The sequence below is a fragment of the Gemmiger sp. genome, assembly GCF_036306485.1.
Taxonomy (GTDB): Bacteria; Bacillota; Clostridia; order Oscillospirales; family Ruminococcaceae; genus Gemmiger.
Map to the genome: position 1 here is coordinate 1 of NZ_JAXJZK010000020.1, position 57,671 is coordinate 57,671.

Annotated in this window: 44 protein-coding genes (1 of these 44 running past the window's edge); 24 read left to right on the forward strand and 20 right to left on the reverse strand. The window is 65.2% G+C overall.

Annotated elements, in window-relative coordinates:
• A partial coding sequence (gene nifJ / locus U0L91_RS04560) for a pyruvate:ferredoxin (flavodoxin) oxidoreductase (protein ID WP_330045033.1) occupies positions 1 to 2,798 on the reverse strand: 2,798 nt, incomplete at its 3' end.
• A gap of 635 nt (positions 2,799 to 3,433) precedes the next feature.
• Between nifJ and U0L91_RS04565 the strand changes: the two genes are divergently transcribed.
• From U0L91_RS04565 to tsaA, 3 genes are read left to right on the forward strand one after another with little or no spacing between them, the layout of a single operon-like run.
• Positions 3,434 to 3,979 (forward strand): NUDIX hydrolase, encoded by a 546-nt coding sequence (locus U0L91_RS04565; protein WP_330045034.1) that lies wholly within the window; start codon positions 3,434 to 3,436, stop codon positions 3,977 to 3,979.
• A gap of 1 nt (position 3,980) precedes the next feature.
• Positions 3,981 to 4,958, forward strand: a complete 978-nt coding sequence (locus tag U0L91_RS04570; protein WP_330045035.1) for a glycosyltransferase family 10 domain-containing protein — start codon at positions 3,981 to 3,983, stop codon at positions 4,956 to 4,958.
• A 1-nt stretch (position 4,959) separates the two neighbouring features.
• On the forward strand, positions 4,960 to 5,667 hold the full coding sequence (gene tsaA, locus U0L91_RS04575; protein WP_330045036.1) for a tRNA (N6-threonylcarbamoyladenosine(37)-N6)-methyltransferase TrmO: 708 nt from the start codon (positions 4,960 to 4,962) through the stop codon (positions 5,665 to 5,667).
• A 141-nt stretch (positions 5,668 to 5,808) separates the two neighbouring features.
• Here the strand turns inward: tsaA and U0L91_RS04580 are convergent, their stop codons facing one another.
• The 8 genes from U0L91_RS04580 to dnaA all read right to left on the reverse strand — a co-directional run bounded on the left by U0L91_RS04580 (position 5,809) and on the right by dnaA (position 17,221).
• On the reverse strand, positions 5,809 to 8,148 hold the full coding sequence (locus U0L91_RS04580) for a DUF6541 family protein (RefSeq protein WP_330045037.1): 2,340 nt from the start codon (positions 8,146 to 8,148) through the stop codon (positions 5,809 to 5,811).
• Positions 8,149 to 8,166: 18 nt separating this feature from the next.
• Positions 8,167 to 10,722, reverse strand: a complete 2,556-nt coding sequence (gene gyrA, locus U0L91_RS04585; protein ID WP_330045038.1) for a DNA gyrase subunit A — start codon at positions 10,720 to 10,722, stop codon at positions 8,167 to 8,169.
• Positions 10,723 to 10,740: 18 nt separating this feature from the next.
• Positions 10,741 to 12,711, reverse strand: a complete 1,971-nt coding sequence (gene gyrB, locus U0L91_RS04590; protein ID WP_330045039.1) for a DNA topoisomerase (ATP-hydrolyzing) subunit B — start codon at positions 12,709 to 12,711, stop codon at positions 10,741 to 10,743.
• A gap of 79 nt (positions 12,712 to 12,790) precedes the next feature.
• Positions 12,791 to 13,057 carry an extracellular matrix regulator RemB gene (remB, locus tag U0L91_RS04595; protein ID WP_330045040.1) on the reverse strand — a complete coding sequence of 89 codons (267 nt, stop codon included), beginning with the start codon at positions 13,055 to 13,057 and terminating at the stop codon, positions 12,791 to 12,793.
• A gap of 16 nt (positions 13,058 to 13,073) precedes the next feature.
• Positions 13,074 to 14,165: a DNA replication/repair protein RecF gene (recF, locus tag U0L91_RS04600; RefSeq protein ID WP_330045041.1), complete on the reverse strand. Its 1,092-nt coding sequence runs from the start codon at positions 14,163 to 14,165 to the stop codon at positions 13,074 to 13,076.
• Entirely contained in the window at positions 14,165 to 14,380 is a 216-nt protein-coding gene (locus U0L91_RS04605) for an RNA-binding S4 domain-containing protein (RefSeq protein ID WP_330045042.1), read from the reverse strand. The genes recF and U0L91_RS04605 overlap by 1 nt, the downstream gene beginning before the upstream one ends.
• A gap of 17 nt (positions 14,381 to 14,397) precedes the next feature.
• Positions 14,398 to 15,507, reverse strand: coding sequence for a DNA polymerase III subunit beta (dnaN, locus tag U0L91_RS04610; RefSeq protein ID WP_330045043.1), 1,110 nt, complete (start codon positions 15,505 to 15,507; stop codon positions 14,398 to 14,400).
• A 397-nt stretch (positions 15,508 to 15,904) separates the two neighbouring features.
• Positions 15,905 to 17,221 carry a chromosomal replication initiator protein DnaA gene (gene dnaA, locus U0L91_RS04615; RefSeq protein WP_330045044.1) on the reverse strand — a complete coding sequence of 439 codons (1,317 nt, stop codon included), beginning with the start codon at positions 17,219 to 17,221 and terminating at the stop codon, positions 15,905 to 15,907.
• A 224-nt stretch (positions 17,222 to 17,445) separates the two neighbouring features.
• On the opposite strand from dnaA, the gene U0L91_RS04620 reads away from it, so the two are divergent.
• The 7 genes from U0L91_RS04620 to aroD all read left to right on the forward strand — a co-directional run bounded on the left by U0L91_RS04620 (position 17,446) and on the right by aroD (position 24,071).
• Positions 17,446 to 18,399, forward strand: a complete 954-nt coding sequence (locus tag U0L91_RS04620; protein ID WP_330045045.1) for a hypothetical protein — start codon at positions 17,446 to 17,448, stop codon at positions 18,397 to 18,399.
• A 148-nt stretch (positions 18,400 to 18,547) separates the two neighbouring features.
• Positions 18,548 to 18,682 (forward strand): 50S ribosomal protein L34, encoded by a 135-nt coding sequence (rpmH, locus tag U0L91_RS04625; protein WP_204648700.1) that lies wholly within the window; start codon positions 18,548 to 18,550, stop codon positions 18,680 to 18,682.
• 104 nt (positions 18,683 to 18,786) lie between these two features.
• Positions 18,787 to 19,137, forward strand: coding sequence for a ribonuclease P protein component (gene rnpA, locus U0L91_RS04630; RefSeq protein WP_330045046.1), 351 nt, complete (start codon positions 18,787 to 18,789; stop codon positions 19,135 to 19,137).
• Positions 19,134 to 19,391, forward strand: coding sequence for a membrane protein insertion efficiency factor YidD (yidD, locus tag U0L91_RS04635; RefSeq protein WP_330045047.1), 258 nt, complete (start codon positions 19,134 to 19,136; stop codon positions 19,389 to 19,391). The genes rnpA and yidD overlap by 4 nt, the downstream gene beginning before the upstream one ends.
• A 100-nt stretch (positions 19,392 to 19,491) precedes the next feature.
• The gene (gene yidC, locus U0L91_RS04640; RefSeq protein ID WP_330045048.1) at positions 19,492 to 20,556 is read left to right on the forward strand and encodes a membrane protein insertase YidC; all 1,065 of its coding nucleotides are present in this window, start codon (positions 19,492 to 19,494) and stop codon (positions 20,554 to 20,556) included.
• Positions 20,557 to 20,593: 37 nt separating this feature from the next.
• A complete protein-coding gene (jag, locus tag U0L91_RS04645) occupies positions 20,594 to 21,724 on the forward strand; it encodes an RNA-binding cell elongation regulator Jag/EloR (RefSeq protein ID WP_330045049.1) in 1,131 nt (376 codons plus the stop codon).
• 1,585 nt (positions 21,725 to 23,309) lie between these two features.
• Positions 23,310 to 24,071 (forward strand): type I 3-dehydroquinate dehydratase, encoded by a 762-nt coding sequence (gene aroD / locus U0L91_RS04650; RefSeq protein WP_330045050.1) that lies wholly within the window; start codon positions 23,310 to 23,312, stop codon positions 24,069 to 24,071.
• Positions 24,072 to 24,195: 124 nt separating this feature from the next.
• Here the strand turns inward: aroD and serS are convergent, their stop codons facing one another.
• From serS to U0L91_RS04700, 10 genes are all read right to left on the reverse strand, one after another.
• Entirely contained in the window at positions 24,196 to 25,503 is a 1,308-nt protein-coding gene (gene serS, locus U0L91_RS04655; RefSeq protein ID WP_330045051.1) for a serine--tRNA ligase, read from the reverse strand.
• 19 nt (positions 25,504 to 25,522) lie between these two features.
• A complete protein-coding gene (locus tag U0L91_RS04660; RefSeq protein WP_330045052.1) occupies positions 25,523 to 26,410 on the reverse strand; it encodes a ParB/RepB/Spo0J family partition protein in 888 nt (295 codons plus the stop codon).
• Positions 26,411 to 26,440: 30 nt separating this feature from the next.
• A complete protein-coding gene (locus U0L91_RS04665) occupies positions 26,441 to 27,208 on the reverse strand; it encodes a ParA family protein (RefSeq protein ID WP_330045053.1) in 768 nt (255 codons plus the stop codon).
• Positions 27,209 to 27,369: 161 nt separating this feature from the next.
• Positions 27,370 to 28,233: a ParB/RepB/Spo0J family partition protein gene (locus tag U0L91_RS04670; RefSeq protein ID WP_330045054.1), complete on the reverse strand. Its 864-nt coding sequence runs from the start codon at positions 28,231 to 28,233 to the stop codon at positions 27,370 to 27,372.
• A 136-nt stretch (positions 28,234 to 28,369) separates the two neighbouring features.
• Complete coding sequence (gene rsmG, locus U0L91_RS04675) at positions 28,370 to 29,074, reverse strand: 16S rRNA (guanine(527)-N(7))-methyltransferase RsmG (RefSeq protein WP_330045055.1); 705 nt, start codon at positions 29,072 to 29,074, stop codon at positions 28,370 to 28,372.
• Positions 29,067 to 30,956, reverse strand: a complete 1,890-nt coding sequence (gene mnmG, locus U0L91_RS04680; protein WP_330045056.1) for a tRNA uridine-5-carboxymethylaminomethyl(34) synthesis enzyme MnmG — start codon at positions 30,954 to 30,956, stop codon at positions 29,067 to 29,069. Before mnmG ends, rsmG begins: the two co-directional genes overlap by 8 nt.
• 18 nt (positions 30,957 to 30,974) lie before the next feature.
• Positions 30,975 to 32,366: a tRNA uridine-5-carboxymethylaminomethyl(34) synthesis GTPase MnmE gene (gene mnmE / locus U0L91_RS04685; protein WP_330045057.1), complete on the reverse strand. Its 1,392-nt coding sequence runs from the start codon at positions 32,364 to 32,366 to the stop codon at positions 30,975 to 30,977.
• Between the two features lie 119 nt (positions 32,367 to 32,485).
• Positions 32,486 to 33,919, reverse strand: a complete 1,434-nt coding sequence (locus tag U0L91_RS04690; protein WP_330045058.1) for a lipopolysaccharide biosynthesis protein — start codon at positions 33,917 to 33,919, stop codon at positions 32,486 to 32,488.
• 28 nt (positions 33,920 to 33,947) lie between these two features.
• Positions 33,948 to 34,502 (reverse strand): M48 family metallopeptidase, encoded by a 555-nt coding sequence (locus tag U0L91_RS04695; protein ID WP_330045059.1) that lies wholly within the window; start codon positions 34,500 to 34,502, stop codon positions 33,948 to 33,950.
• 180 nt (positions 34,503 to 34,682) lie between these two features.
• The gene (locus U0L91_RS04700; RefSeq protein ID WP_330045060.1) at positions 34,683 to 35,564 is read right to left on the reverse strand and encodes an AraC family transcriptional regulator; all 882 of its coding nucleotides are present in this window, start codon (positions 35,562 to 35,564) and stop codon (positions 34,683 to 34,685) included.
• Between the two features lie 175 nt (positions 35,565 to 35,739).
• Between U0L91_RS04700 and U0L91_RS04705 the strand changes: the two genes are divergently transcribed.
• From U0L91_RS04705 to U0L91_RS04770, 14 genes are all read left to right on the forward strand, one after another.
• The gene (locus U0L91_RS04705) at positions 35,740 to 37,353 is read left to right on the forward strand and encodes a mannitol dehydrogenase family protein (protein WP_330045061.1); all 1,614 of its coding nucleotides are present in this window, start codon (positions 35,740 to 35,742) and stop codon (positions 37,351 to 37,353) included.
• Positions 37,354 to 37,394: 41 nt separating this feature from the next.
• Positions 37,395 to 38,495 (forward strand): mannonate dehydratase, encoded by a 1,101-nt coding sequence (locus U0L91_RS04710; RefSeq protein ID WP_330045062.1) that lies wholly within the window; start codon positions 37,395 to 37,397, stop codon positions 38,493 to 38,495.
• A 237-nt stretch (positions 38,496 to 38,732) separates the two neighbouring features.
• On the forward strand, positions 38,733 to 39,578 hold the full coding sequence (gene rfbD / locus U0L91_RS04715; protein WP_330045063.1) for a dTDP-4-dehydrorhamnose reductase: 846 nt from the start codon (positions 38,733 to 38,735) through the stop codon (positions 39,576 to 39,578).
• 233 nt (positions 39,579 to 39,811) lie between these two features.
• Positions 39,812 to 42,448 carry a GH36-type glycosyl hydrolase domain-containing protein gene (locus U0L91_RS04720; RefSeq protein WP_330045064.1) on the forward strand — a complete coding sequence of 879 codons (2,637 nt, stop codon included), beginning with the start codon at positions 39,812 to 39,814 and terminating at the stop codon, positions 42,446 to 42,448.
• Positions 42,448 to 45,480 (forward strand): hypothetical protein, encoded by a 3,033-nt coding sequence (locus U0L91_RS04725; protein WP_330045065.1) that lies wholly within the window; start codon positions 42,448 to 42,450, stop codon positions 45,478 to 45,480. Before U0L91_RS04720 ends, U0L91_RS04725 begins: the two co-directional genes overlap by 1 nt.
• The gene (locus U0L91_RS04730; protein ID WP_330045066.1) at positions 45,480 to 46,802 is read left to right on the forward strand and encodes a glycoside hydrolase family 30 protein; all 1,323 of its coding nucleotides are present in this window, start codon (positions 45,480 to 45,482) and stop codon (positions 46,800 to 46,802) included. Before U0L91_RS04725 ends, U0L91_RS04730 begins: the two co-directional genes overlap by 1 nt.
• Before the next feature lie 167 nt (positions 46,803 to 46,969).
• Positions 46,970 to 48,337: an ABC transporter substrate-binding protein gene (locus U0L91_RS04735; RefSeq protein WP_330045067.1), complete on the forward strand. Its 1,368-nt coding sequence runs from the start codon at positions 46,970 to 46,972 to the stop codon at positions 48,335 to 48,337.
• 76 nt (positions 48,338 to 48,413) lie between these two features.
• The gene (locus U0L91_RS04740) at positions 48,414 to 49,343 is read left to right on the forward strand and encodes a carbohydrate ABC transporter permease (protein ID WP_330045068.1); all 930 of its coding nucleotides are present in this window, start codon (positions 48,414 to 48,416) and stop codon (positions 49,341 to 49,343) included.
• A gap of 4 nt (positions 49,344 to 49,347) precedes the next feature.
• Positions 49,348 to 50,190 carry a carbohydrate ABC transporter permease gene (locus tag U0L91_RS04745; protein ID WP_330045069.1) on the forward strand — a complete coding sequence of 281 codons (843 nt, stop codon included), beginning with the start codon at positions 49,348 to 49,350 and terminating at the stop codon, positions 50,188 to 50,190.
• A 91-nt stretch (positions 50,191 to 50,281) separates the two neighbouring features.
• The gene (locus U0L91_RS04750) at positions 50,282 to 51,862 is read left to right on the forward strand and encodes an extracellular solute-binding protein (protein ID WP_330045070.1); all 1,581 of its coding nucleotides are present in this window, start codon (positions 50,282 to 50,284) and stop codon (positions 51,860 to 51,862) included.
• 1 nt (position 51,863) lies between these two features.
• On the forward strand, positions 51,864 to 53,738 hold the full coding sequence (locus U0L91_RS04755; protein WP_330045071.1) for a sensor histidine kinase: 1,875 nt from the start codon (positions 51,864 to 51,866) through the stop codon (positions 53,736 to 53,738).
• Positions 53,710 to 55,128, forward strand: coding sequence for a response regulator transcription factor (locus U0L91_RS04760; protein ID WP_330045072.1), 1,419 nt, complete (start codon positions 53,710 to 53,712; stop codon positions 55,126 to 55,128). Before U0L91_RS04755 ends, U0L91_RS04760 begins: the two co-directional genes overlap by 29 nt.
• 121 nt (positions 55,129 to 55,249) lie before the next feature.
• Positions 55,250 to 56,095, forward strand: coding sequence for a DUF3737 family protein (locus U0L91_RS04765; RefSeq protein ID WP_330045073.1), 846 nt, complete (start codon positions 55,250 to 55,252; stop codon positions 56,093 to 56,095).
• An 18-nt stretch (positions 56,096 to 56,113) separates the two neighbouring features.
• Positions 56,114 to 56,728: a sugar O-acetyltransferase gene (locus U0L91_RS04770; RefSeq protein ID WP_330045074.1), complete on the forward strand. Its 615-nt coding sequence runs from the start codon at positions 56,114 to 56,116 to the stop codon at positions 56,726 to 56,728.
• A 35-nt stretch (positions 56,729 to 56,763) separates the two neighbouring features.
• Here U0L91_RS04770 and U0L91_RS04775 read toward each other — a convergent pair whose 3' ends face one another.
• Positions 56,764 to 57,671, reverse strand: the 3' portion of a protein-coding gene (locus U0L91_RS04775) for a CPBP family intramembrane glutamic endopeptidase (RefSeq protein ID WP_330045075.1). 103 nt of this gene lie beyond the right edge of the window; 908 of the gene's 1,011 nt are visible here — the last part of the coding sequence; the start codon falls outside the window, past its right edge — the gene reads right to left on this strand; its stop codon occupies positions 56,764 to 56,766.

Below are 57,671 nucleotides of genomic sequence, written 5' to 3' on the forward strand. Positions count from 1 at the left end.
GGAGCGTCGTTGGCCTTGGTGTTGTTCTTGGTCTCGAGGAACTTGTCGATGACGGCATCGAGGTCAGCGCTCTTGCCCTTCAGGGCCTCAACCTTGGTGATCAGGTTGGCGCGGACCGTCTCATAGCCGATCTGCATGCCGAGGCCGTGCTCAGCGTTATCCTCGAACAGGGAGTTGATCCAGGCAGGACCGCAGCCGCTTTCCTTATTGGTGGTGTACGGGCTGATGGAGGCAGTGCCGCCCCAGATCGAAGAGCAGCCGGTGGCGTTGGAGATGAACATCTTCTCGCCGAAGAGCTGGGTGATCAGGCGGGCATAGGAAGTCTCGGCGCAGCCGGCGCAGGAACCGGAGAACTCAAGCAGCGGCTGGTTGAACTGAGAACCCTTGACGGAGACCTCGGAAACAACGCCGGGGATGTTGTCCTTCTTGCGGATGTTGGCGACGCAGTAGTCGAACGCGGCCTGCTGAGCAGACTGGCTCTCCTGCGGCTTCATCTCGATGGCCTTGGTCGGGCAGACCGTGACGCACTCGCCGCAGCCCATGCAGTCCAGCGGAGAGACAGCCATCGTGTACTTGTACTCGCTTGCCTTGGGCTTGGTGTCGGCCAGCTTGGTGGCTTCGGGAGCCGCGGCGGCCTCATCGGCGGTCAGGCAGAACGGACGGATGGTGGCATGAGAGCAGACAAAGGCGCACTGGTTGCACTGCACGCACTTGTTGGGATCCCACTCGGGAACCATGACAGCGGTGCCGCGCTTCTCGTAGGCAGAGGCGCCCTGCTCCCACTCGCCGTTGGGGTTGGCAGCGAAGGCGGAAACCGGCAGGCTGTCGCCGTCCATACGGGCGATGGGCTCCATGACGTTGCGGATCTGCTTGACGAGGGCATCGGGGCCGGTCAGCGGTTTCGGGGCCGGATCGGGCGTCGGGTTGGACCAGGAGGCGGGAACCTCGACCTTGTGGACAGCGTCCACGCCGGCGTCGATGGCCTTCCAGTTCATCTCAACAACGGCGTCACCCTTCTTGCCGTAGCTCTTCTTGGCGGCGGCCTTCATGTACTCGACGGCTTCGTCGATGGGCATGACATCGGCCAGCTTGAAGAAGGCGGACTGCAGGATCGTGTTGGTGCGCTTGCCCATGCCGATCTCGATGGCCTTATCAATGGCGTTGATGGTGTAGAGCTGAATGTTGTTGTCAGCGATATACTTCTTGTCAGCGGCGTTGAGGTGCTGATCCAGCTCCTCGTCGCTCCACTGGCAGTTGATCATGAAGACGCCGCCCGGCTTGACATCCTGGACCATCTTCATGCCCATGTGGATGTAAGCGGGGTTGTGGCAGGCAACGAAGTCAGCCTGGTTGATGTAGTAGGGGCTGCGGATGGGCTTGTCGCCGAAACGCAGATGGCTGATCGTGACACCGCCGGTCTTCTTGGAGTCATACTGGAAGTACGCCTGAATGTACTTGTCGGTATGGTCGCCGATGATCTTGGTGGAGTTCTTGTTGGCGCCGACGGTACCGTCACCGCCCAGGCCCCAGAACTTGCACTCCTTGGTGCCGGGGGCGGAGGTGATGGGCGCGGGCTTGACTTCGGGCAGGCTCAGGTTGGTCACGTCATCGGTGATGCCGATGGTGAAGCGGGCCTTGGGCTCGTCCTTGGCCAGTTCGGTGTAAACGGCGAAGACGCTGGACGGCGGGGTGTCCTTGGAGCCGAGGCCGTAGCGGCCGCCGGTCAGGACAACGTCGTTCATGCCGGCCTCACGCAGCGTGGTGGCCACGTCGAGGTACAGAGGCTCGCCCAGGGAGCCGGGCTCCTTGGTGCGGTCCAGAACGGCAATCTTCTTGACGGTCTTGGGCAGGACCTTCAGCAGGGCGCTGGAGACCCAGGGACGGTACAGGCGGACGAGCACCAGGCCGACCTTCTCGCCCTTGGCGGTCAGGTAGTCGATGACTTCCTCAGCCACGTCGCAGATGGAGCCCATCGCGATGATGACGCGGTCGGCATCGGGAGCGCCGTAGTAGTTGAACAGATCGTAGTTGGTGCCCAGCTTCTCGTTGATCTTGGCCATGTACTTCTCGACAACCGCCGGCAGAGCCAGGTAGGCGGAGTTGCAGGCCTCACGATGCTGGAAGAAGACGTCGCCGTTCTCGTGGCTGCCGCGCATCTTGGGATGCTCGGGGTTCAGAGCCTTGGCACGGAACTCGGCCACGGCGTCCATGTTGCACATTTCCTTCAGATCGGCGTAGTCCCACTTCTCGATCTTCTGGATCTCATGGGAGGTACGGAAGCCGTCGAAGAAGTTCAGGAACGGAACGCGGCCCTCGATGGCAGACAGGTGCGCAACGGGAGACAGGTCCATGACTTCCTGGGGGTTGGACTCGCACAGCATGGCGAAGCCGGTCTGACGGCAGGCCATGACGTCGCTGTGGTCACCGAAGATGTTCAGGGACTGGGTGGCGACGGTACGGGCGGACACGTCAAAAACGCAGGGCAGCTGCTCGGCCGCGATCTTGTACATGTTGGGGATCATCAGCAGCAGGCCCTGAGAGGCGGTGAAGGTGGTGGTGATGGCACCGGTGCCCAAAGCGCCGTGGACGGCACCGGCAGCGCCGGCCTCGGACTCCATCTCGACAACCTTGACCTGATTCCCGAAGATGTTCTTCAGACCGGCAGCGCTCCACTGGTCAACCGTGTCGGCCATCGGGCTGGAGGGCGTGATCGGGTAGATGGCAGCCACATCGGTAAACGCATAAGCAACATGCGCAGCCGCGGTATTGCCATCCATGGACTGTTTTGCTCTTGGCATTTTTCTTCCTCCGTTTACTGAGGGAATGCCGGAGGGACACTCCCTTTTTAGATTAGCACCCCGCGGTCGGACACCGCGCAGGGGCGGTGCCGGCCCCGGGGCTGGGCGTCCTTTGGGAAGGCAGCAATCCCCTTCCGTTCAGACACTCCCGCTTAAGCCTATTTTACCAAAAAAGGGGGTTGCTAGTAAAGCCTATTTGGTTAGAATGTTGCACAAAAATTTTGTTTTGTTGTGTGCACTTTGACTATTTTCAAACAAAGAGGGCGGGGCTTTTGCGGTATAAGGGTGTTAATTGGGACTTCTTGTGCCGGACGCTGCCGCGCGCCGCCGCCGTGCAAAAGCAACACCTGTCCAGACAAGACCCTGACACACCCGCGCAGGTTGCACCAAACGAAAACACGGTTTTTTAGCGTTACAGCTTGCTTTTTCCGTTCATCTCACCGGCGGGGCGCGGCGGCCGGGTTCAGAGCGATTTGTCCATTTCCTGGCGCTTCTTTGGGCCGGGAACTTCCGGGGTTTTCTGCCCGCCGCGTCTGCCCCGGCACGGTTTGTGCGGTTTGACGGAACGGATTTCTTGACACTTTTTCCCGCCCGCTTTACAATAAAACCAACTTACAGAAAAGGAGTGCCGCAAGATGGCTCATACCGAACAGACTCTGGATTCCCGACAGATCTTTGAAGGCCGCGTGTTCCGGGTAACGGTGGACAAGGTGCAGCTTGAGAACGGCAGCACCAGCACCCGGGAGATTGTGCATCACCACGGCGGCGCCTGCGTGCTGGCCGTGACGGAGGACGACCGGCTGTACCTGGTCCGGCAGTACCGCTATGCGCTGCAGGAGGAGCTGTGGGAGCTGCCCGCCGGCAAGCTGGAGGCCGGCGAGGACCCGCTGGCGGCGGCCAGGCGCGAGCTGGAGGAGGAGTGCGGCGTGACGGCCGACCGGGTGTTCAGCCTGGGGGTGCTCTATCCGACCGTCGGCTATGACAGCGAGAAGATTTATCTGTGGGCCGCGCAGGGTCTGCACCGGACGAGCCAGCACCTCGACGAGGGCGAGTTCCTCGACGCGACGCTGCTGCCCTTTGACGAGGTGCTGCAGATGATCCTGCGGGACGAGATCCGGGACAGCAAGACGGTGGCGGCGGTGCTCAAATACGACCGGCTGCGCCGCGAAGGGAAGGTCTGAGATGCCGACGGTACGCCTTGCCTTCTGTGATCTGGCGCCGGACTGGAACCCCCGGGACAACTACTTCACCCGGGCCGTGACGGGGGCCGGCTGGACCATCCAATTCTGCGACGGGCCGCAGGATCACCCGGATTTTGTGATCTGCGGCACCTTCGGCCATGCGTTCCTGGACTATTCCTGCTGCCGCATCCAGTTTTCCGGCGAGGACAGCTGGCCCGACCTGAATCTGTACGACTACGCGATGGGCTTTGAACTGCTGGACTACCAGGGACGGTATCTGCGGCTGCCGCTCTACGCGATGCGGGACAGCTGGGCGCCGGCGCTTGCCAAACACACGCTGCCCGACGAGGCGTTTCTGAGCCGGACAAAGTTCTGCAACTTTGTGGTGAGCAACGATTTTTCCCGCGAGCGCAACGAGTTCTTTGAGGCGCTCAACGCCCACCGCCCGGTGGACAGCGGCGGCAGCTACCGCAACAACATCGGCGGGCCGGTGGCGGACAAGCTGGCGTTCCAGCGCGGCTACCGGTTTTCCATCGCCTACGAGAACAGCCGCGGCCCCGGCTACTGCACCGAGAAGATTGTGGACGCCTTTGCGGCGGGCACCGTCCCGATTTACTGGGGCGATCCGCTGATCAAGCAGGAGTTCAACCCCGCGGCCTTCCTGTGCGCCGACGACTACCCCGATCTGCCCTCGCTGATCGAGGCCATCGACGCGCTGGACCGGGACACCGAGCGGTATCTGGCCGCCTGCCGGGCGCCGATCCTGGCGCCGGACGGCAGTTCCCGGGCGCAGCGCTATCGGACCGACGCCCCCTGCCGGGAATTCCTGACCGGCATCTTTGAGAAAGGCCCCCACCTGCGCCGCAACCGGAGCTGCTGGGGCACCATCTACGAGGGGGATCTGCACTACTATTACAAGCTGGCCGAGCAGGCGTCCCAGCCCCGGACGTTCTGGCAGCGGCTGCTGGGACGGAGCTGAGATGACCGACACTGAACACTACACGCTGCACCCCATTGCCCACATCCGCACCGACTTTGCCGAGAAGTTCGGCATTCCGCGCCAGAGCGGTCTGGTCGCCGAGCTGCAGGGGCGGATTGTCTTTGAACCGGCCTACCGCAACCCCGAGGCGCTGCGCGGGCTGGAAGAATATGAGTATCTCTGGCTGATCTGGCAGTTTTCCGAGGTGGTGCGCAGCGGGCAGGACAGCTGGCGCCCGACGGTGCGCCCGCCCCGGCTGGGCGGCAACACCCGGATGGGCGTCTTTGCGACCCGCAGCCCCTTCCGGCCCAACGCGCTGGGGCTGTCCTGCGTGCGGCTGGCCGGGGTGGAACCCGCGACGCCGGACGGACCGGTGATTCTTGTCGCGGGCGCCGACCTGCTGGACGGCACGCCGATCTACGACATCAAGCCGTATCTGCCCTATGTGGACGCCCACCCCGACGCCGCGGGCGGATTCACCGACCGCACCCGCGGCTATGCGCTGGAGGTGGACTGCCCCGCCGAGCTGCTGGCCCGCCTGCCCGAGGACCGGCGGGCGGCGCTGTGCGGGGTGCTGCGCAGCGACCCGCGCCCGAGCTACCAGCATGACCCCGACCGGGTGTACGGGATGCGCTTTGCGGGCTTCACGGTGCGGTTCCAAGTGGATGGCCGCCGCCTGACGGTCTGCGACATCCGCCCCGACCCCTGAGACCTTCCGAACGCCGGACCCGACTTTCTTTGCCGGGCCCGGCGTTTTTTCCGGCACTTCCCCGCCCCGGATGCCGTGTCAGCTTCTTTTCGTTTTCCTGCAAAACGCCGCCCCCGGACAGGCCGGGGGCGGCGTTGTTTGTTATGTTCTGCGGGCGGGCAGAAGCCGGCGCAGACGGCGGCCGAAGAGCAGTGCGACGGCGGTCAGCAGGCTGATGACCTCGCACAGCCGCCAGAGTCTGGGTTCGACAAACCGGACCGTGAAGGTGCCGGAGTAGCCGGGGCTGAGCACGGCAGCCACCTTGCCCCCCGCCGTCTTGGCCACCGAGACGGTGCCGCCGTCGTTGGCGGTGAGCCGGTAGCCGGGATAGTAGATCAGCGGCAGTTCGACGCTGGCATCGGCGTCGGAGGGGTTTTCGGCCGTGACGGTGCAGCAGAGATCGCCGCGCTGCGCGTCCGTGATGACGGCCCCGCCCACCGTGTGGAAGGAGGTGTCGTCGGTCCAGTCCTCGTCAAAGCCGACCGGCAGGTATTCCAGCATGCTGTTGTCCTTGCCGGACTGGATGTCGCGGCCCTCGGCGGTGCGGTTGCGGCCGATGTAGCCATGGGCGTACATGCCGCAGTCCATCCAGGCGAGCAGGCAGCCCAGCACGACGAGGATGGACGCCGCGCCGGCGGCGAGCTGCCGGGTGGTGCAGTGCTGCAGGCAGAGCACGGCGCAGCCGCCGAGCAGGGCGAAGCAGAGCGAGACCGGCATCAGGTAGCGGAACGGGAACTGGATGTTGCACAGGATTTTGGCAATCGGGGTACCGAGGATCTCATACAGGCTGTTCCAGTCCATCCAGCAGACCAGATAGACGCCGGCCGCTCCCAGCAGGGCGGCGGGAATGCCGATCTGGTCGGCGCGGCGGGGCCAGCGGCGGAACACCGCCTTGCACAGCAGGTAGAGCGCGGCGGCCAGCACGAGGGCGCCGCCGATGCGCAGTGCCGAGGTGGAGAGGTCGTCGTCCCACAGCCGGAACAGGAATCCGACCGAGGTCCGCACGGCGTTGAGGTCGTGGTTTTCCAGCGCGGTGCCGCGGTAGGGGTCGCGCAGATACTGCAGGAACGGCACGAGGAACCACAGGTTGAGCAGCACCGTGAGGCCGGCGCCCTTGAGCAGGATGAGCAGGTTGCGGCGCCGCAGGGCCCGGGGCAGGCAGAGCAGCACGAGGGCGACCGAGGTCAGCGCCATGATTTCAGTGCTGACGGTGTGGCTCTGGATCAGGCCGGTGAAGCCGAGCATGAGGGGCAGCCAGGCGCGGTCGTGCTCACGCGGGGAGGCGTCGTCGGCGTAGAGGGCCCAGAACCCCCAGGCGATCATCGGCAGGAAGGCGATGGCGATGGCCTCGCCGATGCCGTGGCGCCAGTAGCAGTCCGTCAGGCGGTAAGCGGCGGTCGCATAGAGGGCGGTGGCGGTGAAGGCCGCCGTCCGGGAGCGCAGCATCCGCGAGAAGCTGATCCAGCCGATCGCGACGGTCAGCGCGCCGGTGACAAAGAGCAGCGCGTTGAACGCCTGGTAGAGCGGGAAGCCCGCCAGAACGAGGAGCGCCGGGAAATAGAGCAGCGCCTCGCCATAGAAAATCGGGCTGGCGTAGCCGTAGCCGTTGAGGAAATCCGGGTAGATGCGCACCGGGAACTGGCCGGAGCGCAGTCCCTGGGCGATGCTCCAGATGCGGTTGTAGTGGAAATAGGTGTCGGGGCCGTGGCCGGCGAAATCGCTGAAGGTGGGGTAACAGACCAGCACCGTGAGAGCGGCCAGCCCGAACAGGACGGCGCGGCGGCGGGGGTCGGGCAGCAGGCGGCTGTCCGGCGAGAGGGCCCAGACCAGCAGGTCGAGCGCCGCAAAGAGGAGCAGCGCCGTGACGAGCCGGACGACACGCCAGCCCCAGTCCTCCTGGACGCGGACGGCGTAGACGGTCAGGTCGGGGGTGTCGGCATAGACCTGCAGTGCGAGGTCGCTGCGCCGGCCCTGGACCCAGAAATGGCCGCTGACCGTGCCGTCGCCGTCCAGCGTGAGGTCATAGCCGGCGGACTGGGTCATCGTGACGTTGGCGCGCAGCGTTCCGACCGTGACGCCGCTGCGGGCATTGGCGGCCGCGTAGTCGATGGAAAATTCATACCGTCCTTCCCAGAGGCTGAACCACGGGGAGGAAAAGACGCCGACACCGACGCTGTTCTCGTCGGCGGCCTCGGCCTCGGCGAGCCCGGCGAAGGTTTCGTCGCAGCCGTCCTGCAGCCGGATGCCGCCGCGGTCGTCGGTGGTGACGGGCAGCTGATCGCGCAGGCCGGTCATCTCGGCGCCGGTGAAGGCGGCGGACTGGACCGGGCGGGTCAGCGCCGCGGCAAGGCTGAGCAGCACCGCGAGCTGGAGGATGACCAGCACGGTGCGCAGCGGATGGGCCGCCGCGCGGCGGCCCAGGGTCGTGAAGAGTTGTTTCATCGTCTCACCGCCGGCAGCTTATTCGTCCGCACCCTCGTCGGCGCGGCGTTCCTCGGCCTCGATGGCCGCGAGCTCCTCCGGCGAGGGGTCGCTCTCCCCTTCGTCCTCGGGCTTGGCGGTCTCGGCGGAGGCGTCATGATCGACACGGGCCAGCGTGGCAACCTTGTCGTTGGCGTTGAGGCGCATGACCCGGACGCCGCTGCCGTAGCGGGACTGGATGTTGATGTCCGAGACGTGCATCCGGATCAGGATGCCGTCCTGGCTGATGAGGATGAGGTCGTCGGTCTCGTCCACCACCTTGATGCCGGCGACGCCGCCGCGGGTATAGTTGCGGATGCCCAGACCGCCGCGGCGGGTGATGCGGTAGTCGTCGATGAGGCTGCGGCGTCCCTTGCCGTCCTCGGTGACGGTGACGACGGTTGCGCCGGGCCGGCAGACGCCGACGCCGACGACGTAGTCCCCTTCCCGCAGGCGGATAACCCGGACGCCGTGGCCGGTGCGGCCCATGGCGCGGGCGCCGGACTCGCTGAAGTGGATGGCGGCGCCGTCGTGGGTGGCCACGATGAGTTCATCGTCGCCGCCCGTCAGATGGCACCAGACCAGGGCGTCGTCCTCGTTGATCGCGATGGCGTTGAGGCCGGCGCGGCGGATGTTGCGGAACTGGGACAGCGGGGTGCGCTTGATGAGGCCCTGACGGGTGACCATCGTGATATAGCTGGTTTCGGGGTCCATGTCGGCGGGCTGGCGCATCATGATGGTGACCTTCTCGCCCTCCTGCAGCTGCAGGAGGTTGGCGATGTGGGTGCCCTTGGCGGTGCGGCTGCCCTCGGCGACCTGGTAGCCCTTGAGGCGGTAGACGCGGCCGCGGTCCGTCATGAAGAGCATGTTGTCATGGGTGGAGCCGATGAACAGTTCCTCGGTGAAGTCGCTGTCCTTCTGGGTCATGCCGGCCACGCCGCGGCCGCCGCGGTTCTGGGCGGTGTAGGTGTCCACGGCGGTGCGCTTGATGTACCCTTCATGGGTCAGCGTAAAGACGCAGGTTTCCTCGGGGATCAGGTCCTCGATGTCCACCTCGCCGGAGACCGCCTCGATGGAGGTGCGGCGGTCGTCGCCGTACTTGTCGGCCAGGGCGGTCAGGTCGTTCTTGACAATCGCCATCGTGTGGGCGTCGTTGGACAGGATGTCCTTGTAGTTCTCGATGGCGGTGCGCAGCTGGCCGAGTTCCTCGTCGATCTTGAGGATCTCGAGCCCGGCCAGACGGCCGAGCTGCAGTTTGACAATGGCGTCGGCCTGGGGATCGTCAAAGCCGAATTTTTCCATAATGGCGGCCTTGGCCTCGGCGAAGCCGCCGCGGCAGCCGCGGATGGTGGCGATGATCTCATCGACAATATCGACGGCGCGGCGCAGGCCCTCGAGGATGTGTTCCCGGTCCTGGGCCTTCTTGAGCTCAAAGGCGGTGCGGCGGCGGATGACCTGGAACTGGAAGTCCAGATAGCGCTGCATCATCGTCTTGAGGCTCATGATCTTGGGCACGCCGTCATCCAGCGCGAGCATGATGACGCCGACGGTGTCCTGCAGCTGGGTGTAGCGGTAGAGCTGGTTGAGCACCACCTGGGGGTTGGCGTCCTTCTTGATCTCGACAAGGATCTTCATGCCGGTGCGGGAGGAGGACAGGTCGTTGAGGTCCGAGATGCCGTCAATCCGCTTTTCCTTGACGAGGTCGCCGATGGATTCCAGCAGCCGGGTCTTGTTGACCATGTAGGGAATCTCGGTGATGACGATCTCAAAGCGGCCGTTCTTTTTCTCGACGATCTCGGCGCGGCCGCGCAGCGTGATCTTGCCGCGGCCCGTCGCGTAGGCGGCGCGGATGCCGCTGCGGCCCATGATGATGCCGCCGGTCGGGAAATCGGGGCCCTTGATGTGCTCCATCAGGCCGGGCAGGTCAATGTCGGGGTTGTCGATGAGGGCGACCATGCCGCTGACGACCTCGCGCAGGTTGTGGGGCGGGATGTTGGTCGCCATGCCGACCGCGATGCCCTGGCTGCCGTTGACCAGCAGGTTGGGGAACCGGCTGGGCAGCACATGGGGTTCCTTCTTGGTCTCGTCGAAGTTGGGGTCCCAGTCGACGGTGTCCTTCTCGATGTCGGTGAGCATCTCGCAGGCGATCTTGGACATCCGGGCCTCAGTGTAACGGTAAGCGGCCGGGGGGTCGCCGTCCACCGAGCCGAAGTTGCCCTGGCCGTCCACGAGCGGATACCGCAGGCTGAAGTCCTGGGCCAGACGGACCATCGCATCGTAGACGCTGGCGTCGCCGTGGGGATGGTAGGCGCCGAGCACCGCGCCGACCGTGTCGGCCGATTTGCGGTAGGGATGGGAGGGGTCATTGCCGCGCTCATGCATTGTGTAGAGGATGCGGCGGTGCACCGGCTTGAGGCCGTCGCGCACATCGGGCAGCGCGCGGGAGACAATGACCGACATCGAGTAATCCAGGAAGGCCGTCTCGATCTCCTGCCGCACGTCCCGCACAATCACTTTGGTGCCCGAACCGGGTACCATAATCACATTTTCTTCCATTCAATTCACCTTAATCTGTCACACATCGAGCTTGGCATACTTGGCGTTGCGCTCAATGAATTCTTTGCGCGGTTCGACCTGCTCGCCCATCAGGATGCTGAACGCCTCGTCGGCGCGCTCGGCGTCCTCGATCTTGATCTGGACGATGACGCGGTTGGCGGGGTTCATCGTGGTCTCCCAGAGCTGTTCGGGGTTCATCTCGCCGAGGCCCTTGTAGCGGTTGACCTTGGCGCCGGGCATCTCGGCCGAGAGGACCTTCATCTCCTCGTCATTGTAGGCATACTTGACGGTGCTGCCCTTCTGCAGCTTGAACAGGGGCGGCTGGGCGACATACACATAGCCGTGCTCGATGAGCGGCCGCATATAGCGGAAAAAGAAGGTCAGCATCAGCGTGCAGATGTGGGAGCCGTCCACATCGGCATCGGCCATGATGAAGATCTTGTGATAGCGCACCTTGGTGATGTCGAACTCGTCGCCGATGCCGGTGCCCAGCGCGGTCACGACGGGCATCAGCTTGTCGTTGCCGTAGATGCGGTCGGCGCGGGCCTTCTCGACGTTGAGCATCTTGCCCCACAGCGGCAGGATGGCCTGGATGTTGGAGTCGCGGCCCTGCTTGGCGGAGCCGCCGGCGGAATCGCCCTCGACGATGAAGATTTCGGTTTTGGCGGGGTCGCTCTCGTGGCAGTCGGCGAGTTTGCCGGGCATGCGGTTGTTTTCCAGCGCGCTCTTGCGGCGGACCAGCTCGCGGGCCTTTTTGGCGGCGGCGCGGGCGCGGGCCGCCTGGGTGACCTTCTCGAAGATGGTCTTGGCGACGGCGGGGTTCTCCTCCAGGAATTCCGAGAGCTTGGCGTACACCATGCCGGAGACCAGCGTCTTGATGTAGGTGTTGCCGAGCTTGGCCTTGGTCTGGCCCTCGAACTGGGCTTCCTGCAGCTTGACCGACACGACGGCGATCAGGCCCTCGCGCACGTCGCTGCCCTGCCAGTTCTCGTCCTTGTCCTTCAGATACCCCTTGGCGCGGCCGAACTCGTTGAAGACGCGGGTCAGCGCGGTCTTGAAGCCCTCCTCATGGGTGCCGCCCTCGGGGGTGTGAACGTTGTTGGCAAAGCTGAGCAGCAGTTCATTGAAGCTGTCGCAGTACTGGATGGCCACCTCGGCGACGGCGCCGTTGGCCTCGCCGCGCATATAGATGACCTGGGGATGCAGCGGGGTCAGGTCGCGCTTTTCGTGCAGGTACTGCACAAAGCTGCGGATGCCGCCCTCATAGCACATGGATTCCCGGCGCGGCTGGTTGTCGTTGTCGGCGAGGGTTTCGGGCCGCTCGTCGGTCAGCGTGATGCGGACGCCGGCATTGAGGAAGCTCTCCTCCCGCAGGCGCTTGAGCAGGATCTCGTAGTCATAGACGGTGGTCTCGGTGAACATTTCGGGGTCCGGCTTGAAGGTGACCGTCGTGCCGGTCGAGGCCGCGGGGCCGATCTTTTTCAGGTCGCCGTCCGGCTTGCCGCGCCGGAAGCTCTGCTCGTACTCGGCGCCGTCGCGGCGGACCCGGACGACGAGCCACTCGCTCAGCGCGTTGACGACGCTGGCGCCGACGCCGTGCAGACCGCCCGAGACCTTGTAGCCGGAATTTTCGCCGCCGAACTTGCCGCCGGCGTGCAGGACGGTGTAGACGACGGTCACGGCGGGGATGCCCATTTTGGGCTGGATGTCCACAGGGATGCCGCGGCCGTTGTCGCTGACTTCGATGATGTTGCCGGGCTTGATGCTGACCTCGATGTGGGTGCAGTAGCCGGCGAGTGCCTCGTCGATGGAGTTATCGACGATCTCATAGACCAGGTGATGCAGACCGCTCGGCCCGGTCGAACCGATGTACATACCGGGCCGCTTGCGCACGGCCTCCAGGCCCTCGAGAACCTGGATCTGTGCGCCGCCGTACTCGTGGTCGGTGGCGGTGTCGCGGTTGGTTTCGGTGATGATTTCTTCTGCCATTGAATCCTTTCCTCCATTCCCTCGGGGGGTGCGGGTAAAACCGGTTTCCGGGAATCAGTATACACCCGGCATCCGGCTCTCAGAGATCAAATTTCGCGGCGCGGCCGCGGATGGCCGCCGTTGAGATCTGGGTCACATAGACGGTCTGTCCGGGAAAATCCGTGACGACAAAGCTCTTGGGCATGTCGCCGCTGACATCCACCACCGCGCCTTCCCGTTCGGCGCGGCGCAGGAACTCGTCGGTGATTTTGGGTTTCTGGCCCGCATCGGTGGCGGTGTCCAGATCAAACACCCCGATGATGTCGCGGGTCTGGACGATGAAGTCCTGTCCCAGATGCAGATACACGGTGGTTTCCTGCCTTTCAGTCCTCCCGCACCCGGCCGCCCTCGACGAATACCAATTTTCCGTTGGTGCGCGCAAAAGCGGCGGAGTCGCAGGTCGTCACAAAGGTCTGTTTGTCCTCGATGCGGGTCAGCAGATAGGTCTGGCGGGCGTCGTCCAGCTCGCTGAGCACATCGTCCAGCAGCATGACCGGGTGCTCGCCCAGCACCTCGCCGGCGACGGCGGCCTCGGCCAGCTTCATGGACAGCACGGCGCTGCGCTGCTGGCCCTGGCTGCCGTAGATCTTGCCGGGCTGGCCGTCAATGAGGATTTCAAGATCCTCGCGGTGCGGCCCGGTCAGGCAGAAGCCGGCGCGCTGTTCGGCGGTGCGCAGCCCCTGCAGCCGGGCGGCCAGGTGTTCGGCGTCGGGCTGGCAGCAGGGCAGATAGCGCAGCTCCAGCGTCTCGGCGCCCCGGGAAATATCCCGGTAATTGGCGGCTGCCGCGGGGGCCAGCCGTTCCAGATAGGCGGCCCGGCGCTGCATGACCTCGGTGCCGTAGCGGACCATTGCCTCGTTGTAGGCATCGAGCAGCAGGTCGGCGCCGGCCGTGATGTCGTAGGCCTTGAGCAGCGCGTTTTTCTGGGCCACGACCCGCAGATACCGGCGCGACGCCGCCAGATACCCCGGGTAGAGCTGGCAGAGCGCCGCATCCAGAAAATGGCGGCGCCCTTCCGGCCCGCCCTTGATGAGGCTCAGATGATTGGGGTCAAAGACCACCGCCGTGAAGGTGCCCGCAATGGAGGCAGCCCGGCCGCGGTCCGCGCCGTTGAGGCTGACGGTCCGGCCGGGACGGCGGCTTTCGCGGCTGCCGACGGTCAGGCGGGCGGTCTGGGGACGGCCGCCGCTCTCAAAGGCGGCATCCAGCACGGCAAACGCGGCGCCGCGCCGGATCAGTTCGGCGTCGCGGGCGCCGCGGAAACTCTTGCCGCCGGTCAGCAGCCAGACGGCCTCAAGCAGATTGGTCTTGCCCTGGCCGTTTGCACCGCACAGGACGGTCAGCTGCGGCGCGGGATGCAGTTCGGCCTGCGCGAGGTTGCGGAAATCCGTGACGGCCAGACGGTCCAGCCGCATCAGCCGCCCTCCGCAATGCGGACGGCGCGGCCGTCCAGCTCGATCACGTCGCCGCTGACGCATTTTTTGCCCCGCATCGTGCAGACTTCGCCGTTGAGCGTCACGGCGCCGCCCTGGATCAGCTCCTTGGCCTCGCCGCCCGTCTCGCACAGGCCGGCGAATTTGAGCAGGGCGTCCAGCTTGATGTTCGGCGTATGAATCCGGATGATTTCCATACTTGTCAGCCCCCGTTTCAGCCCTCGTTCTTGAACCGCACCGGCAGGACCAGATAGATGAAGTCCTTGCCCTCGACCGGCAGCAGCTTGACCGGGCTGAGCGGTCCGTTGATCTCAATGCGCAGTTTCTCGGCCTTGGAGTTGCGCAGCGCGTCGAGAAGATAGCGGTTGTTGAAGCCGATTTCCATCACATCGCCCTCCATGCTCTCGGGGGCGAACTCGTCCACGACCTTGCCCAGCGGCGTCTGGCAGCGCACCGTGACCTTGTCGGGCGCAAAGGTGATGCGCAGCGGGTTCTTGAGCCGGTCGGTGATGATCAGCGAAGCGCGTTCCAGCGTGCTGATGAAGCTCTTGCAGTCCACGACGACCTGGGTGCGGCACTCCTTGGGGATGACCCGCTCATAGTTGAGGAACTCTCCCTCGATCAGACGGCTCATGATCGTGTAGCCGTTCGTCGTAAAGACGACATACCGCCGGTTGGCGTCGATCTTGACGGGGTCCTCCGGTCCGCCCAGGATCTTGAGCAGCTCCTGCAGGGTTTTGGCGGGGATGATGATGCGGATGTCGCGGGTGCAGGTCACGTCGCGCTGCAAAATGGCGAGGCGGAACCCGTCGAGCGCCACAATCGTCAGGCTGCCCGGCTCGATGACGAACAGCTCGCCGGTGTGGGCGGGCTTCTTGTCCTCGACGGCGACCGCATAAATGGTCTTTTCGATCATCTCGCGCATCATCGAGGTGGGAATCGTCATGGTATTTTCGGCCGCCGTATTGGGCAGACTCGGATAATCGCTCGCGTTGAGGGCGGGAATCTCAAATTCCGCGACGCCGCCGCTGATGATGGCCATGCCCTCGTTGTTCAGCTCGACCCGGACGGTGCCGGACGGCATCCGGCTGACCACCGAGCCGAACAGCTTGGCTTCCAGCACGGTCTCGCCGGGGACCAGCACGTTGCATTCGATGGTCGTCGTGATGCCCATCTCCATATCGTAGCCGGTCAGCGTCAGGGCGAAGCCCTCGGCCTTGAGGTAGATGCCCTCGAGCACCGGAATGGCGGAGCGGTTGGTGATCGCGCGGGAAACGCCGTCAATGGCGGCGGAGAGAAGTGACTTGTCGCACTCGAATTTCAATTTTATTCACCTCATTGAAGTTGCAGAATCGGGATTATGGCGGCTGTGTTCGGGACAGCGCTGAGTTTTCCACCGCCTTAGCTGCTTCTGGCACCCCGCGCAGCCCGAAACCTTCCGGTCTGGCAGGAGAAACAGAAAACTTTGATAGTCGTAGTAGTAGGGGGTGTGGAAACCGTGGAAAACCCGTGGAATGCGGATAACGGCCGGATTTGCGGGCTGTGGATTTTCCGGAAAGCGGTGTGGAAATCTTTTCCGCGGCTGTTGAGAACCGGAGTTGTCAACTTGCGCGGTGGAAAACTCATGTTAATTGTTGAAAAATCGGTTGAAAATGTTGAAAGATGGGTTTTCCCGTGGAAAACGTACCGAAAGAGCGGTTTACCGTCGGTTTTTGAAACCGTCAGGTCCGGATGTTTTTCATGATGTCGTCCACGGTCTCTTTCAGGTGGCGGTCCTTGCCGATGTTTTTCTCCATCGTGTTGATGGAGTACACGACGGTGGAATGATCGCGCTGGAATTCCGAACCGATGGCTTCCATGCTCATGCCGGTGATCTCGCGGATGATGTACATGGACATCTGCCGGGCGGCGCTGACGTTGGCGCTGCGCTTCTTGCCGCGGATGTCGGCGGGCATGACGTTGTAGGTGCGCGCAACTTCGTTGATGATCTTTTCAATCGTGACCGGGATGGGCTGGGTGTCGTTGAGGGTGTCCTTGATGGCCGTCGTGGTCACCCCGATGCAGGGGGCGATGCCCTCCAGCATATAGTAGGCGTTGAGCTTTTTCACGGCGCCTTCCAGCTGACGGATGTTCTGTTTGAGATGGTTGGCGATGTATTCGGCCACATCGTCGGGCAGGTCGAGGTTGAGCAGCTCGGCCTTGCGCTTGACGATGGCGACGCGGGTCTCAAAGTCCGGCGGCTGGATGTCGGCGGTCAGGCCCCACTCGAACCGGGTGCGCAGACGCTCTTCCAGGCTCTTGATCTCCTTGGCCGGGCGATCCGACGCCAGCACGATCTGCTTGCCGGCGTTGTGCAGCGTGTTGAAGGTGTGGAAAAATTCCTCCTGGGTGCTCTCCTTGCCGGCCAGGAACTGGATATCGTCGATCAGCAGCACGTCGGCCTCGCGGTATTTCTGTCGGAACTGCTCGGTGGTCGCCGTCTTGACGGCCGTGATGATCTCGTTGGTGAATTTTTCACAATCCACATAGACAATGTTGAAATCCGGATGGTTCTTGCGGATCTCAATCTGGATGGCGTTGAGCAGATGGGTCTTGCCGAGTCCCGACGGGCCGTAGATGAACAGCGGGTTGTAGGCGCCGGACGGGTTGGCCGCGACCGCCTGGGCCGCCGCGAACGCGAACTGGTTGGACGGGCCGCGGATGAAGTTTTCAAAGGTGAAGTCGTACCGGCCGGACGGCAGGCTGGCTTCGTCCAGCGCCTTGCGGGACTTGTCCGGCGCGGCTTCCTCGTGCGGGACGGTGAAGCGCACCTCCACATCGAAGCCCAGCACCGTCTTGAACGCCTCGGCCAGCAGCCCGGTGTAGCGGTCGGATACGATCTTGCAGATGAAATCATTGCGGACTTCCAGCGTGATGCAGTTGGAATTTTCAAAGCTCACGGCCTTGAGTCCGCTGATGTAATACTGATAGGTCGCGTCGGCGGTATGTTCACGGCAGTACTCCTTCGCCGCGTCCAGAACGTCGTTGAATGAATCCATGATACTCCCCACTTCGGTGATTTTTTTGTCCCTGCCCCGGGACACAAAGATACAGATATAGTATAGCACAATTCCACAACCAATACAATTATAATATGTAGTGAGTTTTCAACCTTCCCTGCAATAAATGTTGAAAAACCGCGCAACCGGTTGCCACCCGCGTCAAACCCTGCTATAATTAAAAAATTATCTGCCGCGTATGCGGACGGAAGGGGGCGGTGCGGATGACGCGCAGCAGCGGACGGCGTGCCGCGGTGTTTCTGGTGCTGCTGGCGGTGCTGTGGGCCGCCGTGATGGCGGGCAGCGCCGTCGAACCGCTGCGCACGCTGCTGGCGGAGCTGACCGATTCGACGGGGTACAGCGATGCCCCGGCCGAGGAGATTGCCGAGAACCTGGCGCTGGTCTGCACCGAGGACGATGCCGCGGGGCTCATCATCGGGGACAGCGTCTGCAACCAGGTGTTCGGCCCCTTCCAGGACTGCAACGAGGACTGGACGGTGGCCGCGACCAACCGGGCCGTGACGCTGGCGGGCCAGTACCTGCTGGCCGAGCAGTTCCTGGACGCCCACCCGCAGGCCGAGGAGGTCTGGCTGATGCTGGCCCCCGACTCTTTCGCGGCGGACTTTGATGCGAACTACGGCTACCAGTACGTCGTGACCGGCTTTGCCCCCTACGGGCTGCTGAGCCACCTCGATGCCGAGACCCGCGCCGAGCTGGCCCGGGCCTACGGGGCGCCCTTCCTGAGCGAGGGGTTCGTGCGCTGGATCAACGCCTCCCCGCTGGGACGCAAGCTCTACCTCAACGCGCTGGTGGACCTGGGCGGCGGGCTGGACCGGGAGGGCGCGCTCTGCCCGATGGCGCAGCGCACCCTTGACCGGCTGGAAACGCTCTGCCGCGAACACGGCGCGGCGTTCCACCTGGTCTGTGACCCGCTGGCCTCCACCGAGTACCGGCAGACCAGCCTGGCCGCGCTGGAACAGGCCTTCCGCGAGGCGGGACTCTATGACCGGTACGCGGGGTATTTCACCGACGTGGTGTGGTACGACCCGGGGCTGTTCGGACCGGACGGCCTGCATTTTGACTATGAGACTTCCGATCTCGCATTTTTCGCCGATGTCGTGCGCGACCTGCAGCAGGCAACGGGCGGATTTGCCGGCATGACGCTGCAATATGACTGAAAACAGCGGTTTTTCCTCTTGACAAACTCCCCATGGGTACGATATAATTGAAATCTGCAAGGCTGCCCCTGTATAAACGGGCATTGGCCAAGCGCAAGAATGCGAAATGCCCAATCATGGGGGAAACTTTGAAGGAGGGAATACCACAATGAAGCAGACTTTCCAGCCGAAAAAGCGTCAGCGCAGCCGCGTCCATGGCTTTCTGAAGCGCATGGCTTCCAAGAACGGCCGCAAGGTGCTGGCCCGCCGCCGCGCGAAGGGCCGCAAGAGCCTGACCGTCTGATCGGACAAATCTGATACCGCAAATAAAGGCTGCTGCGATTGTCAGCGGCCTTTTTTGCTAAATACGGCAGACTCTGGATGCTGCCCACAGCGGAAAAGAATGCTATGCGATACAGAAAACTGACGAAGAACCGGGAATTTACCCGGCTTTATGCCCGCGGCAAGAGCTATGTACATCCCAACCTGGTGCTGTATGTGGCCAAGAACCGGTACGGGGTGCCGCGGGTGGGCCTGACCGCCACCAAGAAGGTCGGCCATGCCGTGCAGCGCAACCGGGCGCGGCGCGTCATGCGCGAAGCGCTCAGCGAACACCTCTCGCAAAATGCCGGCGGATATGATATAATCCTGGTAGCGCGCGGCCGCACGCCCTACCTCAAGAGCACCCAGGTCAGCCGGACGCTGGCCGCCCTGATGCGCCGCGCCGGTCTGCCTGACAAGGCGGACGAGCAATCATGATCGTCCGGGTGCTCTCGGCGATGATCCGGTTTTACCAGCGGCGGATCAGTCCGCTGCTCGGGCACAACTGCCGGTTCACGCCGACCTGCAGCCAGTACGCCCTCGACGCGCTGCGGATTCACGGCGCCGCCAAGGGCCTGCTGCTGACGGTCTGGCGGCTGCTGCGCTGCCAGCCGCTGGGACGCTGCGGCTATGACCCGGTGCCCGAGAAGGGCCGCTGGATCAATCCCCGCCGCCGGCTGCACCGCGGCTGAGCCCCGCGGGACCGAACCAACCTCTCATGTCTTCCCCCGCACGGCGAAGACCTACTATAAAATAAATGCTCCGCGTGCGGGCGGGGCGGAAGGACAGACTATGGGATTTCTTGCAATGATCCTGGGACCGTTGATGCGGATGCTGTATCAGCTGATCCCGAACTTCGCCCTCACGATGATTGTTTTCACCGTGATCATCAAACTGGTCACGCTGCCGCTTGCCATCAAGCAGCAGAAGTCCATGGCCAAGATGTCGGTGTTCACGCCGCTCATCAACGAGATCCAGCAAAAGTACAAGAACAATCAGGAAAAACAGCAGGAGGAGATGCTCAAGCTCCAGCAGGAGTACGGCTTCAGCCCGACGGCGGGCTGCCTGCCGATGCTCATCACCTTCCTGCTGCTGTTCGGCATGATCGAAGTGGTCTACCGTCCGGTGCAGTACATCCTGGGCATCCCCAAGGATGCCATCACGGCCGCCTGTGAGGCGCTGGGCATCGCGACGAACAACACCACGACGATGCAGACCATGCTGATCAGCCAGATCCACGCCGGCGCCGCCGCGACGGTCAACACCGGCCTGACCGCCGACCAGATCAGCGCCATCAGCAGCTTCAACACGGACTTCCTCGGCATGGATATGTGTGTGGTGCCCGGCTTCCACCTGTCGCCCATCATCATCTTCCCGATCATTGCGGCCGTGACGATGTTCCTCTCCTATGGTATGACCCAGAAGATGTCCGGCCAGCAGGCCCAGATGCAGCGCAGCATGAAGATCATGATGTGGGGCATGAACATCATGTTCGTCGTCATGTGCTTCCAGCTGCCGGTGGCCTTCTCGCTGTACTACGGCACCTCCAACATCTGCCAGCTGCTCCAGACGGCGCTGACCTACACCGTGTACAGCCCCGAGAAGTTCAAGGCCCAGTATGAGGCCGAACTCGCTGCCAAGAAAGCGGCCAAGAAGGAAAAGAAGACCGTGACCGTGCAGGAGAACGGCAAGAAGATCGAGAAGGAAGTCAGCCATCGCGAGGCGGACCGGATGCGCCTGGAGTATGCGCGTCAGCTGGATGCCGAGCGGGATGCCTACGACCGGACCGTGCCGCTGACGGCGGAACAGCGCGCCGAGCGGGATGCGCAGACCAAGACCCGCAAACGCAGAAAGTAAAAATCCCGCCCTGGGAGTGGTAAGGAGGTTATCAACGATGCGAGAAATGGAAATGACCGCCCGGACCGTGGAGGAAGCCGTCGAGGCTGCCTGTGCCGCGCTGGGCGTTGACCGTGACGACCTGAATGTGAGCTACGAGGTGCTGGAGATGCCGGCCCGCCGCGGCCTGTTCAAGGTCATCCCCGCCCGCGTCCGGGTGACGGTGGAGGAGTCCGAGACCGCCGCTCCGGCGCCCGAGTCCGCTGCGCCGGCGCCCGCCGAACCGGAGGCACAGCCCGCCCCCGAAACGCCGTCCGAACCCGCCGCGCAGCCCGAACAGCCCGAGGCCGCCGCACCCGCCGAGGCTCCGGCCGAAGCCCCGGCGCCCGAGACCGCTGCGGACGGCGAGCAGCCGCTGGACATTGCGGCGGACCCGCGCCTGCAGGCCGCCGTGGACTACCTGACCCCCATCTTCACGATGATGGGTGCGCATGATTTCACCTTCCGTGCCGGCCGCAAGGGGGAGGCCACCATCCTGCATGTGGAGGGTGACCGCCTGGGCGCGCTGATCGGCCGCCGCGGTGAGACGATGGAGAGCCTGTCCTACCTGGCCAGCCTCGTCGTCAACCGGATGGAAGGACCCTATGTGAAACTCGGCATCGACGTGGGCGGCTACCGCGACAAGCGGGAGGAGGACCTGGCGGCGCTGGCCCGCCGGATCTCCGAGCGGGTCATCCGCACCGGCTGCTATTACGAGATGGAGCCGATGAACCCCTACGAGCGGCACATCATCCACACGGCGGTCGCCGGCGTGGAGGGCGTCCGCAGCGAGAGCAAGGGCGAAGGCCCCGAGCGCCGCGTCGTGATCTATTCCACCGACCCCGATGCCTGCAACCTGCCCGACCGTGACAGCGGCCGCCGCCGCGGTGGCCGCGGCGGTTCCCGCGGCGGACGCTCGGGCCGCGGCAATGACCGCCAGCGCGGCGGCCGTCCGGGCCGCGGCAGCCGGGAAGGCGGCAACCGTTCCGGACGGGGCGGCAGCCGCCGTGGCCCCCGCGCCTCCAGCGTGCCGGCCCGCGAATTTGCCGAGACGCCCCGTGATCCCGAGGCCCGCCCGCAGGCCCCGGCCCGCACCGAGCATATCCATGACGGTGACGAGTTCGAGATGTTCGGCAAGATCGAACTGTAACCCTTCCGCCCTTCGGGGCAAACCCCAACCCGACCCCAACGCCGGTGACAGCGCCCCGCGCCGCCACCGGCGCTTTTTTTGTTTGTTTTCCGTCCTGCGTTCCCCCTGCACGGCCCGGCTCCGCACGGCCCGTTGCTCTGTAATCTTTTTTCAGTCCCTTGCCCAGCCCATTGCCCCCTGACGCTTTTTCATTCCCTTGCACGCCCCGTTCTCTTGCGGCCCTTCCCCCATTTTTCCCACGGGAAAAACTGAAACCCCCGCCGGTTTTCCACAAACCAAGAAAAAAGAGTGGAAAACTTCGCTTTGGGGGGAAGGCCGCAAAAAAGCTCCCAGCTTGCTTGCGATCGACTCCCCGCTTTCCGCCGCCCGCTCCCCTCGCCACTGCTGCCCGCCGCCGCTCCCGCCTGCCATCGCTTCCCACCCTGCCGCCGCGTCCTGTCTTGCCGTCACTTCCCACCCCGCCGCCACTTCCTGCCTTGTCATCACTTGCCGCCCCGCCCACCATCCGCCAGCATACCCTCCCAACCTTAGCCTTTCCCCGCTCGATTTTTTCACTTCTCGCCCCATCCGCCCTGTCTCTCTTCTCTGCCGCGCCCCCTGTGCTGACACCCCGGCCACCACCTTTCCCCGATTCCACCCCCACCCCTGCGGCATTTCTGTCTGTCCTGCGCCGCACCTTTTCCCGCAGAAAAACCATGTCAACTTTCCACAAACCAAGCAAAAAGAGTGGAAAACTTCGCTTTGCGGGAAGGCTGTGAGAAAGATCCTGCCTTGTGGGCCACCGGCGCTTTTGTCTGCCTGGTTTCCGCTCTGCTTTCCCCCGCCCGACCCGGGCCCGCTGTTCCGTAACGCTTTTTCGTTCCCTTGTACGCCCTGTTCTCTTGCGGCCCTTCCCCGCCCCTCGCCGCCCTCCCGCAGCTTGGTTGACCACCCTGTTCCGCGGAAGGGCTTTTTTGTTGCCTTCCCCCGCCTACGGCTCCGCCACACGGCCTTTCCCCCACTTTTCCCCGCGAAAAAACCTGAAACCCCCGCCGGTTTTCCACAAACCAAGCAAAAAGAGTGGAAAACTTTGCTTTGGGGGAAAGCTGCAAAAAATCCGCTGCCTTGTGGGCCATCGGGTCCCCGCCGCCCGCTCCCCTCGCCGCTGCTGCCTGCCACCACTTCCCACCCTGCCGCCGCGTCCCACCCCGCCTGCCATCCGCCAACATACCCTCCCAACCCGAGCCTTTCCCCGCCCGATTTTTTCACTTCGCACCCCATCTGCCCCGCGGGATTCCCGTCTCGCGGCCTTTCCCGTACCCTCCCCGCCTCACCCCTTCGCCAACGCTCCCTCCCGCCCGGCTCCATTTTCATCATTTCCGGATTTTTCCCCGCGCCCCTGTGCTGCCCCCTTCCCGGCCACGACCTTTCCCCGTTTCCCTCCTACCCCCCGCCCCTCCCGTCTGTCCTGCCCCCTTCCCACAGAAAAACCCCGCCAACTTTCCACAAAGCGGCAAGAACTTGTGGAAAAGTCGGCGGGGTTGCGCGGCGAGACGGGGGCGGGTATAATAGAGAAAACACGCAATCGAGGACAGGGGGACTGGATATGTCGATCACCGTTCGGGGCGTCACCTTGCTGCCGCCCGCCCGGGTGGGAGCCGGGCAGATGCGGGTCATTGTGCCCGTGATGGCAAACGATCTGGGACCGGCCGCGGCGGCCGGGCAGGCCGGGGACCTGGTGGAGCTGCGTCTGGACGCGCTGCCGGAGCTGGACCTGGCGGCGGCGCGGGAGGCGCTGGCCCGGACCCGGCAGGCCATCGGACCCCAGCGGCCGCTGCTGGCGACGGTGCGCACCCGTGCGGAGGGCGGGCTGACCGATCTGCCGCCCGAGCGCTACGCCGCGCTGCTGGAAGCGCTGTGCGCGGACCGCGTTGCCGACCTGGTGGACCTGGAACTGAGCACCGGGCCGGAGATCCTGCGCCGGGTGACCGGGGCCGCCCGCCAGGCGGGGGTCGTGACGGTGATCAGCAGCCACGATTTTTCGGCCACGCCGGAGACCGGCGAGATGGCCGCCCGGCTGAACCGGATGGCGGACTGGGGCGATGTGGCCAAGCTGGCCGTGATGCCCCGCTGCCCCGCCGATGCTGCCCGCCTGCTGGAAGCGACGGCCCTGGCGGCGCAGGCCCGGCCCGACACGCCGCTGATCACGATGGCCATGGGCCCGCTGGGCGCCGTGACCCGCGTCTGCGGCGCGGCGTTCGGCTGCTGCGCGGGGTTTGCCTCGGCCGGCGTGAGCAGCGCCCCCGGCCAGCCGGCCGCCGAGGCCCTGCGCGCCGCGCTGTCCGCCCTGCCCGGCTGCGGCGTCTGAACTCCGATACAAACGAACAGCCCTCCCGGGCCATCCCGGGAGGGCTGTTTCCTGTCCCAAAAAAGCGGCGCCCTCCCGAAGTTGCCCGGGAGGGCGCCGCGGTGGATTCAGGTGTGCAGAACCATCACTTGTTCTTGGGGATCAGCACGGTCTTGCCGCCCATGTAGGGCTGCAGGACGGTGGGAATCGTGACGGTGCCGTCGGCCTGGAGATGGTTCTCCAGGAAGGCGATCAGCATGCGCGGCGGGGCCACGCAGGTGTTGTTGAGGGTGTGGGCCAGATGGGTCTTGCCGTCCTCGTCCTTGTAGCGGATGTGCAGGCGGCGGGCCTGGGCATCGCCGAGGTTGGAGCAGCTGCAGACCTCGAAGTACTTCTGCTGACGGGGGCTCCAGGCCTCGATGTCGCAGCTCTTGACCTTGAGGTCGGCCAGGTCGCCGGAGCAGCACTCCAGCTGGCGGACCGGAATTTCCATCGAGCGGAACAGCTCGACGGAGTTGTGCCACAGCTTGTCGTACCAGGTCATGCTGTCCTCCGGCTTGCAGACGACAATCATCTCCTGCTTTTCAAACTGATGGATGCGGTAGATGCCGCGCTCCTCGATGCCGTGGGCGCCCTTCTCCTTGCGGAAGCAGGGAGAATAGCTGGTCAGGGTCAGGGGCAGCTTGGCGCCGTCCAGCGTCTGGTCGATGAAGCGGCCGATCATCGTGTGTTCGCTGGTGCCGATCAGATAGAGGTCCTCGCCCTCGATCTTGTACATCATGGCATCCATCTCGGGGAAGGACATGACGCCCTTGACGACGTTGCCGTGCATCATGAAGGGCGGGATCACATAGGTGAAGCCCTTGTCGATCATGAAGTCGCGGGCGTAGGCGAGCACCGCCTCGTGCAGGCGGGCGATGTCGCCGAGCAGGTAGTAGAAGCCGTTGCCGGCGACGCGGCCGGCGGAGTCCAGATCGATGCCGTCAAAGCTCTCCATGATGTCGACATGGTACGGGATGGGGTAATCCGGCACGACGGGATCGCCGAAGCGCTGGACCTCGACGTTGCAGCTGTCATCGGGGCCGATGGGCACGCTGGGGTCGATCATCTGGGGAATCGTGTACATGATCTGCTGGATCTTCTCCTGCAGTTCGGATTCGCGGGTTTCCAGCTCCTTGAGGCGGTCGGCCTGGGCGGTGACCTGCTTCTTGATCTCCTCGGCTTCGGCGGCCTTGGAGGGGTCCTTCTTGGCCTGGCCCATCAGCATACCGATCTGCTTGGAGAGCTTGTTGCGGTTGGCGCGCAGCGAGTCGCCCTCGCCGATGGCGGCGCGGTACTCGGCGTCGAGGGCGATGACCTCATCGACCAGCGGCAGCTTGGCGTCCTGGAATTTCTTTTTGATGTTCTCCCGCACTTCGTCGGGATGCTCGCGGACAAAACGGATGTCTAACATGATAAATCCCTTTCCTCTCTTATTGATGGCGTTCGGGGTCATATTGCCCCAGCAGCCCGGCAAACTGCCGGAGCTGGTCGTCGGAATAGAAAGCAATGCTGAGTGTGCCGCGGCCGTCCTTGTACTCGACATGCACCTCGTTGCCGGTGACCTCCTTGAGGGCGGCTTCGACCTCGGCGGCGAGGACCGGCCGGGTGAAGGCGTCCTCGCGGCGGGCGGGCCTGGGAGGCCGGGACAGCTTGCGGCAGAGCGATTCGGTCTGCCGGACGTTGAGGCCCTTGGCCGTGACCTGCTCGGCGGCGGCCTGCATGAGGTCGTCGCTGGCCAGGCCGAGAATCGCCTTGGCATGGCCGGCGCTCAGGGCGCCGGTGCGGACCTGTTCGCGGACCGGTTCGGGCAGCGAGAGCAGCCGCATCGAGTTGGTGATGGCGCTGCGGCTCTTGCCCAGACGGCGGGCGGCCTCCTCCTGGGTGAGGCCGTAGCGGTCGATGAGCTGACGGCAGCCCTCGGCCACCTCGATGGGATCGAGGTCCTCGCGCTGGAGGTTCTCGATCAGGGCCAGGGCGGCGGCCTGCTCGTCGGTCACTTCCTTGACCAGGACGGGCACCTCCTCCAGCCCGGCCATCCGGGCGGCACGCCAGCGGCGCTCCCCCGCGATGATGACGTAGCCGGGCCCGGCCTTCTTGGGCCGCACGGCGATGGGCTGCAGCAGGCCGTTCTCGGCGATGCTGGCCGAGAGGGCCGCCAGCGACTCCTCGTCAAAGTTCTTGCGCGGCTGGTCGGGGTCGGGCTCGATCTCCCGCAGCGGCAGATGGGTCACATCCGCGCTGTCCCCCTCCTCGGGGGGCAGGTCCTCGAACAGACTGTCCAGGCCCTTGCCGAGTCCGCCCAGTTTGCGTTTTGCCATCGTTGGTTCACTCCCCTTTCGCTGCGGCGGTCAGTCCCGCTCGTTGTTCTGCAGAAATTCGCGGGCCATGGCCATGTAGGCCTCGCTGCCGCGGCCGTTGGGCTCGTAGAAGTTGATCGGCATGCCGAAGCTCGGCGCCTCGGACAGCCGGACCGTGCGGGGCACGACGGTCTTGTAGACCTTGTTGCCGTAGTATTTCTTGACCTGGGCCACGACCTGCATGGTCAGGTTGAACCGGCCGGAGTACATCGTAAAGACCACGCCCTCGATGTCCAGATAGTGGTTGTACTTCTTGCGCACGATCTTGAGGGTGTTCATCAGCTCGGACAGACCTTCCAGCGCGTAGTATTCGCACTGGATGGGGATGAGCACGGTATCGCAGGCGCACAGGCCGTTGATGGTCAGCAGATCCAGCGAGGGCGGGCAGTCGATGAAGATATAGTCGTAGAGTGTGACGACCGGAGCCAGCACGCTGCGCAGCCGGTTTTCGCGGCGGGGCAGCTGGACAAGCTCGACGACGGCGCCGGCCAGCTGGGTGTTGGAGGGAATCAGATCGGCATTGAATTTTGTCTTGACGATGGCCTGACGGACATCATCCCCGTCGATCAGACAGGTGTAGATGTTGGAATCCTGGCTCTTTTTTGCCACGCCGTATCCCGAGGTGGTGTTGCCCTGGGGGTCCAGGTCCACCACGAGCACCCGTTTGCCGAGTGCGGCCACGCAGGACGAAAGGTTGACGGCGGTGGTGGTTTTGCCGACACCGCCCTTCTGGTTTGCAATCGCAACGACTTTCGCCATGATTTCCCTCCTTTTGAAACGTCTTTTTCAATTATACCACAGCTTTTGGATAATAAAAAGGGCCAAAACACAAAAAAAGGATGTTCCACGTGGAACATCCGGACAAACGGCAAAAAAAATCCGCCGCTGCCCTGGGGGCGCAGCGGCGGGGCCCGGAAAACTCAGACATGGATTTCCTCGGGCATTTCGGGGGCGTGGCAGGCCTCGGTGGTGTCGGGCACCGGCGGCGCCGGGGAGAGCGGAATCCGCACGGTGTACTCGAGATACCCGTCGGTCTGGTCGCAGCTCGTCACGGCCTGGATGCCCTTCTGGGTCATCAGATCGACGGCGTGCTGCAGCGTGTTGACAAAGAGCCGCACATCCCCCACCATCGGCATCGTGCGGCGGCAGGGACCGGGCGCGTCCTTGGGGGCGGCGAGCATCGTGTCCACCAGGCGGTCGGCCTCCCGCACGCTCATCTTGTCGCGGGCCATCTTTTCCAGCGCGGCGGTGCGGCGGCTCTCGGGCAGACGCAGCGCGGCCCGGGCGTGGCGTTCGGTCAGGCCGCCCGCCGTGCAGAGCTGCTGCTGGGCCGGCGTCAGCGCGAGAAGCCGCAGTTTGTTGGCCAGCGCCGGCTGGCTGAGGCCGAGGCGGCGGGCCGCCTCGGCCTGGGTGCAGTCCCACAGCCGGATGACCTCCCGGATGCCGCGGGCCGTGTCGAAGGGGTCCAGCTGGGAGCGCTGCAGGTTCTCGAGAAGGCCGAGGGCGGCGGATTCGCTGTCGTCGTAGCTGGAAAGAATCGCGGGGATCTTTTCCAGCTTGGCCAGCCGGCAGGCGCGCAGACGCCGCTCGCCGGCGATGAGCTGGTAGCGGTGCATCCCGATCTTGCGCACCGTGACCGGCTGCAGCAGCCCGTTCTGCAGGATGCTGACGGCCAGCGCCGCAATCTCGGTATCATCAAAGGCGGTCCGCGCCTGGTAGGGCGACGGCTCGATCTGGCTGACCGGCAACATCAGAATCTTGCCGGCTTTCTCTTTCTTGGACATGGGGACCCTCCAACCTGCTCACTCGGTTCGGGCTGCAAAAAAGCCCTGTGTTTCTGCTTGCATCAACAAGCATAACACAGGGCAAGGGGCGAATTCCAGCACAATCGTGCGCCACGATTCGCGCAGATTCGGCAGCTCAGAGCGGCTTTTTTGCAATTTTTCCGCCGTTGCGGGGGTAAACGGTCGGAGTCTGCGATATTTTCCTGCACAGGACGAGCCGCCGCTCGCTGCCGTCCGGCAGCGTGAAGGCGCGGGTGGCCTCGTGCCGGCCGCCGAGCTTTTTCAGCGCGTTGGCGGAGCCGGCCAGCTCGGCGTCGGCGTCGGGCCCCTTGAGGGCCACAAAGACGCCGCCCACCCGGACCAGCGGCAGGCAGTATTCGCAGAGCACCGGCAGCGCCGCGACGGCCCGGGCACAGGCCACGTCGTACCGTTCGCGCCAGACCTTGCGGGCGGCCTCCTCGGCGCGCTCGCGGGCAAACTCGACATCGGTCAGGCCCAGCTCGCCGCACAGGTAGCGCAGAAAATCCATCCGCTTGCCGGTGGGCTCCATCAGGGTCAGGCGCAGCTCGGGCTTGTAGAGCTTGGCCACGACGCCCGGAAAGCCCGCGCCGGTGCCGACATCCACGACGCTGCCCGCGACCTCCGGCTGGGCGGCAAAGAGCAGACTGTCCGCAAAGTGGCGGTCCTCGATGCCCTCCGGCTCGGTGATGGCGGTCAGGTTGACGCGCCGGTTGTAGTCCACCAGCAATTCGGCGTACCGGTCCAGCAAATCCAGCTGGCGGCCGGTCAGCGTGATGTTCCACGTGGAACATTTTTCGGCCAGGCGGTTCTTGTCAATCATGGGGGTTCTCCTTTTTGTATTTGAGCAGCGCGACGGAGAGCTGGGCCACGTCGCTCGGACTGACGCCGGGAATCCGCCCGGCCTGGGCCAGCGTGCGCGGCCGGATGCGGGCCAGCTTCTCCCGCGCCTCGAGGGTGACGGTGGTCAGCGGGGCATAGTCAAAGCCGTCGGGAATCGCGACGTTCTCGTGGCGCTGCACCTCCCGGATCGCCCGCTGTTCCCGGGCGATGTAGCCGGCATAGCGGATCTCGGTCTCGATGCGCAGCGCCATCATCGGGGTCACGCCCTCGCCGCGGCCGATCACCCGGGCGATCAGCTCATAGTGGACGCCGGGGCGCTTGAGCAGCTCGGCCGCCGTGCCGCCGCTCACCCCGACGCCGGCGGGCAGTTCCCCGCCCGCCGCCTCGCGCAGTCTGGCCAGCGGCACCTTGGTTGTGGCCAGCCGGTCCAGCTCGGCCTGCTTGACGGCCATGTCGCGGGTGAAGGCCTCCCACCGGGCGTCGTCCACCAGCCCGTACTCGCGACCGATCGGGGTCAGGCGCTCGTCGGCATTGTCCTGCCGCAGGCTCAGCCGGTACTCGCTGCGGCTCGTCATCATCCGGTAGGGGTCCATGACGCCCTTGGTCACGAGGTCATCCACCAGCGTGCCGAGGTAGGAAGTGTGCCGCGCCAGCACCAGCTCGCTCTTGCCCAGCGCGTGGCGGGCGGCGTTCAGCCCGGCCAGCAGCCCCTGGGCCGCGGCCTCCTCGTAGCCCGAGGTGCCGTTGAACTGCCCGGCGCCGTAGACGCCCCGCACCACCTTGCTCTCCAGTGTCGGAAGCAGGCTCGTCGGGTCCACACAGTCGTACTCGATCGCGTAGGCCGGGCGCATGATCTCGAGGTGCTCAAAGCCCCGGATGGTCCGGTACATCGCGTTCTGGACGCTCTCGGGCAGGCTGGAACTCATCCCCTGCAGGTACATCTCCTCGGTGTCCTCGCCGCAGGGCTCCACAAAGATCGGGTGGCGCTCCTTGTCCTTGAACCGGACGACCTTGTCCTCAATCGAGGGGCAGTACCGCGGCCCGACGCCCTGGATGTCCCCGCCGTAGAGCGGCGACCGGCTCAGGTTGTCGAGAATCACCCGGTGGGTGTCGGCGTTGGTGTAGGCGATATAGCAGTTGACCCGGTTGTGCATCGGGGTGTGGGTCAGAAAGCTGAAGGGCTGCAGCAGCTCGTCGGGGTCGCCGGGCTGACATTCCAGCCGGGAAAAATCAATGCTCCGCCGGTGGACCCGGGCGGGGGTGCCGGTCTTGAAGCGGCGCAGCGGGAAACCGCGCGCCACCAGGTCGCGGGTCAGGGCGGTGGCGGCGTGCTGGCCGTCCGGCCCGCCGTCATAGTGGGCCTCGCCCACAAAGATCCGCCCGCCCAGCGTCGTGCCCGTCGCAATGACGACGCACCGGCAGGCATAGTAGCCGTTGAGGTTGGTCACGACGCCGCACACCGCACCGTCGTGCACATCCAGCGCGACGATCTCGGCCTGGTGGATGTCCAGCCCCGGCGTTGTCTCGAGGGCGTGTTTCATCCAGATATGGTAGCGCATCCGGTCGGTCTGGACGCGCAGACTGTGGACGGCCGGCCCCTTGCCGCGGTTGAGCATCCGGCTCTGCAGAAAGGTGGCGTCGGCGGCCAGGCCCATCAGCCCGCCCATCGCGTCGATCTCCCGCACCAGGTGGCCCTTGGCGGTGCCGCCGATCGAGGGATTGCAGGGCATATCGCCGATCAGGTCCAGCGTCAGCGTAAAGACGGCAGTCCGTGCGCCCAGCCGGGCGGCGGCGTGGGCGGCCTCGATGCCGGCATGGCCGGCGCCGATCACAATGACATCATAACTTCCGAGTTGATCCATTCTCTGTTTCCTTCTTGTTTATTTGCCGACGCAGAACGTCGAGAACACTTCATCCAGGGTGGCTTCGCCGGCATCCTCGCCGGTCAGCCGGGCCAGGGCGCGCTGCGCATCGGCCAGGCACACCCCGATCGCATCCAGCCCGAACCCGCCGGCCCGGGCCTGCAGTGCCTCGGCCAGGGCGTCGCGGGCCTCGCGGGCGGCATCCAGCTGCCGGGCGCTGCAGAGCGCCGCGGCGTTGGGGTCCAGCCGGGCCGTGCCCAGCAGTTCGCTGACGGCGCGGCACAGCGGGTCCAGGCTCGCCGGGTCCCGCGCCGAGATCGCCAGCACCTGCCGGAAATAGGGCGCCAGCGCCTGCTCGGCAAGCCGCTGGGCATCCCCCTGCCCTGCCAGGTCCTGCTTGTTCAGGATGGCCAGCGCCGGCCGCCCCGAACACCGCCGCGCGATGTCGAGGTCCTCGGCGGTCAGCGGCTCGCCGAGATCGAACACCGCCAGCACCAGCCCGGCTTCCTCGAGCTTTTTCCAGCTGCGGCGGATGCCCTCCGCCTCGACGGGGTCATCTCCGGCGTCCCGGACGCCCGCCGTGTCGAACAGGTTCAGCCGGATGCCGGTATCCCCCAGCATGACGGGCTGTTCCAGCACGTCGCGGGTCGTGCCCGCGATGGGCGTCACGATGGCGCGGTCAAACCCGGCCAGCAGATTGAGCAGCGTGCTCTTGCCGACGTTGGGCCGGCCGAGCAGCACGCAGTCCACGCCGTGGCGCAGCACCGCGCCGGCGCCGTAGCCGTCAATCAGGGCATCCAGCGCCTGTTTCTGGGCGGTCAGGGTGCCGGCCAGCTCGGCGTCGGACAGCTCGGGCACGTCCTCCTCGGGATAGTCGATCCAGGCCGTGATGTGGGCGGCCAGCGTCTGCAGCGCCGCCCGGATGCCGTCAATCCGGCGGGCCAGCGCGCCGTCCAGCGCGGACTTGGCCAGCGCGGCCCCCTGCCGCCCGTCCGCCGAGATGATCTCCATGACGGCCTCGGCCTGGGTCAGACTGATCCGGCCGTTCTCCAGCGCGCGGCGGGTGAACTCGCCGGGCCCGGCCGGGGACGCCCCGGCCAGATACAGCGCCTCAAGCAGCCCCTGCACCATCGCATGGCCGCCGTGCACCGAAAACTCGATCACGTCCTCGCCGGTGTAGCTGTGGGGGGCGCGGTAAAACAGCGCCACCGTCTCATCCATCTCGGCGCCGCGCAGCAGATAGTGGCCCAGCATCGCGGTGTAGCCCGCGGCCTTGCGGACCTGCCGCCCCGCCCGCACCGGGCGGAACACCCGCTCGGCAATCGGATAGGCCTGCGGACCGGACAGCCGGACCACGGCAATCCCTCCCACCCCGGGTGGGGTCGCCAGTGCACAGATCGTAGACGGCATATTTCTCATCCTTTCACACAATTTCTCAGACTAAGCATAGCACAAAACCGCACAAAGGTAAATGGCAAAAAACAGCGGGCCGCCGCCCGAAGGCAGCGGCCCGCATCGGAACCGGAAGATCAGCCGCGCCGCACCCGGCCGCGCACCATGCCGAACAGCTTGGCCACCATCGTGAACACCTCGCGGAAGTTCAGCGCGCAGACCACGGCGGTCAGCACCGTCACGGGCAGCACCCAGTGCTCCGCCGTGAAGAGAATCGCGATCTCGGCCAGGATGAGCGCCAGGTTGACCGCCATCCAGACCGGATGAAAGTCAATGACCAGCAGCCCGCGGGTCGAGTAGGCCCGCAGCAGAAAGACCAGGAACAGCGACAGGAAGCTCGCCAGCGTGACGCCCCACGGCCCCAGCCAGCGGATGAAGAAGTAGTTCAGCACCAGGTTGGCCAGCGCGCCGGCCAGCATGGTGTACAAAGAACTCGTCGAACGTTTGTACACAACGTAGACACTGTTGAGGAAGTTGTTCAGGCAGGTGCACAGCGAGGCCAGCGTCAGGAAGGGCACGAACTGCCAGCCCAGGAAGTAATCCTCCCGGAAGATGTGCATCATCGGCTGGCACAGCCAGACCACGCCGGCCGCACAGCAGAACATCACGCTCGCATACACCCGGAACACCCGGCTGAAGAATTCCTGCCGTTCGCTCTCCTCGGTCACGGCGGAGAGCTGCCACGCTTCATAGAAGATCTGCCCCACAATCGTGATGATCTGCGGCAGGTAGTAGCCGGACTTGAGCAGCCCGACCCACCAGGTGCTGCTGTGGCCGTCCACCCCGCCGCACATCCCCTGGACATAGAACATGTCCGAGGCGTTGATGACCCAGAAGCTGATCGAGGCGGGGATCATCGGCACGCAGTAGCGCAGCATCTCCTTCCACAGCGAGGCGCTGAACTTGCGCAGCCGGAAGAAGGCGCTGCACCGCCCGACCAGAAAGACGAACACCGCCGAGCAGGCATCCGAGCAGGCCATCGCCAGCAGATAGCCGTTCGCGCCGAGGTTCAGCACGTCGAGGAACAGATAGTAGAAGGCGAGCAGCGAGGCCGAGGTCAGCACGCCGTCCAGCGCGACCAGACGGTTGAGCATCCTGGCGCGGATGAACTGGGTGCAGAGGGTGCGCAGACAGCTCATCAGCACGCACAGATAGATCAGGACCAGATACTCCCCCGCCCCGGGGATCATCCCGACCAGCGGCCAGCAGACCAGCATCAGCGCAAAGCCGGTGCAGATCGTGGCCAGCCCGTTCATAAAGACGCTGGCCTTGTCCACCGACCGGTCCAGCCCGAACCGGATCACCGCAAAGCTGACGCCCAGACTCACCACCGGGATCAGCAGATTGGCAACACTCTGCATCAGGCTGGTCACGCCCATCACGTCGGGGCTGTCCAGCACATAGCTCAGATACGGCTGGACCACCAGACTGATGACCTTGGACCCGAAATTGGAGATGGCGAACAGCAAGGTGTTGTTCACCAGTGTGGAATAGCGTTTGGAATCCGACAAGAGCAACCTCCTCCCTCCCGGAACGGCGTCACCGGCCCTGCAGCAGGCGGCGGGCCTCACGGTATCCGGGCAGTGCCCTGCCGACCGCGGCCCAGAACGCCGGGCTGTGATCGGGATGGGCAAAATGACAGTATTCATGGACCACAACATACGTCTGGGCTTCGGGCGGCATCGCGGCCAGGCGCAGCGCAAAGCAGAGCGTGCCGGTGCGCAGACTGCAGCTGCCCCAGCGGGTTTTCATGTCGCGCACCCGCACCCGGGGCATCCGCCCGCCCGGACACTGCGCCGCAAACCGGGGATACCATTCCCGGCACAGCGCCTCCATCCGGGCCAGGGCCGCGTCGGGGTCGGGCAGCGGCGGCCGGTCTGCCAGCCGGGCGGCAATCCGCGCCCGGCTCCGGGCAATCCAGCCGGCGTGGTCCGCCACAAAGGCGTCCACCTGGGCGGCGGCGGTGCGGCGCGGCGCACTGACCGCCACCGTCCCGTCCTCCCGCACCCGCAGGTTCAGGTTGCGCACCCGGCGCCGGGTCAGCGTGTACTGCACGCCCCCCGCACACCGCTCCTCGGTCTGCACGGCAGCCATGGCGCTCCCCCCCCTTCCCCTTGCGGCCGGATGCCTTTATTGTACACGCTTTGTCCCCAAAAGGAAAGTGCACCCGGCGCGCATCCATCCAAAAAATTTACCCATTTACAAAATTTCAGCCATTGTCAGCGCCGGATGGGTATGCTATAATGGCACTGTCTGAAATTGTGACCAAAATTTTTACCCGCTTCCGCGCATACTTTGGGCGTATTGCCGCGGCGTCTGGCCGTACTCCGACCGGAACGCCCGGTAAAAGTTGGCGTAATCGCCGAACCCGCAGTAGGTGCAGGCCTCGCTGGGCGCCACGCCGCCCGCCAGCAGCTGCTTGGCGTTGAGCAGGCGTTTCTGCAGGATATAGCGATGGACCGTCGTGCCCACCTGGGTCTCGAACTTGCGCAGCAGATGGTATTTGCTCAGGAAGAACCGTTCCGCCAGCGAATCCAGCGTCAGCGGTTCGCTGTAGTGCTCGTTGATGTAGCGCACCACCGCATCCACCACCCGGTCGGAGGAGGTATCCCCCGACAGGGATTTCTGCAAGGTGCGGTCGGCGGCGTCGCGGTTCAGGTTCACCAGCAGCTCGGTCAGGCAGCACTGCGCCAGCAGATCACTGCCGTAGTCCGGCTCGGCGTGCAGCAGGCTCAGCCGCTCGAGCACCCGCCGCGTCTCAACACTGCGGTCCGCCGGCAGGCGCAGCAGGTTGGTGTGGCCCGGCACCGTCGTGTCAAAGCAGCGGGTCAGACTGGTCCGCGGGCTGGACAGCCCTTCCAGATAGCTGCGCCCGATCCACAGCACAATCCGCTCGTACGGCGCGCCGTCCGGCCGGATGCGCGCCTGGTGCAGTTCCAGCGGGCTGACCAGCATCAGATCCCCCGGCCGCATATTATAAAGGTTGTTCTCCACCGTGTAGGCCACCTGGCCGCGCAGCAGCAGATAGACCTCGTAAAAGTCGTGGTGGTGCAGCGCCACCTCGTTCATATAGGTGCTGCGGTACCGGTAGATCTCAAAATCCCGGCGGATCATCGTCTGGCGCCGTGTGTACGGCTGAAAGGCCGCATCAGACATGGGCAATCCCCCTCTCCGCCAGTATAGTACCGCAATTTTTACAATCAATCAAGCAATCCCATCAATTTTATTTGCAAAAAAATCATCGTATACTGAACACAGATCCGGAACCACCGCGCAGACCGCGGAGTCAGATACACGTCAAAACAGCTTTTTAGACAAGGAGTGTTTCACCATGAAGATGAATGCCGCATCCATCAAGAACCAGAAAGCCGAATGGGAAGCCCTGGGCGTCAAGCTGCCCGCCTTCGACCACGAGGCGATGACCGCCAACACCAAGGCGCATCCGCTGTGGGTCCACTTTGGCGCAGGCAACATTTTCCGCGGATTTATCGCGGCGCTGCAGCAGCGGCTGCTCAACGAGGGGCTGTCTGACCGCGGCATCATTGCGGCCGACACCTTCGACTATGACATCATCGACAAGATCTACACCCCCTTTGACAACCTGACCATGATGGTCACCCTCAACCCCGACGGCACCACCAGCCGCGAGGTCATCGGTTCGGTGGCCGAAGGTCTGCGCGCTGACTCCTCCGATGCGGCGATGATGGCCCGCTTCAAGGAGATCTTCACCGATCCCGGTCTGCAGATGATCTCCTTCACGATCACCGAGAAGGGCTATGCCCTCTACCGTCCGGACGGCAGCCTGATGCCGGTCGTCCAGGCCGATATGGACGAGGGTCCCGCCCATGCCCGCCATGCGATGAGCATGGTGGCCGCGCTGCTGTTCGAGCGCTTCCAGGCCGGCAAGTATCCGCTGGCCGTCGTCAGCATGGACAACTGCTCCCACAACGGTGAGAAGCTGCAGTCCAGCGTCATGACCGTCGCCAAGGCCTGGGCCGAGAAGGGCTTTGTGGGCCAGGACTTCATCGACTACCTGTCCGATGAGAGCAAGATCACCTTCCCGTGGTCGATGATCGACAAGATCACCCCGCGCCCGCACAAGATCGTCGAGGAGCAGCTCGCCAAGGACGGCATCGAGGAGATGTCCCCCATCGTGACCTCCAAGAACACTTTCATTGCGGCCTTCGTCAATGCCGAGCGCCCGCAGTACCTCGTCATTGAGGACAAGTTCCCCAACGGCCGTCCCCCGCTCGAGAAGGCCGGCGTCTATATGACCGACCGCGACACCGTCAACAAGACCGAGCGCATGAAGGTCACCACCTGCCTGAACCCGCTGCACACCGCGATGAGCGTCTACGGCTGCATGCTGGGCTACACGCTGATCTGCGACGAGATGAAGGACGCCGACATCGTCGCCCTGATCAAGCGCCTGGGCTATGTCGAGGGTCTGCCCGTCGTGGTCAACCCCGGCATCCTCGATCCCAAGGCCTTCATCGATGAGGTGGTCGAGCAGCGTCTGCCCAACCCCTTCATGCCCGACGCACCGCAGCGCATCGCCACCGACACGTCCCAGAAGGTCGGCATCCGCTTCGGCGAGACCATCAAGAGCTACCTCGCCGAGGGCCGCGACCTGAACACGCTGGTCTCCATCCCGCTGGCGCTGGCAGGCTGGCTGCGCTACCTGCTGGCCGTTGACGACGAGGGCAAGGCCTTCGATGTCAGCGCCGATCCGCTCAAGGACGACCTGCAGGCCAAGCTGGCCGGCATCGAGGTCGGCAAGCCCGAGACCTACCAGGGTCAGCTGCGCGGCATCCTGAGCAATGCGTCCATCTTCGGTGTGGACCTGACCACCACCGTCCTGGCCGACAAGATCGAAGCCTACTTCGTCGCCGAGCTGGCCGGCCCCGGTGCGGTCCGCAAGACCCTGCATGACGCGCTGGCCTGAGGCCGCAGCGTTTGAATACCATATCAAAGGAGGAAAACACTATGCCAATGCAAATGGGCTGGCGCTGGTACGGTGAGGGCAACGACCCCATCACCCTCAACGACATCCGGCAGATTCCCGGTGTCTCCACCATCGTCTGGGCGCTGCACAGCAAGATGCCCGGCGAAATCTGGGAGGAGGACGAGATCCGTCCCGTCGTCGAGCAGATCCGCTCCTACGGCTTCAACGCCGACGTGGTGGAATCCGTCAACGTGCACGACGACATCAAGATCGGTCTGCCCACCCGGGATGCCCTGATCGAAAACTACAAGCAGTGCATCCGCAACCTGTCCAAGTTCGGTGTCAAGGTCATCTGCTACAACTTCATGCCGATCTTTGACTGGACCCGTACCGACCTGTTCCATCCGGTCGGCGACGGCTCCACCGCGCTGTTCTACCAGAAGGACATGATCCAGGACGACTACAAGGCGATGGCCGAGTATATCCTGAACTTCACCGAGAAGTACCACATGACCTTCCCGGGCTGGGAGCCCGAGCGGATGGCCAAGCTGGACGAGCTGTTCAAGGCCTACGCCCCCGTCACCAAGGAAAAGCTGTGGGACAACCTCAAGTACTTCCTCGAGGCCCTCATGCCGACCTGCCACGAGTGTGACATCAAGATGGCCATTCATATGGACGATCCGCCGTGGGACATCTTCGGCCTGCCCCGCCTGCTGGTGGACGGCCCGAGCATCGACCGCTTCCTGTCGATGGTGGACGACCCCTACAACTGCCTGACGCTCTGCTCCGGCAGCCTCAATGCCAACCCCGCCAACAACGTGGCCGACATCGTGCGCAAGCACTGCGACCGCATCGCCTTTGCGCACATCCGCAACATCCACCACTTCCCCAACGGAGACTTCTCCGAGGCCGCTCACCGCGACTGCTGCGGCGAGACCGGCATCATCGACATTCTGCGCGCCTACCATGACTGCGGCTACGAGGGCTATATCCGCCCCGACCACGGCCGTCAGCTCTGGGAGGAAGGTCCCGGCAACTGCCGTCCCGGCTACGGCAAGTATGACCGTGCCCTCGGCATCCAGTACATGCTGGGTGTCTGGGATCTGCTGGACCGCCTCGACGCCGAAAAAGCAGCTCAGTAATTTCCGGGCGAAGCAGCGCTCGGCGGACCGTGCCGTGCATTCCGGCAGGGGGGACCGCCGTCCCCCGCGGTTCCGCCGCTGCGTCTGACGTTTCTGCCCTCCTCCTGATGCGCCGTTCCCCAGATTGCCTGGAACGGCGCATTTTTGCTGCCCGCAAAAATTCCATTTGCAGATTGCCGCCCGGCGGTCTATAATGAGGTGTTGAAGGACAACCTGTCCGATGCGGAGGAACCCATCATGAAAAAAATCTGGATCAGCGGCGCCAACGGCCATATCGGCACAGCGCTCTGCACCCGGCTCAGTACCGAGAAATACCAGCTTATCCCCAACGATGTCCAGCAGGTGGACATCACCGACGCCGACGCCGTCAACGACTTTGCGCGCCGCGAACGCCCCGATGTCATCATCAACTGCACCGGCTTCAACGACGAGGACGGCTGTGAGGCCAACCCCGACCGCGCCTACCGCGTCAACGCCGTGGCGCCCCGCAACCTCGCCCGCGCCGCCGAGGAGCTCGGCGCCAAGCTCGTCCAGATGTCCACCGACGATGTCTTTGCCCAGCCCCGCGACTACCCCTACCACGAGTTCGACACCCCCTGCCCCACGACGGTCTACGGCCTCAGCAAGCTCGCCGGCGAAACCTTTGTCCGCCAGCTCTGCCGCAACTATGTGATCGTCCGCAGCGCCTGGGTGTACGGCATCGGCCGGGATTTCGTCTCGGAGGTGCTCGCCTGCGCCAACGACCCCGCCTGCCCCTGGCTCGCCGTCGCCACCGACCGCGTGGCCTCCCCGACCTCGGCCGACGACCTCGCCGCCGCCGTCGAACAGCTCATCGACCGCCCCGCGCTGGGCGTCTACCATGTCGTCTGCCAGGGCCACTGCAGCCGCTACGACTTCGCCCGCGAGATCCTGCGCGACGCCGGACTCGAGGATCGCCTGACCCTCCACCCGGTGCGCAGCGCCGACGCCGGCGGTGTGCCCTGCTACACCGTGCTGGACAACATGATGCTCCGGCTGGACAAGATCCCCCAGCCCCGCCCCTGGCGCACCGCCCTGCGGGAGTACATCCGCACCCTCGGCTGATTTGCCGGATTGTAGAAATTGAAAAGAATATTCCAGACGGGAGAATCCTCTCCGTCCCCGACCGGGACCCGCACCGCGGGCCCCGGTTTTTTTGTGCGCGGTGCAAGGCGGACTTCACCCGGGAAAACCCCTTGCTAAAAAACTGACACCGCCGGAAAATTTACCCCGTAAAAACGCGGCGGCGCCTTTGGTAGAATACAATCAGAACAACACTCTGCAAAGGCGGGATTTTTATGTCACAGATGCAATTCCTGAACCGCGACGGCGACTTTGTGCTGACCGGCGCGGACCGCGCGGCGGGAAGTTACTTCCCGCTGGTCAACGAGGGCGGCATGATGAGCAGCATCACGCCGCGGCTGGCCGGCGACTGCAAGACCGGCCAGAACACCTTTCTGCTGGCGCCGTGCAGCGAACAGACCCTGCACGAAAGCCGGGCCACCCGCAATTTCTGGCTGAGCTTTGAGGACGGCGGGCTGTGGAGCGCCGCCGGTCAGAGCGCCGCCCAGCAGGCGGCCCGCTTCACCCCCGACGCCGACGAGGTCACCGTCCGGGGCGGCCTGCTCTGGCAGACCGTCGAGCGCCGCTGTGCGGCCCGGGGCATCCTGGCCGCCGTGACCTCCTTCGTGCCGGCCGGGCGGGACACCGTCGAGCTCATGCGGGTGCAGGTCACCAACACCGGCGCGGCGCCGGTCGGCTTCACCCCCACGGCGGCCATCCCGCTGTACGGCCGCGGCGCCGACCATATCCGGGACCACCGCCATGTCACGGCGCTGCTGCAGCGGCTGCGGGTGGCGGCGGACGGCGTTGTGCTGACCCAGACGCTGACCTTCGACGAGCGGGGCCACCTGCCCGGCGAGGACTGCTACACCGTCTACGGCCGCACCGGCGCGGGCGCCGGGCCGCGCCGCTGCCTGGGCACCGTGCAGGATTTCTGCGGCTTTGCGGGCAGCTACGACTGCCCCGCCGCCCTGGCGGACCCCGGCTACACGGCGCCCTGGATGGCCCCCGGCGACACCGCCGAAGGCTACGAGATGATGGGCGTGCTGCAGTTCGAGCCGGTCCGGCTGGAGCCCGGCGCCTCCTGCAGCTGGTACCTGGCGCTGGGCATCAACTGCGGCGGCGAGACCTACCTCGACCCCGACGCCTTCGAGGGCGCGCTGGCCGGAACCCGCCGCTGGTGGCAGGCCCAGAATGCCGCGGCCTTCACCGGCGCCGACCCCGACTTCTCGGCCTGGATGCGCTGGGTGGGCATCCAGCCCACGCTGCGCCGCATCTGCGGATGCAGCTTTCTGCCCCATCACGACTACGGCCGCGGCGGCCGCGGCTGGCGCGACCTCTGGCAGGACAGCCTGGCCCTGCTCCTCACCGACCCCGACACGGTGCGCGGCGACCTCGTGCGCTACTTTGCGGGCGTCCGGGCGGACGGCACCAACGCCACGCTGATCGGCCGCGAACCCGGCGACTTTGCCGCCGACCGCAACAACATCGTCCGCGTCTGGATGGATCACGGCTACTGGCCGCTGCTGACGACGGCGCTCTATGTCGAGCAGACCGGCGACTATTCCATCCTGCGGGAGGAACAGCCCTACTTCCGGGACAACCGCAAATTCCGCGGCGAGCAGCTCAGCGATGACCCCGTCCCGGCCCAGAGCGGCACCGTGCTGGAGCATCTGCTGATCCAGAACATCACGGCCTTCTTTGACGCCGGCGAGCACGGCTCCATCCGGCTGCGCGGCGCCGACTGGAACGACGCGCTGGACATGGCCCCCGACCGCGGCGAGAGCGTCGCCTTCACGGCGGCCTACGCCGGCAACCTGCAGACGCTGGCGGGGCTCTGCCGCGCGATGGGCGGCACCGTCACGCTGGCCGGCGAGGTGGCGGCCCTGCTGCTGACCGATCCCGGGGAATACACAACGCCGCAGCGCCGCAACGCGGTGCGCCGCCGCTACGAGCAGGTCTGCGAGCACCGCACGCTGCCGCTGCGGGCGCTGCCGGCCGGCCAGGTCGCCGACGCCCTCGAGCGGATGAGCGACTTCCTGCGCAGCCATCTGCGCCGCACCGAGTTCGTCACGGACGGCGCCAACCAGTGCTGGATGAACAGCTACTACGACAACAACGGCGACCGCGTCGAGGGGGTGCACGGCACCCGGGTGCGGATGATGCTGACCGGCCAGGTCTTTTCCCTCATGGGCGGCGTCGCGGACGACGAGCAGGCCGGCCAGATTGCCCGCGCCGTGGACTGGTACCTCAACAGCCCGCTGCGGGGCGGCGTCTGCCTGAACACCGACTTCGGCCCCTTCGGCCAGGACACCCCGCCGCTCGGCCGGCAGTTCGGCTTTGCCTACGGCCACAAGGAGAACGGCGCCGTCTTCTGCCACATGGCCGTCATGTACGCCTTTGCGCTCTACCTGCGCGGCCTGACCGCCGAGGGCGCCGCCGTGCTGCACGAGCTCTACACCCAGAGCCTCAACTTTGAGGTCGCCGGCATCTTCCCCGGCATCCCCGAATACTTCGATCCGCGCGGCCGCGGCATGTACCCCTACCTGACCGGCGCGGGCAGCTGGCTGGTCTACTGCATGCTCACGCGCTGCTACGGCGTGCGGGGCGAGCGGGGCAACCTCCGCCTGGACCCCCGCCTGCTGCCCGACCAGTTCGCCGCCGACGGCACCGCCTCGGTGACCTGCCGGTTCGCGGGCCGCACCGTCACGGTGTGCTACCACCGCGAGGACGGCGACTGCCCCATCGAGGCCCGCCTCAACGGGCAGGTGATCCCCGCCGGACCCGACGGCCTCTGCCTGCCGCGCACCCTGCTGGCCGGCGACGGCCCGCTGACCATTGATGTCACTTTAGCAGAAAGAAGGAGAAGCTGATGAAAAACGATACCTTTACCCTCCGCGACTACGGCCGCCGCCCCACCTTTTCGAGCTTTTTGCCGGGCATTGCGGGTGAAAAGGGCATCCCGCTGTGGTGCTACTACAACAACCGCGGCCAGGCGGTGTGCAGCTTCGGCGTGCGGGACAAGGACCATTCCATCATGGAGTTCAGCGCCGCCCATGTGGCGTACCAGAACGTCGCCCGCACCGGATTCCGCACCTTCCTGACGGTGGACGGTGCCCCCCAGCCCGAGCCCTTTGCGGACGGCCTGGGCACGATGCACATTGCCCCCAACGCGCTGGACCTGAGCTGGCAGAATGACCGCGTCCGGGTGGAGGTCGGCTACTTCACGCTGCCCGAAAGCCCCGTCGGCGCGCTCTGCCGCACCGTCACGGTGACCAACCTGGGCGCCGCCGGCCGGTTCCGCCTGCTGGACGGCATGCCGGCGCTCGTGCCCTACGGCGTCGAGCAGGACGCGCTCAAGAACATGACCCAGCTGGCCCGCGCCTGGATGCAGACCGAGGACGCCGCCGATGGCCTGGCCTTCTACCGCACCCGCGCCAGCATGGCCGACACCGCCGTGGTCACGGCCGTCGAGGGCGGCAACTTCGCGCTCGGCATGACCGAGGACGGCACCCGCCTGCCCGCCGTCGCCGACCCGCGCGCCGTCTTTGGCTACGACACCGCGCTCGAGACCCCCGTCACCTTCTATTCCGGCGACTTCGCCAAAGCCGTCGCCGGCCAGGCCACCCAGAACCTCTTCCCCTGCGCCTTCTTCCTGCGCGAGGCCGACCTGCCCGAGGGCGGCACCCTGCAGCTGTTCGAGCTCTACGGCCAGGCGGGCAGCAAGGCGCTCTTCCGCGACTTCGCCGCCTCCCGCCGGATGGACGCCGACTGGTTCCGCGCCGCCCGCACCCGCGACGCCGCCCTGACCGATACCCTCTGCTCGGCCGCGGCGACCGCCACCGCCGACCCGGTCTTTGACGGCTACTGCGCCGTGACCTACCTCGACAACCTGCTGCGCGGCGGCGAGCCGGTCCGCTTCTGCGACGGCGACGCCCAGAACGTCTTTTACCTGTACAGCCGCAAGCACGGCGACCCCGAGCGGGAATACAACTACTTCACGATGCTGCCCGAGTATTACAGCCAGGGCAACGGCAACTACCGCGATGTCAACCAGAACCGCCGCTGCGACGTGCTGTTCCACCCCTGGGTGGGCGATGCCGACATCCGGCAGTTCTTCAGCCTGCTGCAGTGCGACGGCTACAACCCCCTCGTGGTGGAGCAGATGACCTTCCGCTGCGCCGACCCCGACGCCGCGGCCGCCGCCGTGACCCCCGCCGACCGCCCCGCCGCCCGGGCGCTGCTGGCCGACGAGTTCACCCCCGGCCGTCTGGCGATGGCCGCCGAGCACTGGCAGTTTGAACAGGGCGATGCCGATTCCTTTGTGCAGAAAGTCATCGCCCACGCCGACTGCGAGCCCAACGCCAGCTTCGGCGAGGGCTACTGGACCGACCACTGGACCTACGACCTCGACCTGATCGAGAGCTACCTCGCCGTCTGGCCCGAACAGGCCGCCCGGATGCTCTACGACACGCCGCTGCCCTGGTACGCGCCCCGCGCCCTCGTCAAACCCCGCAGCGAGCGGTACTGCGCCACCGAGCAGGGCCTGCGCCCCCGCGACTTCCTGCGCAGCTGCACGCCGCAGGGCAAGTGGACCGTCACCGCGGACGGCGCGACGGCCCGCAGCAGCGTGATGGAAAAGCTCGTGCTGCTCTGCGCCGTCAAGGCCGCCACGCTGGACCCCGCCGGCATCGGCATCGAGATGGAGGGCGGCAAGCCCGGCTGGTACGACGCCCTCAACGGTCTGCCCGGCCTGCTGGGTTCCAGCGTGGCCGAGAGCTGTGAGCTGGCCCGGCTGCTGGCCTTCACGGCAGACCGCCTCGAGCGGGACGGCCGCAGCGTGACCCTCTACACCGAGATGGCGGACTTCGTCGAGGCGCTGGCCGCCCTGCCGCAGACGCTGACCCCCGCCGAGCGGTGGGACCGCGCCAACACCCTCAAGGAGCAGTACCGCGACGCGCTGGCCGCCGGCCTGTCGGGCCGCACCCGCACGCTGGACGCCGCCGCCACCGCCGCCGCGCTGCGCGGCCTCGAGACCGTCGTGCGCGAGGGGCTGGACCGCGGCATCCGGATGGCCGGCGGTGTCTGCCCGACCTACCTGATGTTCCCCGACGGCCCCGACAGCGACCCCCAGGTGCTGCCGCTCTTCCTCGAAGGCCCGACCCGCTGGCTCAAGCTCTGCACCCGGACCGAACCGGCCCGCGCGATGGCCGGCGCCGTCCGCGCCAGCGCCCTGTATGACGGCGCGCTGCAGATGTACAAGGTCAACGAGAGCCTGCAGGACCTGACCTTCGAGGCCGGCCGCTGCCGCGCCTTCACGCCCGGCTGGCTGGAAAACGAATCCATCTGGCTGCACATGGAATACAAGTACCTGCTGGAACTGCTCAAGGCGGGGCTGTACGACGAGTTTGACCGCGACTTCCACACCGCGGCGGTGCCCTTCCTGGACCCCGACGTCTACGGCCGTTCCCCGCTTGAGAATGTCTCCTTCCTGGCCTCCTCGGCCAACCCCGACCCCAGCCTGCACGGCCGCGGCTTTGTGGCGCGGCTCTCCGGCTCGACGGCGGAGTTCCTCCAGATGCGCCAGATCCTCTTCTTCGGCAAGACGCCCTTCGTCGAGCAGGACGGTCAGCTGACCCTCTGCCTGCAGCCCGCCCTGCCCGCCTACCTGATCCCCGCCGACGGCACCGTCACGGCCCGCTTCCTGGGCAGCTGCGATGTGGTGTACCATATCCAGCCCGGCACCGTCGTCCGGCCCGGCTGCTGCTGCGTCGGTCCCTTCACGCTGCAGCAGGCCGACGGCACCACCCGGACGGTCAGCGCCGTCACCGGTGACGACGCCCGCGCGCTGCGGGACGGCCGGATTGTCCGGCTGGATGTCACGATCGGCAAGGAGGCGCAGTGATGGCCCCGCGCTGTATCACGACCGACCTGCGGGCCGGCCGCCTCTGGGAGGAAACCACCCTCCCGGTCCCCGACGCCCCCGACGCGCTGCACACCGTCTGCCTCTACCCCGACTGCACCGACCAGACGCTGGACGGCTTCGGCGGCGCCTTCACCGAGTCGGCGGCCGTCTGCTGGCAGAGCCTGCCCGACGACGCCCGCGACGCCCTGATCGAGGACTGCTACGGCAGCACCGGCCTGCGGTACACGCTGGGCCGCGTCCCGATGGCCAGCTGTGATTTCAGCCTCGGCCACTACGACGGCGCCGTGCAGGGCAGCACCCGGCGGGACTTTTCCCGGGATGATGACCACATCCTGCCGATGGTGCAGGCGGCCGCCCGCTGCGCCGGCCGCTCCCCGCGGCTGGTGCTCTCCCCCTGGAGCCCGCCGGCCTGGATGAAGTCCAACGGCGACCGCAACCACGGCGGCACGCTGCGGTCGGACTGCGCCGCCGACTATGCGGCGCTGCTCGCCGACTACGCGGCGCACTACCGCAGCGCCGGGCTGGATGTGGCGATGATGACGGTCCAGAACGAGCCCGAGGCCGTCCAGACCTGGGACTCCTGCCTCTTCACGGCCCGGCAGGAGGGCGAGTTCGCGGTCCGCTATCTGCGCCCCGCCCTCGACGCCGCCGGCCTGGCGCAGGTCCGGCTGCTCTGCTGGGACCACAACAAGGAAGCGCTGCTCCGCCGTGCCGCCGGTACCCTGGCCGTGGAGGGCGCCGACGCGGCGGTGGACGGCGTCGCCTTCCACTGGTACACCGGCGACCACTTCGAGGCCGTCGCGCTGGCCCACCGTCGCTGGCCCGACAAGACCTTCTACTTCACCGAGGGCTGCGTCGAGTACAGCCGCTTTGACGGCGCCTCCGACCTGCGCAAGGCCGAGATGTACGCCCACGACATTCTGGGCAACCTCAACGCCGGCACCGCCGGCAGCCTGGACTGGAACCTGCTGCTCGACGCGCAGGGCGGGCCCAACCATGTCGGCAACTTCTGCGAGGCGCCCCTCATGCTGGACGGCCGCGGCGGCTACACCCGCAAGGGCAGCTACCGGTACATCGGCCAGTTCAGCCGCTACCTGCGCCCCGGCGCCGTCCGGCTGGCCGCCAGCCGGTGGTGCAGCGCCGTCGAGGTCACGGCCTTCCGCAACCCGGACGGCAGCCGCGCCGTCGTGCTGCTCAACCGCACCGACGATGCCCTGCCGGTCTGCCTGGCCGACAACGGCGAAACCCCGCTGGCCGCGCTGACGCTGGCCCCGCACACGATTGCCACCGTGATCTTGTAAGAATTGCACAAAAATACCCGCCGCGTTTGCACAGGTGCCGCTAAAAATCTGACACCTGCCGCAAAACGCGGCGGTTTTTTGCGTGGCAGGATTGTTTTACAATAAAATCACAGCGAAAGAACGCACCCGGAACGGTCCGGGAACTTTACTGAAGGAGGAAAACCTGTATGAAAAAACTGACCAAAGCGGCGGCTGCCGCCATGGCGGCAGCCATGGCCCTTTCCCTGGCGGCCTGCGGCGGCGACGGCGCTTCCAGCGGCACGGAGGGCGCGAATGCCTCCGGTGAAACAGCCGGCAAGAAGCTCGTCGTCTGGACCCTCTCCAACGACCTCAAGCAGTTCGCCGAGCACTACACCGAAGTGACCGGCAACGAGGTGGAGGTTGTGGTCTACGACTCCGCGGACTATGTCTCCAAGGTCACCCCGTCGCTGGGCGCCCAGAGCTCCGATGTGGATGTCTTTGTCGGCGAGCCGCAGATGATGCCCAACTTCTATGAGGCGGGCTTCTGCGCCGACCTGAGCGAGCTCAAGGACGAGGCCGACGAGAAACTGGTCTCCTACGTTGTGGAGGCCGGCACCGACAGCGACGGCGTGCTGCGCGCGCTGAGCTATCAGGGCACCCCCGGCTCGGTCATCTACCGCCGCGACATCGCCCAGGCCGTCTGGGGCACCGACGATCCTGAGGAGATCGGCAAGAAGTTCGAGAGCTTTGAAGCCATCGAAAACACCGCCGCCGAACTGAAAGCGGCCGGCTACTCCATCTTCGGCGACACGGGCGCATTGCGCTGGTTCTCCATCAGCGACCACGCCTGGGTCGAGGACGGCAAGGTGATTGTGGACGACGCCCGCGATCAGTACTTTGACACCGCCGTCAACATCTACCAGAACGACGAAGTTGCCAACGCGCCCGAATGGAGCGCTCCGTGGTACAACTCGATGGCCGGCGCGCTGCCCGTGCTGGGTGCCGATGCCGACGTCTGGGGCACCGACGCCGACGCGCTGCAGGAAATGATTGATTCCGGCTCCGCCACGACGGAAGTCTTCTCCTACGTCATGCCTTCCTGGGGCGCTCTGATCGTCCGCGACAACGCCGGCGACAACAAGGGCAAGTTCGGCCTGTGCAGCGGCCCCTGCAGCTTCTTCGGCGGCGGCACCTTCCTGGCCGTCAACGAGTTCAGCGAGAACAAGGAAGCCGCGATGGACTTCATCAAGTTCGTGACCCTCAACGAGGAGACCAGCCAGTGGTGGCTCGAGGCCTCCGAGGGCGACGTCGTCAGCATGAAGAGCGTGCTGGAAGCCAACAAGGATTACGAGAACCCCTCCTTCGGCAACCAGAAGACCTACGCCTTCTACATGGACGAGCTCGAAAAGATCGACTACTCCAAGATCACCGGCTATGATGACGCCTGCAAGGATGCCTTCGGCGCCGCCATCGTCAGCGTCCAGAAGGGCGAGGCGACCAAGGAAGACGCCATGAAGACCTTCTACGAGACCGTCAAGAATACCTACCCCGAGCTGGAAGTACCCGCAGAATAAACGCAGCAACCCGCGGCGGCGGAGCGGAGAAGTCCGCCCCGCCGCCCGATCGTTTTAGAAAGGTTCGGTGAATGCCATGCCGTCCAAAACCGCCGCGCCCGCCACGACCAAAAAGCGCCGCGCCCCCAACGATGTCAACCGGTTCGGCCTGTATTTCTGCCTGCCGTCCATCGTGATCTTCCTGATTTTCAGCGTCTATCCGGTGTTCCGCACCCTGCAGATGAGCTTCATGCAGTACAAGGGCTTCGGCAAGGAGACCTTCAACGGTGTGGACAACTACATCCGCGCTGTCCAGGACCCGCTGTTCTGGGATGCCTTCTTCAACACCATCAAGATGTGGGGCATCAACATCGTGCTGCAGCTCGGCCTGGCCCTGCTGCTGACCATCATCTTCAATGATATGAAATACCGCATCAAGGGCCTGTCGCTCTTCCGCGCGATTTTCTATCTGCCCAACCTGATCGCGGCCACCAGCGTGGCCTTCCTGTTCAAGACCCTGCTGGACTGGAAGTACGGCAGCGTCAACCAGCTGCTGCTCAGCCTGCACCTCATCAACCAGCCGGTGGACTGGCTGGGCCAGGCCGTCACCGCCCAGGTCTGGGTGGGCATCATCGGCGCCTGGATGTGGTTCGGCAACTCCTTCATCATGCTCATGGCGGGCGTCCAGGGCATCAGCCGCGACTACTTTGAAGCCGCCACCATCGACGGCGCCGGCCGCTGGACCATCTTCGCCCGCATCACGATGCCGCTGCTGCGCCCCATCATGCTGTATGTGGCCATCACCAGCCTCATCGGCGGCCTGCAGCTCTTCGACATCCCCTACCTGATGTCCGGCACCAAGGGCACGCCCGGCCGCAGCCTCTTCACGGCGGTGTTCTACCTGTACGATATGGCCTTCACCAAGAACCAGATGGGATATGCCGCCGCCGTCGCCTTCGTGCTGTTCTTCATCATCGCGATCTGCAGCGCCGTGGCGTTCCGCATCATGAACCCCAAGGAGGACTGAAGCCATGACTACGACCCGTATCAAAAACAACATCGTCAAGGCCCTGTGGTATGTGTTCCTCATTGCGCTGACCATCATCTGCTTCATTCCCTTCCTGCTCATGATCGTCAACGCGACCCGCTCCGGTTCGGACATCATGGCCGGCTTCAGCCTGATTCCCGGCACCAGCCTGTCCATCAACTGGGACATCGTCATGAGCAACCTCAACCTGCCCCGCGGCTTCGTGAACAGCCTGTTCCTGGCCGTCTGCAACACCGTGCTGACCAGCTACTTCAGCGCGCTGACCGCCTACGGCCTGGCCTTCTATAAGTTCCGGGGCAACAAGGTCATCTTCACCGTCATGATCATCTTCATGATGGTCCCCACCCAGCTGAGCATGCTCGGTTTCTACAACCTGTGCACCTCGCTCAAGCTGCTCAACAGCTACATTCCGCTGATCCTGCCCAGCATCGCCAGCCCGGCCACGGTCTTTTTCCTGCGCCAGTACATCCTGTCGGTGCTGCCCAAGAGCATCCTCGAAGCGCCCCGCATCGACGGCGCCAGTGAGCTGCTGATCTTCCACAAGATCGTGCTGCCCATCATGTCGCCCGGCATCGCCACCATGGCCATCGGCGCCTTCGTCGGCAGCTGGAACAACTACCTGATCCCCATGCTGCTGCTCAACAAGCAGGAGATGTTCCCCCTGCCGGTCATGGTCGCCAGCCTGTCCGCCGTGCGGGACATCACCACCAACCTGGGCGCCACCTACCTCGTGGTTGCCGTCTCCGTCGTGCCCATCATGATCGCCTTCTGCTTCTTCAGCAAGTACATCATCTCGGGTGTGTCGGCAGGCAGTGTCAAGGAGTGACAAAACCATTCGCCGTATGATACAATAAGACAAATGCGGAAGCCGGACAGCCGCAGGGGTGTCCGGCTTCCCTACCGGGGAGGAAACGGCAATGAAGCGGCGCGGTCTTTTTCGTCTGTTGTTCGCGGGGTGTCTCGTCACGGGGGCGCTGTATGCGGGCTGCGGAACGGAAACGGCCGCGCCGTCTTCGTCTGCGGCGCCGGCCACGCTGAGCTGGTACATCCACTACAACTGGTACTCCACGCCCTGGGGCGGCAACCTCGTCAGCGACACCATCACCGAAAAGACCGGTGTCACGGTGGACTTCGTCACCCCCTCCGGCAACGAGAACGAAAAGCTGGATTCCCTCATCGCGTCGGACTCGCTGCCCGACCTCATCACAATCGGCTGGTGGGAGCCCCAGCTGCGCGAACTGGTGGACAACGGCTATGTGCTGGCGCTCAACACGCTGGCCGACCACTGCTGCCCCGAGTTCTACGAAGCGGCGGACCCCGATACGCTGGCCTGGTACACCGAGGAGGACGGCAACGTCTACGCCTATCCGAACTCGAGCTACTCGCCGGAAGATTTCGGCAACAACGACAACCTTGCCTCCAACCAGACCTTCCTGGTGCGCAAGGACATCTATGAGGCGATCGGCAGCCCCGACATGACCACCCCCGAAGGCTTTGCCGACGCCGTGCGCGCCGCGGTCAAGGCCTGCCCGACGGTGGACGGCAAACCGCTGATCCCGGTCGGGGCGCACGCCTTCACCGAGACCGGCTGCGATTCCTTTGACAAGTTCCTGCAGAACTTCCTCGCCGTCCCCTACGAGAAGGACGGTCAGATCTACGACCGCACCACCGACCCCGATTACCTGGCCTGGCTGCGGATGTTCCGCACGCTGGGCGAGGAGGGCTACCTGGCCGACGACATCTTTGTGGACCAGCGCGCCCAGATGGAGGAAAAGATCGCCGAGGGGCGGTATTTCTGCATGATCTACCAGCGCACCGACATGGACAACGCCCAGAAAAAGCGCTACCGCGAGGACCCCGACAGCATCTATATGGCGGTGGACGGGCCGCGCAACGCCGCGGGCGATCCCCACACCCTGACGGTGGGGGGCATGGCCGGCTGGACCGTGACGCTGATCTCCAAGAACTGCAAGGACCCGGTGCTGGCCATCCGCTTTCTGTCCTACCTGATGAGCGAGGAAGCCCAGAAGCTCATCAGCGTCGGGGTGGAGGGCGAAACCTACACGATGCAGGACGGCCTGGCCGTCTTTACCCCCGAGGTGCAGCAGCTCTACTGCAGCGACTATGACCGCTTTGTGCGGGAGATCGGCGCCGACAACACCTACTGGATGCTGCAGGACAACGCGATGCAGAGCCACTGGTTTGTCGAGAGCGACCCGGCCCTGGCACAGATGGAGCAGTGGGCCCGGCCCTACACGGTCTACATTGCCCAGTACGACACCGCCCTGCCGGTCGGCAGCGCCTGGGCTTCCGCCGAGGAACGGATCAACGAGCTGTGGGGCGCTACGCTGCCGCAGCTGCTGCTCGCCCCCACCGAGGCGGACTTTGACGCCATCCTTTCGGACTTCCTGACCCGGCGGGACGAGCTGGGCTTCGACGAAGTCCAGGCCGCCCGCACCGAGCAGATGAACCTTGCCAAGGAAAGGCTGGGGCTGTAAGATGACCAACTGTTTCAGACGCCTGATCCGGCGCATGACCTTTGCGGGGCAGATCACCCTGGTCATCTGTGTGTTTGCGCTGCTGCCCATGCTGCTGCTGGCCGCCTACCTGACCTACTCCACCCGCGCGGTGGCCGTCCAGTCCCGCATCGGGGACCTGCGCCAGCGCACCGACCAGCTGGCCACCCAGGTCGAAAAGGCCGCCGAGCTCTGCAATATGTCCACCCAGGTCTTTCTGAACACCCCGGCGCTCATCGACCATCTGACCCGCCTGAAAAACGGCGAGCAGGTCCACGGCCGGGAACTCAAGGCCTTCTATGACAACGACATCGCCAGCCTCGAGAAGGTCGTTGTCGGCAACCCGTACCTCTACGAAATCCGCGTCTATTCCGTCACCGACGAGATGAACGAGCTGGTGCCGATCCTCTACTCGGCCTCCCGCATGAAGCGTCTGCCCTGGGCGCAGCAGGAGGTCCGCTCCGGCACCTGGCAGCTGGACTTTTCCGACCAGCTCTTCGATTCCTACGCCGTGACGCCCCATGTCATGAGCCTGGTCACCGACATCACGACCGGCGACGCCGGCAAGGTCGGCACGCTGGAGGTCGCCCTCAAGATGGAGAGCGTCCTGCCCGCCCTCTTCACCGAATCCAAGGAGGAGTGGGCCGTGCTGGTGGACGACACCGGCCAGGTCCTTGTGGGTCCGCAGAACGACACCCTCGCCGATGCCGTCGCGGACGGTTCGCTGGACCTGACCACCGCCGCCACCTTTGAGACCGAACTGCAGGGCCACAGCGTCCTGCTCAGTGTCCAGCCGCTCACCGCCCTGGGCTGCACCTATCTGCAGGCCGACTCCCTCAACAGCCTCTACACCCAGATGGGCCGCCGGCTGGTGATGGGCGCCTTCTGCTTTGCGCTGCTCACGGTGGGCACGGTCCTGCTCATCCACCGGGTCTGCCGCCGGATGCTCCGCCCCTTCTATGCGGCGTTCGACGCGGTCAACCGCTTCTCGGAAGGCGACCTCAACGCGGGGGTCCCCGACGGCGACCCCCAGAGCGAGGTCGGCCGTTTCTCGGCGGGCATCAACGAGATGCTCTGCCGGATCCGACAGCTCATGCAGGACAATGTAACCCGCGAGCTCCTCGGCAAGAATGCCGAGCTGCGCGCACTGCAAAATCAGATCAACGCCCATTTTATTTATAATGTGCTCGAAGCCATCAAGATGATGGCCGAGATTGACGAAGAGTTTGAGATCGCCGATGCGGTGACCAACCTGGCCAAACTGCTGCGCTACAGCATGAAATGGACCAACCGCAATGCGACCATCGCCGAGGAGGTGGACAACATCCGCCACTACCTCGCGCTGATGAATCTGCGCTTTGACGATACCATCTCGCTGCGTCTCGAGATTCCCGCCCCCCTGCCGGGCGAACCGGATATCCTCGAACAGACCATCCCCAAAATGAGCCTGCAGCCCATCGTGGAAAACGCCGTGGTTCACGGCATCGAGGGCATGGACGGCGACGCCGAAATCCTGCTGCGCGCCGTGCCGGAACCCGAACACCACGCCTACCGGCTCGAAATCGTCGATCACGGCCACGGCATGAATGCCGCGACAGTGGCAAGACTGAAAGCCCAGATTGCGGGCGAAGTGCAGGCACACGGCAGTTCCGGCAACGGCCTGGGACTCAAGAACGTACAGGACCGCATCCATATGGCATTCGGTGCGCCCTACGGGCTGACCGTCTCGTCCGAGGAAGGTCACTACACCAAGGTCACGGTCTGCCTGCCCTACACAATCCCGCACGACGGCCCGGCTTCCGGCACGAACGGACAAGAAGGAGACTTGGATGAAAACCGTTCTGGTAGTGGAAGATGAAAAACTGATCCGCAAGGGTCTTGCAACGATGATCCGCCGCGCCCCCACCCCCGTCGAGACGGTGCTGGAGGCCAAAAACGGCCTGCAGGCCCTCGAGATCCTGCACGAGCAGCCCGTCGATGTGATGATCACCGACATCCGGATGCCCGGCATGGACGGCATCGAGCTGGTCAACCGGACCCGCAGCCTGCCGCATGTGCCGCTGTGCGTCGTGGTCAGCGGCTACGATGATTTCAACTATGCCGTCGAGATGATGCGCGGCGGCGTCAAGGATTACCTGCTCAAACCCGTCGAGCGGGAACGGCTGTACAGGGTGCTCTCCTCGCTGGACGACGCGCTGCGCACCGCCGAGAAGGAACAGCAGACCTCCGACACCCTCCGCCTGCAGGCGCTGCGCTACCTGATGCTGGACGGCAGCGTGCCGGACAACGACCGCCGCCGCCTCATCGAGCGGTACGGCCCGGGCTTCGGCACGCGGCCCTACCGGGTGCTCTGCGCGGCGACGATGCCCGCCAACCTGCCGGTGCGCGAGCTGCTGCGCGACATCCGCGGCCGCTTTGTGCTGGTGCTGGAAACCGATACCCTGCTGCCGGTGCTGCGCGGCGGCGTCAGCGCGATGCACACCGGCCTGGCGGAACTCCATGCCGCCTACACCGAGGCCGAGAACGCCTTCCGCCGCGCCTACTTTGACGGGCTGGCCGCCCTGCGCCCCGCGACGCCCCTCGAACCCGACACCGACGAAGTCGCCGAGAAGGAGCTGCAGAAGATCGTCCAGCCCCTCGGCGTGGGCCGCTGGCAGGAGGCCAGCGCCGCCCTGCGCGCCCTGGTCACCCGGGTGCAGCAGGACCGCCTCTCGCCCGAAGGGTTCGGCCGCGCGGTCCAGCAGCTGGGCCGGCAGATCATGACGTCCTACCGCACGATGCTGGACGCCGACACCGCCGAGATGAACGTCCTGACCGACCCCTGGCAGTATGACTGCGCCGAGAGCTACCTCACGGCGGTCCGCGCCTGGATGGAGCGGTTCACCCACCGGCTGCTGCACGAGTTCGACGACTACCGCAACAAGCAGAAAATCCGGGACGCCGTCCTCTATATCCAGGAAAACTACGCCACGCCGCTCAATATGGCGCTGGTCTCCAACGAGGTGGATATGAACTATTCCCTCTTCTCACTGCTCTTCAAGCAGTATGTGGGCACCAACTTCGTGGCCTACCTGCAGGGGCTGCGGCTGACCGAGGCCAAGCGCCTTCTGCGCGAGACCGATCTGCGCGTCAACGAGATCGGCCGCCGCGTGGGCTTCACCGACGACAAGAACTTCCTCAAGGTGTTCAAGTCCGCCGAGGGGGTCTCCCCCACCGAGTACCGCCGCGCCAGTCAGTTCGGCCAGTAACCGTGTTCCCTCTCCCGCGCCGCCCGGCCCTGCCGGGCGGCGCTTGCTTTTCGGGCGGCAGGTTGCTACAATGAAAAGGGCACTGCCCCACCACCCAAACAAGGGAGAAGGAACAATCACCATGACCATCTACCACAATCAACGCTTTGACGCCGAGCGCGCCCTCTACGGGCAGACCGGCATCGAGGTGGATCACTGCACTTTTGCGGGTCCCGCCGACGGGGAATCCGCGCTCAAGGAATGTCGGGATGTGACGGTGCGGGACAGCCTGTTCGAGCTGCGCTATCCGCTGTGGCATCTGCGGGGCGGCAGTCTGACGGGCTGCCGCATGACCGAGAGCTGCCGCGCCGCCCTGTGGTACGACAGCGACCTCTCGCTGACGGACTGCGCGCTGGGCGGCATCAAGGCCGTCCGGGAATGCCGCGGCGTCACGCTGACCCGCTGTGATGTCCGTTCGCCGGAATTCGGCTGGCAGTGCGACGGCCTGACGATGGACGACTGCCTGCTGGAAAGCGAGTACGCCTTCCTGCACAGCCGGGACCTGACCATCCGCGGCCTGACCATGCAGGGCAAGTATTCCTTCCAGTATGTCGAAAACGCCCGCCTGGACCACTGCCGCCTCGTCACCAAGGATGCCTTCTGGCACAGCCGCGGCATCACGGTGACGGACAGCGTCATCGAGGGCGAGTACCTGGGCTGGTACTCGCAGGACCTGCACCTGATCCGCTGCACCATCCGCGGCACCCAGCCGCTGTGCTATGCCCGCGGCCTTGTGCTCGAGGACTGCCGCATGGTGGACACCGACCTCTCGTTTGAGAACAGCGATGTCCGCGCCACCGTGCAGGGCAGCATCCTCAGCGTCAAGAACCCCGACCATGGCGAGATCGTCGCCGACAGCATCGGCCAGATTCTTCTGGACGAGTTCCGCCGCCCCGGCGCCGACTGTCGGATCACCTGCCGGGGCTGAGATCGGGAGGAATCTGCGATGGAAAAATCCGAACTGCTTGCCCGGATGGCGGACGGCCGCCTGTATGACAGCAGCGACCCCCGCCTGCAGGGCGACCAGGCCGAGCGGCTGGACCGGGTGTTCCGCTACAACCAGCTCCCGCCCAGCTGCCAGGCCGAGAAAGCCGCCCTGCTGCGCGAACTCTTTGCCGAGATCGGCGACGGCTGCTATATCGAGACGCCCTTCCATGCCAACTGGGGCGGCAAGAACGTCCATTTCGGCAGCGGTGTCTACGCCAACTTCAACCTCACGCTGGTCGATGACGGCGAAATCCGCGTCGGCAGCCATGTCATGATCGGCCCCAACGTCGTGCTGACCACGGCGGGCCACCCGGTCGAACCGTCGCTGCGCCGCCGCGCCGTGCAGTACAACCTGCCCATCTCGATCGGCGACAATGTCTGGCTCGGTGCGGGCTGCCTCGTCATGCCGGGCGTCACCATCGGCGAGAACAGCGTCATCGGCGCCGGCAGCGTCGTCACGCGGGACATCCCCGCCAACGTCGTCGCGGTCGGCGTCCCCTGCCGGGTGCTGCGCCCCATCGGCCCGCGCGACCGCCAGTTCTACCACCGGGATCTCCCCGTGGACTTCGAATAACACAACCCCCGCACCACCACGGTGCGGGGGTTGTTTCAGTTTCGGGCCCGGCGGTAACCCCGCGCGGCCAGGAAGGGCAGGAAGATCGCGAGCGTCACGGCGGTGCTCAGCACGACGCCGGGCAGATCCAGCGCCTGGTTCTGGATGGCCGAAGGCTCCGCGAAAAGAAGGATCGCGTTGTTGTTGAAGTAGTGAATCATCACCGGCGCCCAGATGCTGCCCGTGTACCGGTAGGCAAGCCCGAAGAAAATGCTGTAACACAGACAGACCGCGATCTGGTTCGCCACGCTCAGCACCCAGTGATCAGGACTGTAATAGAACAGGTTGATGGGCAGGTGCCACAGCCCCCACGCGACGCCGAGCACCGCCACACCGCCGCGCAGCCCGAACTGCTTCTGGAGCAGCGGCTGCAGGAATCCCCGCCAGCCGAACTCCTCCCCGAAGAAGGGCGCGAAGGACAGAAAGAAGGAGAGCACCAGATTCAGCGACATCACCGCCCAGGCCGTGCTGTCCGGCGCGGTGCCGTCCTGCGCGGCGGCTGCCTGTGCCGGGTCAACCAGCACCGTCACCACGCCGATGAGCAGCAGCCGGGCAAAGTAGAGCAGGATGAACAGCGCCAGCATCCCGAAGGCGGTCCGGCGCAGCCGCAGATGCCAGGCGGTCCGGCGGGCCTTGCCGTCCCAGAAGTAGAACACCCAGCACAGCAGACTGCCGCCGATCATGACGGCGTTGCTGATCGTCACCCAGGGGCCTGCGGGCAGCACAACACTGCCGGCGGCACAAACCGCCATCAGCAGCGCCAGCACCAGGAAAAAGCCGAAGAATCGGCGCGGCACCGTCGGGTCGTCCCGGCGGGTCACCAGGATGGCCAGCATCGCCCCGGCGGCCGGATAGAACATCTGCGCCGAAGGAAAGACGCTCACATCCCGCCCCGCGGCATAGC

Excerpts from the sequence above, each read along its gene's own strand:
- U0L91_RS04565 (WP_330045034.1), top strand. The coding sequence starts at position 3,434 with ATGGCTCATACCGAACAGACTCTGGATTCCCGACAGATCTTTGAAGGC.
- U0L91_RS04570 (WP_330045035.1), top strand. The coding sequence starts at position 3,981 with ATGCCGACGGTACGCCTTGCCTTCTGTGATCTGGCGCCGGACTGGAAC.
- tsaA (WP_330045036.1), top strand. The coding sequence starts at position 4,960 with ATGACCGACACTGAACACTACACGCTGCACCCCATTGCCCACATCCGC.
- U0L91_RS04580 (WP_330045037.1), bottom strand. The coding sequence starts at position 8,148 with ATGAAACAACTCTTCACGACCCTGGGCCGCCGCGCGGCGGCCCATCCG.
- gyrA (WP_330045038.1), bottom strand. The coding sequence starts at position 10,722 with ATGGAAGAAAATGTGATTATGGTACCCGGTTCGGGCACCAAAGTGATT.
- gyrB (WP_330045039.1), bottom strand. The coding sequence starts at position 12,711 with ATGGCAGAAGAAATCATCACCGAAACCAACCGCGACACCGCCACCGAC.
- recF (WP_330045041.1), bottom strand. The coding sequence starts at position 14,165 with ATGCGGCTGGACCGTCTGGCCGTCACGGATTTCCGCAACCTCGCGCAG.
- U0L91_RS04605 (WP_330045042.1), bottom strand. The coding sequence starts at position 14,380 with ATGGAAATCATCCGGATTCATACGCCGAACATCAAGCTGGACGCCCTG.
- dnaA (WP_330045044.1), bottom strand. The coding sequence starts at position 17,221 with ATGGATTCATTCAACGACGTTCTGGACGCGGCGAAGGAGTACTGCCGT.
- U0L91_RS04620 (WP_330045045.1), top strand. The coding sequence starts at position 17,446 with ATGACGCGCAGCAGCGGACGGCGTGCCGCGGTGTTTCTGGTGCTGCTG.
- rpmH (WP_204648700.1), top strand. The coding sequence starts at position 18,548 with ATGAAGCAGACTTTCCAGCCGAAAAAGCGTCAGCGCAGCCGCGTCCAT.
- rnpA (WP_330045046.1), top strand. The coding sequence starts at position 18,787 with ATGCGATACAGAAAACTGACGAAGAACCGGGAATTTACCCGGCTTTAT.
- yidD (WP_330045047.1), top strand. The coding sequence starts at position 19,134 with ATGATCGTCCGGGTGCTCTCGGCGATGATCCGGTTTTACCAGCGGCGG.
- yidC (WP_330045048.1), top strand. The coding sequence starts at position 19,492 with ATGGGATTTCTTGCAATGATCCTGGGACCGTTGATGCGGATGCTGTAT.
- jag (WP_330045049.1), top strand. The coding sequence starts at position 20,594 with ATGCGAGAAATGGAAATGACCGCCCGGACCGTGGAGGAAGCCGTCGAG.
- aroD (WP_330045050.1), top strand. The coding sequence starts at position 23,310 with ATGTCGATCACCGTTCGGGGCGTCACCTTGCTGCCGCCCGCCCGGGTG.
- serS (WP_330045051.1), bottom strand. The coding sequence starts at position 25,503 with ATGTTAGACATCCGTTTTGTCCGCGAGCATCCCGACGAAGTGCGGGAG.
- U0L91_RS04660 (WP_330045052.1), bottom strand. The coding sequence starts at position 26,410 with ATGGCAAAACGCAAACTGGGCGGACTCGGCAAGGGCCTGGACAGTCTG.
- U0L91_RS04665 (WP_330045053.1), bottom strand. The coding sequence starts at position 27,208 with ATGGCGAAAGTCGTTGCGATTGCAAACCAGAAGGGCGGTGTCGGCAAA.
- U0L91_RS04670 (WP_330045054.1), bottom strand. The coding sequence starts at position 28,233 with ATGTCCAAGAAAGAGAAAGCCGGCAAGATTCTGATGTTGCCGGTCAGC.
- rsmG (WP_330045055.1), bottom strand. The coding sequence starts at position 29,074 with ATGATTGACAAGAACCGCCTGGCCGAAAAATGTTCCACGTGGAACATC.
- mnmG (WP_330045056.1), bottom strand. The coding sequence starts at position 30,956 with ATGGATCAACTCGGAAGTTATGATGTCATTGTGATCGGCGCCGGCCAT.
- mnmE (WP_330045057.1), bottom strand. The coding sequence starts at position 32,366 with ATGCCGTCTACGATCTGTGCACTGGCGACCCCACCCGGGGTGGGAGGG.
- U0L91_RS04695 (WP_330045059.1), bottom strand. The coding sequence starts at position 34,502 with ATGGCTGCCGTGCAGACCGAGGAGCGGTGTGCGGGGGGCGTGCAGTAC.
- U0L91_RS04700 (WP_330045060.1), bottom strand. The coding sequence starts at position 35,564 with ATGTCTGATGCGGCCTTTCAGCCGTACACACGGCGCCAGACGATGATC.
- U0L91_RS04705 (WP_330045061.1), top strand. The coding sequence starts at position 35,740 with ATGAAGATGAATGCCGCATCCATCAAGAACCAGAAAGCCGAATGGGAA.
- U0L91_RS04710 (WP_330045062.1), top strand. The coding sequence starts at position 37,395 with ATGCCAATGCAAATGGGCTGGCGCTGGTACGGTGAGGGCAACGACCCC.
- rfbD (WP_330045063.1), top strand. The coding sequence starts at position 38,733 with ATGAAAAAAATCTGGATCAGCGGCGCCAACGGCCATATCGGCACAGCG.
- U0L91_RS04720 (WP_330045064.1), top strand. The coding sequence starts at position 39,812 with ATGTCACAGATGCAATTCCTGAACCGCGACGGCGACTTTGTGCTGACC.
- U0L91_RS04725 (WP_330045065.1), top strand. The coding sequence starts at position 42,448 with ATGAAAAACGATACCTTTACCCTCCGCGACTACGGCCGCCGCCCCACC.
- U0L91_RS04730 (WP_330045066.1), top strand. The coding sequence starts at position 45,480 with ATGGCCCCGCGCTGTATCACGACCGACCTGCGGGCCGGCCGCCTCTGG.
- U0L91_RS04735 (WP_330045067.1), top strand. The coding sequence starts at position 46,970 with ATGAAAAAACTGACCAAAGCGGCGGCTGCCGCCATGGCGGCAGCCATG.
- U0L91_RS04740 (WP_330045068.1), top strand. The coding sequence starts at position 48,414 with ATGCCGTCCAAAACCGCCGCGCCCGCCACGACCAAAAAGCGCCGCGCC.
- U0L91_RS04745 (WP_330045069.1), top strand. The coding sequence starts at position 49,348 with ATGACTACGACCCGTATCAAAAACAACATCGTCAAGGCCCTGTGGTAT.
- U0L91_RS04750 (WP_330045070.1), top strand. The coding sequence starts at position 50,282 with ATGAAGCGGCGCGGTCTTTTTCGTCTGTTGTTCGCGGGGTGTCTCGTC.
- U0L91_RS04755 (WP_330045071.1), top strand. The coding sequence starts at position 51,864 with ATGACCAACTGTTTCAGACGCCTGATCCGGCGCATGACCTTTGCGGGG.
- U0L91_RS04760 (WP_330045072.1), top strand. The coding sequence starts at position 53,710 with ATGAAAACCGTTCTGGTAGTGGAAGATGAAAAACTGATCCGCAAGGGT.
- U0L91_RS04765 (WP_330045073.1), top strand. The coding sequence starts at position 55,250 with ATGACCATCTACCACAATCAACGCTTTGACGCCGAGCGCGCCCTCTAC.
- U0L91_RS04770 (WP_330045074.1), top strand. The coding sequence starts at position 56,114 with ATGGAAAAATCCGAACTGCTTGCCCGGATGGCGGACGGCCGCCTGTAT.